50 protein-coding genes (1 of these 50 cut by a window edge) are annotated in these 57,169 nt (G+C 58.0%); 21 read left to right on the forward strand and 29 right to left on the reverse strand.

Annotated features, from left to right (window positions below; translation table 11 throughout):
* Positions 1–245: 245 nt before the first annotated feature.
* Positions 246–1,082 carry a tRNA cyclic N6-threonylcarbamoyladenosine(37) synthase TcdA gene (gene tcdA / locus AB5Z05_RS03070; protein ID WP_203120159.1) on the forward strand — a complete coding sequence of 279 codons (837 nt, stop codon included), beginning with the start codon at positions 246–248 and terminating at the stop codon, positions 1,080–1,082.
* Positions 1,083–1,103: 21 nt separating this feature from the next.
* Here the strand turns inward: tcdA and AB5Z05_RS03075 are convergent, their stop codons facing one another.
* Together AB5Z05_RS03075 and AB5Z05_RS03080 are read right to left on the reverse strand one after the other, a co-directional pair.
* Positions 1,104–1,538, reverse strand: coding sequence for a SufE family protein (locus tag AB5Z05_RS03075; RefSeq protein ID WP_201992785.1), 435 nt, complete (start codon positions 1,536–1,538; stop codon positions 1,104–1,106).
* 13 nt (positions 1,539–1,551) lie between these two features.
* Positions 1,552–2,772 (reverse strand): aminotransferase class V-fold PLP-dependent enzyme, encoded by a 1,221-nt coding sequence (locus AB5Z05_RS03080; protein WP_368150080.1) that lies wholly within the window; start codon positions 2,770–2,772, stop codon positions 1,552–1,554.
* Between the two features lie 181 nt (positions 2,773–2,953).
* Between AB5Z05_RS03080 and rep the strand changes: the two genes are divergently transcribed.
* The gene (rep, locus tag AB5Z05_RS03085) at positions 2,954–4,966 is read left to right on the forward strand and encodes a DNA helicase Rep (protein ID WP_111901579.1); all 2,013 of its coding nucleotides are present in this window, start codon (positions 2,954–2,956) and stop codon (positions 4,964–4,966) included.
* Positions 4,967–4,968: 2 nt separating this feature from the next.
* Here rep and AB5Z05_RS03090 read toward each other — a convergent pair whose 3' ends face one another.
* The 5 genes from AB5Z05_RS03090 to AB5Z05_RS03110 form a co-directional block, all read right to left on the reverse strand.
* Positions 4,969–7,245 (reverse strand): bifunctional diguanylate cyclase/phosphodiesterase, encoded by a 2,277-nt coding sequence (locus AB5Z05_RS03090; protein WP_019444986.1) that lies wholly within the window; start codon positions 7,243–7,245, stop codon positions 4,969–4,971.
* Between the two features lie 84 nt (positions 7,246–7,329).
* Positions 7,330–7,785, reverse strand: coding sequence for a cytochrome c5 family protein (locus tag AB5Z05_RS03095; protein WP_058056430.1), 456 nt, complete (start codon positions 7,783–7,785; stop codon positions 7,330–7,332).
* 197 nt (positions 7,786–7,982) lie between these two features.
* Positions 7,983–9,011 (reverse strand): L-threonine 3-dehydrogenase, encoded by a 1,029-nt coding sequence (gene tdh, locus AB5Z05_RS03100; protein ID WP_368150081.1) that lies wholly within the window; start codon positions 9,009–9,011, stop codon positions 7,983–7,985.
* Positions 9,012–9,066: 55 nt separating this feature from the next.
* Positions 9,067–10,257, reverse strand: a complete 1,191-nt coding sequence (locus AB5Z05_RS03105) for a glycine C-acetyltransferase (RefSeq protein WP_227341637.1) — start codon at positions 10,255–10,257, stop codon at positions 9,067–9,069.
* A 115-nt stretch (positions 10,258–10,372) separates the two neighbouring features.
* Positions 10,373–11,017 carry a TetR/AcrR family transcriptional regulator gene (locus tag AB5Z05_RS03110; RefSeq protein WP_005340848.1) on the reverse strand — a complete coding sequence of 215 codons (645 nt, stop codon included), beginning with the start codon at positions 11,015–11,017 and terminating at the stop codon, positions 10,373–10,375.
* Between the two features lie 158 nt (positions 11,018–11,175).
* On the opposite strand from AB5Z05_RS03110, the gene rfaD reads away from it, so the two are divergent.
* From rfaD to AB5Z05_RS03130, 4 genes are all read left to right on the forward strand, one after another.
* Complete coding sequence (rfaD, locus tag AB5Z05_RS03115; RefSeq protein ID WP_005340846.1) at positions 11,176–12,132, forward strand: ADP-glyceromanno-heptose 6-epimerase; 957 nt, start codon at positions 11,176–11,178, stop codon at positions 12,130–12,132.
* 118 nt (positions 12,133–12,250) lie between these two features.
* Positions 12,251–14,011, forward strand: coding sequence for a polysaccharide deacetylase family protein (locus AB5Z05_RS03120; protein ID WP_368150082.1), 1,761 nt, complete (start codon positions 12,251–12,253; stop codon positions 14,009–14,011).
* The gene (locus tag AB5Z05_RS03125) at positions 13,995–15,272 is read left to right on the forward strand and encodes an O-antigen ligase family protein (RefSeq protein ID WP_368150127.1); all 1,278 of its coding nucleotides are present in this window, start codon (positions 13,995–13,997) and stop codon (positions 15,270–15,272) included. The genes AB5Z05_RS03120 and AB5Z05_RS03125 overlap by 17 nt, the downstream gene beginning before the upstream one ends.
* Entirely contained in the window at positions 15,269–16,027 is a 759-nt protein-coding gene (locus AB5Z05_RS03130; protein WP_368150083.1) for a glycosyltransferase family 25 protein, read from the forward strand. The genes AB5Z05_RS03125 and AB5Z05_RS03130 overlap by 4 nt, the downstream gene beginning before the upstream one ends.
* 46 nt (positions 16,028–16,073) lie before the next feature.
* Here AB5Z05_RS03130 and AB5Z05_RS03135 read toward each other — a convergent pair whose 3' ends face one another.
* Positions 16,074–17,135, reverse strand: coding sequence for a glycosyltransferase (locus tag AB5Z05_RS03135; protein WP_368150084.1), 1,062 nt, complete (start codon positions 17,133–17,135; stop codon positions 16,074–16,076).
* A 236-nt stretch (positions 17,136–17,371) separates the two neighbouring features.
* On the opposite strand from AB5Z05_RS03135, the gene AB5Z05_RS03140 reads away from it, so the two are divergent.
* Positions 17,372–18,571, forward strand: a complete 1,200-nt coding sequence (locus tag AB5Z05_RS03140) for a 3-deoxy-D-manno-octulosonic acid transferase (RefSeq protein ID WP_368150128.1) — start codon at positions 17,372–17,374, stop codon at positions 18,569–18,571.
* A 43-nt stretch (positions 18,572–18,614) separates the two neighbouring features.
* Here AB5Z05_RS03140 and AB5Z05_RS03145 read toward each other — a convergent pair whose 3' ends face one another.
* Positions 18,615–19,154, reverse strand: coding sequence for a hypothetical protein (locus AB5Z05_RS03145; protein ID WP_368150085.1), 540 nt, complete (start codon positions 19,152–19,154; stop codon positions 18,615–18,617).
* 297 nt (positions 19,155–19,451) lie between these two features.
* Here AB5Z05_RS03145 and AB5Z05_RS03150 point away from each other — a divergent pair, with 297 nt between their 5' ends.
* The 7 genes from AB5Z05_RS03150 (at position 19,452) to AB5Z05_RS03180 (ending at position 25,062) form a co-directional block, all read left to right on the forward strand.
* Entirely contained in the window at positions 19,452–20,168 is a 717-nt protein-coding gene (locus tag AB5Z05_RS03150; protein ID WP_368150086.1) for a substrate-binding periplasmic protein, read from the forward strand.
* Between the two features lie 60 nt (positions 20,169–20,228).
* Positions 20,229–21,050 (forward strand): AraC family transcriptional regulator, encoded by an 822-nt coding sequence (locus AB5Z05_RS03155; protein ID WP_005357044.1) that lies wholly within the window; start codon positions 20,229–20,231, stop codon positions 21,048–21,050.
* A gap of 40 nt (positions 21,051–21,090) precedes the next feature.
* The gene (locus AB5Z05_RS03160; RefSeq protein WP_058059345.1) at positions 21,091–21,726 is read left to right on the forward strand and encodes a LysE family translocator; all 636 of its coding nucleotides are present in this window, start codon (positions 21,091–21,093) and stop codon (positions 21,724–21,726) included.
* 57 nt (positions 21,727–21,783) lie between these two features.
* The gene (locus tag AB5Z05_RS03165; RefSeq protein WP_368150087.1) at positions 21,784–22,914 is read left to right on the forward strand and encodes a PotD/PotF family extracellular solute-binding protein; all 1,131 of its coding nucleotides are present in this window, start codon (positions 21,784–21,786) and stop codon (positions 22,912–22,914) included.
* Between the two features lie 390 nt (positions 22,915–23,304).
* Positions 23,305–23,961, forward strand: a complete 657-nt coding sequence (locus AB5Z05_RS03170) for a DUF3313 domain-containing protein (protein ID WP_368150088.1) — start codon at positions 23,305–23,307, stop codon at positions 23,959–23,961.
* 100 nt (positions 23,962–24,061) lie between these two features.
* A complete protein-coding gene (locus AB5Z05_RS03175) occupies positions 24,062–24,424 on the forward strand; it encodes a cystatin domain-containing protein (protein WP_042054283.1) in 363 nt (120 codons plus the stop codon).
* Positions 24,425–24,549: 125 nt separating this feature from the next.
* The gene (locus tag AB5Z05_RS03180) at positions 24,550–25,062 is read left to right on the forward strand and encodes a cupin domain-containing protein (RefSeq protein ID WP_139477416.1); all 513 of its coding nucleotides are present in this window, start codon (positions 24,550–24,552) and stop codon (positions 25,060–25,062) included.
* A 101-nt stretch (positions 25,063–25,163) separates the two neighbouring features.
* Here AB5Z05_RS03180 and AB5Z05_RS03185 read toward each other — a convergent pair whose 3' ends face one another.
* Positions 25,164–25,664 carry a DUF1993 domain-containing protein gene (locus tag AB5Z05_RS03185; protein ID WP_193860943.1) on the reverse strand — a complete coding sequence of 167 codons (501 nt, stop codon included), beginning with the start codon at positions 25,662–25,664 and terminating at the stop codon, positions 25,164–25,166.
* A 311-nt stretch (positions 25,665–25,975) separates the two neighbouring features.
* Here AB5Z05_RS03185 and ydfZ point away from each other — a divergent pair, with 311 nt between their 5' ends.
* Both ydfZ and AB5Z05_RS03195 read left to right on the forward strand, forming a co-directional pair.
* On the forward strand, positions 25,976–26,173 hold the full coding sequence (gene ydfZ, locus AB5Z05_RS03190) for a putative selenium delivery protein YdfZ (RefSeq protein ID WP_150997833.1): 198 nt from the start codon (positions 25,976–25,978) through the stop codon (positions 26,171–26,173).
* A 202-nt stretch (positions 26,174–26,375) separates the two neighbouring features.
* Complete coding sequence (locus AB5Z05_RS03195; protein ID WP_150997831.1) at positions 26,376–26,813, forward strand: DUF2846 domain-containing protein; 438 nt, start codon at positions 26,376–26,378, stop codon at positions 26,811–26,813.
* Between the two features lie 130 nt (positions 26,814–26,943).
* On the opposite strand, the gene dcd is transcribed toward AB5Z05_RS03195, so the two are convergent.
* From dcd to AB5Z05_RS03225, 6 genes are all read right to left on the reverse strand, one after another.
* A complete protein-coding gene (gene dcd / locus AB5Z05_RS03200; RefSeq protein WP_080944120.1) occupies positions 26,944–27,564 on the reverse strand; it encodes a dCTP deaminase in 621 nt (206 codons plus the stop codon).
* Positions 27,548–28,657 carry a hypothetical protein gene (locus AB5Z05_RS03205; protein WP_368150089.1) on the reverse strand — a complete coding sequence of 370 codons (1,110 nt, stop codon included), beginning with the start codon at positions 28,655–28,657 and terminating at the stop codon, positions 27,548–27,550. The genes dcd and AB5Z05_RS03205 overlap by 17 nt, the downstream gene beginning before the upstream one ends.
* On the reverse strand, positions 28,650–28,967 hold the full coding sequence (locus AB5Z05_RS03210) for a hypothetical protein (protein WP_080944122.1): 318 nt from the start codon (positions 28,965–28,967) through the stop codon (positions 28,650–28,652). The genes AB5Z05_RS03205 and AB5Z05_RS03210 overlap by 8 nt, the downstream gene beginning before the upstream one ends.
* Positions 28,968–29,286: 319 nt before the next feature.
* Positions 29,287–31,458 carry a DNA helicase II gene (gene uvrD / locus AB5Z05_RS03215; protein WP_368150090.1) on the reverse strand — a complete coding sequence of 724 codons (2,172 nt, stop codon included), beginning with the start codon at positions 31,456–31,458 and terminating at the stop codon, positions 29,287–29,289.
* A gap of 69 nt (positions 31,459–31,527) precedes the next feature.
* Positions 31,528–31,950, reverse strand: a complete 423-nt coding sequence (locus AB5Z05_RS03220) for a hypothetical protein (RefSeq protein WP_236341995.1) — start codon at positions 31,948–31,950, stop codon at positions 31,528–31,530.
* A 38-nt stretch (positions 31,951–31,988) separates the two neighbouring features.
* A complete protein-coding gene (locus AB5Z05_RS03225) occupies positions 31,989–33,983 on the reverse strand; it encodes a hypothetical protein (protein WP_368150091.1) in 1,995 nt (664 codons plus the stop codon).
* A 602-nt stretch (positions 33,984–34,585) separates the two neighbouring features.
* On the opposite strand from AB5Z05_RS03225, the gene AB5Z05_RS03230 reads away from it, so the two are divergent.
* The 4 genes from AB5Z05_RS03230 (at position 34,586) to AB5Z05_RS03245 (ending at position 39,321) form a co-directional block, all read left to right on the forward strand.
* On the forward strand, positions 34,586–35,584 hold the full coding sequence (locus tag AB5Z05_RS03230; RefSeq protein ID WP_005340803.1) for a BMP family protein: 999 nt from the start codon (positions 34,586–34,588) through the stop codon (positions 35,582–35,584).
* An 85-nt stretch (positions 35,585–35,669) separates the two neighbouring features.
* A complete protein-coding gene (locus AB5Z05_RS03235; protein ID WP_100644783.1) occupies positions 35,670–37,235 on the forward strand; it encodes an ABC transporter ATP-binding protein in 1,566 nt (521 codons plus the stop codon).
* Positions 37,235–38,353 (forward strand): ABC transporter permease, encoded by a 1,119-nt coding sequence (locus AB5Z05_RS03240; RefSeq protein WP_005357011.1) that lies wholly within the window; start codon positions 37,235–37,237, stop codon positions 38,351–38,353. The genes AB5Z05_RS03235 and AB5Z05_RS03240 overlap by 1 nt, the downstream gene beginning before the upstream one ends.
* 2 nt (positions 38,354–38,355) lie before the next feature.
* Positions 38,356–39,321: an ABC transporter permease gene (locus AB5Z05_RS03245; RefSeq protein ID WP_021230728.1), complete on the forward strand. Its 966-nt coding sequence runs from the start codon at positions 38,356–38,358 to the stop codon at positions 39,319–39,321.
* 265 nt (positions 39,322–39,586) lie between these two features.
* Here AB5Z05_RS03245 and AB5Z05_RS03250 read toward each other — a convergent pair whose 3' ends face one another.
* Positions 39,587–41,578: a bifunctional 2',3'-cyclic-nucleotide 2'-phosphodiesterase/3'-nucleotidase gene (locus AB5Z05_RS03250; RefSeq protein ID WP_021230729.1), complete on the reverse strand. Its 1,992-nt coding sequence runs from the start codon at positions 41,576–41,578 to the stop codon at positions 39,587–39,589.
* Positions 41,579–41,926: 348 nt separating this feature from the next.
* Between AB5Z05_RS03250 and AB5Z05_RS03255 the strand changes: the two genes are divergently transcribed.
* Positions 41,927–42,868, forward strand: coding sequence for a hypothetical protein (locus tag AB5Z05_RS03255; protein WP_368150092.1), 942 nt, complete (start codon positions 41,927–41,929; stop codon positions 42,866–42,868).
* A gap of 81 nt (positions 42,869–42,949) precedes the next feature.
* Here the strand turns inward: AB5Z05_RS03255 and mgtE are convergent, their stop codons facing one another.
* The 12 genes from mgtE to hslV form a co-directional block, all read right to left on the reverse strand.
* The gene (gene mgtE, locus AB5Z05_RS03260) at positions 42,950–44,374 is read right to left on the reverse strand and encodes a magnesium transporter (protein ID WP_139733602.1); all 1,425 of its coding nucleotides are present in this window, start codon (positions 44,372–44,374) and stop codon (positions 42,950–42,952) included.
* Between the two features lie 146 nt (positions 44,375–44,520).
* Positions 44,521–45,921 carry a siroheme synthase CysG gene (cysG, locus tag AB5Z05_RS03265; protein WP_368150093.1) on the reverse strand — a complete coding sequence of 467 codons (1,401 nt, stop codon included), beginning with the start codon at positions 45,919–45,921 and terminating at the stop codon, positions 44,521–44,523.
* A gap of 12 nt (positions 45,922–45,933) precedes the next feature.
* Positions 45,934–46,746 (reverse strand): nitrite transporter NirC, encoded by an 813-nt coding sequence (gene nirC, locus AB5Z05_RS03270; protein ID WP_368150094.1) that lies wholly within the window; start codon positions 46,744–46,746, stop codon positions 45,934–45,936.
* 57 nt (positions 46,747–46,803) lie between these two features.
* Entirely contained in the window at positions 46,804–47,121 is a 318-nt protein-coding gene (gene nirD, locus AB5Z05_RS03275) for a nitrite reductase small subunit NirD (RefSeq protein WP_041202829.1), read from the reverse strand.
* A complete protein-coding gene (nirB, locus tag AB5Z05_RS03280) occupies positions 47,121–49,667 on the reverse strand; it encodes a nitrite reductase large subunit NirB (protein ID WP_368150095.1) in 2,547 nt (848 codons plus the stop codon). The genes nirD and nirB overlap by 1 nt, the downstream gene beginning before the upstream one ends.
* Before the next feature lie 306 nt (positions 49,668–49,973).
* Positions 49,974–51,062, reverse strand: coding sequence for an ABC transporter permease (locus tag AB5Z05_RS03285; protein ID WP_005355575.1), 1,089 nt, complete (start codon positions 51,060–51,062; stop codon positions 49,974–49,976).
* A 3-nt stretch (positions 51,063–51,065) separates the two neighbouring features.
* On the reverse strand, positions 51,066–52,175 hold the full coding sequence (locus AB5Z05_RS03290) for an ABC transporter permease (protein WP_236317401.1): 1,110 nt from the start codon (positions 52,173–52,175) through the stop codon (positions 51,066–51,068).
* Positions 52,172–53,941: an ATP-binding cassette domain-containing protein gene (locus AB5Z05_RS03295; RefSeq protein ID WP_227272806.1), complete on the reverse strand. Its 1,770-nt coding sequence runs from the start codon at positions 53,939–53,941 to the stop codon at positions 52,172–52,174. Before AB5Z05_RS03295 ends, AB5Z05_RS03290 begins: the two co-directional genes overlap by 4 nt.
* Positions 53,938–54,906, reverse strand: a complete 969-nt coding sequence (gene hlyD, locus AB5Z05_RS03300) for a secretion protein HlyD (RefSeq protein WP_005355555.1) — start codon at positions 54,904–54,906, stop codon at positions 53,938–53,940. The genes AB5Z05_RS03295 and hlyD overlap by 4 nt, the downstream gene beginning before the upstream one ends.
* Positions 54,903–55,544, reverse strand: a complete 642-nt coding sequence (locus tag AB5Z05_RS03305; protein WP_005355553.1) for a TetR/AcrR family transcriptional regulator — start codon at positions 55,542–55,544, stop codon at positions 54,903–54,905. Before AB5Z05_RS03305 ends, hlyD begins: the two co-directional genes overlap by 4 nt.
* A 206-nt stretch (positions 55,545–55,750) precedes the next feature.
* On the reverse strand, positions 55,751–57,079 hold the full coding sequence (hslU, locus tag AB5Z05_RS03310) for an HslU--HslV peptidase ATPase subunit (protein WP_005340773.1): 1,329 nt from the start codon (positions 57,077–57,079) through the stop codon (positions 55,751–55,753).
* Positions 57,080–57,145: 66 nt separating this feature from the next.
* Positions 57,146–57,169, reverse strand: the 3' portion of a protein-coding gene (gene hslV, locus AB5Z05_RS03315) for an ATP-dependent protease subunit HslV (protein WP_005340772.1). Its footprint extends 510 nt past the window's final position; the window shows 24 of its 534 coding nt (coding positions 511–534); the start codon falls outside the window, past its right edge; the stop codon is at positions 57,146–57,148.

Genomic DNA, 57,169 nt, shown 5'->3' on the forward strand with positions numbered 1-57,169 from the left:
AGCGCCGATGGTAGTGTGGCATTCGCCATGCGAGAGTAGGACACTGCCAGGCACCCAAGTTAAGAACCCCGCTCATCGAGCGGGGTTTTTTATTGGCTGCCATTCAGAAAGTTGGCTGATAATTGACCTTTTATTCTCTCTTCCCTGCCGTTTTCTCTGTTTTTCCTCCCCGATTTTCTCCGGTTATGCCATCGCCGCTGGCGGTGGTTGTCGCTATAATGGCCGCCCTCAAGCAAGGTGGTGGTATGAAAGCAGAATATCTACAGCGATTCGGGGGCATTGCCCGTCTTTATGGTCAGAGCGCGCTGCGCTCCTTTAGCCAGGCCAAGGTCTGTGTGGTGGGGATCGGCGGTGTGGGCTCCTGGGCAGCCGAGGCGCTGGCCCGTGCCGGTATCAACCAGATCACCCTGATCGACATGGACGATATCTGCATCACCAACACCAATCGCCAGATCCACGCTATGCAGGGTACGGTCGGTCGCCTCAAGACCGAGGTGATGGCCGAGCGTATTCGCGCCATCAACCCGGATTGCGAGGTGATCGAGGTGGATGATTTCGTCACCGCCGATAACCTGGCCGAGCATATCAAGCGGGAGTTTGACTATGTGGTGGACGCCATCGACTCGGTCAAGGCCAAGGTGGCGCTGATTGCCTTCTGCAAGCGCAACAAGATCCCGGTGATCGTCGCGGGTGGTGCCGGCGGGCAGATGGATCCGACCCAAATCACCGTGGCCGATTTGGCCAAGACCATTCAGGATCCGCTCGCTGCGAAGGTTCGCTCCGACCTGCGCCGGTTGCACAACTTCAGCAAGAATCCGGCGCGCAAATTCGGAGTGGAGTGTGTCTTCTCAACCGAGCAGTTGAGTTATCCGGATGGCAATGGCGGTACCTGTCAGGCTAAGGCGGCCAGCGATGGCACCATGAAGATGGATTGCGCCTCCGGTTTTGGCGCCGTGACGCCGGTGACGGCAACCTTTGGGCTGGTTGCCGCGTCCCGGGTATTGAAGAAGATTGCCGAGCGGGGCGCCCGAGCCGAGAAAGAGGCAGGGAATGAAGATGCAGGGTCGATTGGCGAAGCCTAATCGACCACTGAACAAGGCGGGTTAGACCGCTTGTTCCCGGATCGCCAGTACGATCGCTCTGAGCCCGTTACCTCGTGACGGGCTCAAGTGTTTCTCAAGTCCCAGTTCGGTGAAATACCCTTCCATATCAAAAGCCTGGATCGCCGTAGACGATTGGTGGTTGAGTGCCGCCAGCACGATGACGATAAGGCCACGCACGATGCGGGCATCGGAATCACAGGCAAAGTGCCAGCAGCCATCCTCGCTTTGTTCTCCCTTCAGCCAAGCCTGGCTTTCACACCCCTTGAGGCGGAACTCCTCCTGCTGCCATTCGCCGGGTAGCACCGGTAACTGCTTGCCGAGCTGGATGATGAGCCGGTACTGGTTCTCCCAGCCGTGGGCGGCGGCAAACAGTTGGCGGATGTTGTCGGCGTTGGGCTCAAGGCCAATCTGGGTATAGCTTGCGAGGTCACTCATTCGGTTATCTGCCTTAGAAGAAGTCACTGAGTTTGTGCAGGGCGGCCAGCAGGGCGTCGACATCATCCCGATTGTTGTAGCAAGCCAGCGAGGCACGCATGGTACCGCCGATCCCGAGCGATTCCATCAGTGGCATGGCGCAGTGATGGCCGACTCGCAGGGCGATCCCCTGCATGTCGAGCAGGGTAGCAGCATCTTGCGGGTGGATGTCGTCGAGCAAGAAAGAGACAGCACCGGCGCGTTGGCTGGGTTCGCCGACCAGACGCAGCCCCGGCACCTGTTGCAGGCCAGCGACCAGATAGTCGGTCAGTGTCTGCTCATGGCTGGCGAGCCATTGCCGATCTTGCGCCATCACAAAGTCGATGGCGGCGGCGAGGCCGATTGCGCCAGCGATATGGGGGGTGCCCGCCTCGAATTTGAAAGGCAGGGTATTGAAGGTGGTGCCGCTGAAACTGACTCGATCGATCATCTCGCCACCGGCTTGCCAGGGCGGCATCCGCTCCAATAGCTCGGTGCGGCCCCACAACACACCGATGCCGGTCGGGCCATAGAGTTTGTGGCCGGAGAAGGCATAGAAGTCGCAACCGATGGCTTGCACATCCACCTCGAGATGAGCCACCGCTTGGGCGCCGTCGATCAGCGTCACGGCGCCAACCGCTTTGGCGGCCTCTACTATCCAGGTGACCGGATTGACGGTGCCAAGGGCATTGGATACGTGGGCCACGCTCACCAGCCGGGTGCGTGGCCCCAGCATGGCGTGATAGGCGGCCAGATCGAGATCGCCCCGCTCATCGAGGGGGATAACCCGGATGACTGCGCCTGTGCGTTGGGCGACCAGTTGCCACGGGACGATATTGGCGTGGTGCTCCAGCGTGCTGAGGATAATTTCGTCCCCTGCCTTGAGCTCGCTCATCCCCCAGCTCTGGGCCACCAGATTGATCGCCTCCGTGGTGCCGCGGGTCCAGATCACCTCGTGGCTGTGGGGCGCATTGATAAAGCGGGCGACCGTCTCGCGGGCCGCTTCGAAGGCGCGGGTTGCACGGCCACTCAGGGCGTGGGCGGCGCGGTGCACGTTGGCGTTGTCGGCCCCATAGTAGTGAGCGATGGCATCCAGTACCGCGCGCGGCTTCTGGGTTGTGGCGGCGTTGTCCAGATAGACCAGAGGGTGGCCGTTTACCTCCTGCGCCAAGGCCGGAAACTGGCTGCGCAGTTGGTCGTGCTGCTGCTGATTCATGCTCCCCTCATCATCTGGAAAAAGTCATCATCTCGAAAGGTCGGCCATGATCCTGAAAATAGCGCCCGAACACAAGGCGCGATAAGCCCGATGGGCGGTTGCCTGCCGTGCAGCAGGTACGGCTCATCGAGTGATTTCTGGTACAATGCCGCCCCTCATCATAAGCCAAGAGATCCGGCCCATGAAGCTCAACCCCAATCAGAACGAAGCGGTCAAGTATGTCTCCGGCCCTTGCCTGGTGCTGGCGGGTGCCGGATCGGGCAAGACCCGCGTCATCACCAACAAGATTGCCTATCTGGTGCAGCAGTGCGGCTACAGTGCGCGCAACATCGCTGCGGTCACCTTTACCAACAAGGCGGCGCGGGAGATGAAGGAGCGGGTCGGCCAGACCCTGGGTCGCAAGGAGGCGCGGGGGCTGATGGTCTCCACCTTCCATACCCTGGGTCTCGATATCATTCGTCGTGAGCACAAGAGTCTGAATCTCAAGGCGAACTTCTCCCTGTTCGATGACACTGATCAGCTGGCGCTGCTGAAAGAGTTGACTGAAGACGAGCTCGACAACGACAAGGACAAGCTCTCGGCCCTTATCAGCCAAATCTCCAACTGGAAGAACGACCTTATCCTGCCAGCCCGCGCCATGCGCATTGCCCGCGGGCCGGAAGAGGTGCTGATGGCCCAGCTCTATGAACGTTATCACCGGCAGATGGTGGCCTATAACGCGCTGGATTTTGACGACCTCATCGTGATGCCGACCCTGCTGCTCAAGAGCAATCAGGAGGTGCGCGAGCGCTGGCAGAACAAGATCCGCTATCTGCTGGTCGATGAGTACCAAGACACCAACACCAGCCAATACGAGCTGGTGAAGCAGATCGTCGGCGAGCGGGCTCGTTTTACCGTGGTAGGGGACGATGACCAGTCCATCTACTCCTGGCGAGGTGCCAAGCCGCAGAACCTGGTGCTGCTGAGCGAAGATTTCCCCAGCCTCAAGCTGATCAAGCTGGAGCAGAACTACCGCTCCAAGCGGCGGATCCTCAAGTGCGCCAACATTCTGATCGCCAACAACCCGCACGTCTATGACAAGGCGCTCTTCTCCGAATTGGATGAGGGGGTGAAGCTCAAGGTGCTGTTCGCCAAGAACGAGGAGCACGAAGCGGAGCGGATCGCCGCCGAGATGATGGGACACAAGTTTATGAACCGCACCCGGTTCAAGGATTACGCCATCCTCTATCGGGGCAACCATCAGTCGCGCATCTTCGAGAAGGCGTTGATGACCAACCGGATTCCTTATCGCATCTCCGGCGGCACCTCGTTCTTCTCCCGCACCGAGATCAAGGACATCATGGCCTACCTCAAGCTGCTGGTGAATCCGGATGAGGACACTGCCTTCCTGCGGGTGGTCAACCTGCCGCGCCGCGAGATTGGCCCCACTACCCTCGAAAAACTGGGTCAGTATGCCAATCAGCGCGGCAAGAGCCTGTTTGCCGCCAGCTTCGAGCTGGGGCTCGAGCAGCACCTCTCCGGGCGGGGCCTCGTGGCCCTGCAGGCATTCACCAACTGGTTGGTACGCCTTGGCGATCAAGCGCTGCGTGGCAATCCGGTGGAGGCGGTGCGGGACATGATCAAGGAGATCCACTACGAAGAGTGGCTCTACGAGACCTCCCCCAGCCCGAGAGCGGCCGAGATGCGGATGCAGAACGTTTCTACTCTCTATCGCTGGATCACCGAGATGCTGGAAGGGGATGAGCTGGAGGAGTCGATGACGCTGGCTCAGGTGGTCACTCGCCTCACCCTGCGCGACATGATGGAGCGCAACGAGGGGGAAGATGATGCGGATCAGGTGCAGTTGATGACGCTGCATGCCTCAAAGGGGCTGGAGTTCCCCTATGTCTACATGGTGGGGATGGAGGAGGGCTTGCTGCCCCACCAGACCAGCATAGATGAAGACAACGTGGAGGAGGAGCGGCGTCTCGCCTACGTGGGGATCACCCGGGCTCAGACCGAACTGACCTTCACCCTCTGCAAGGAGCGGCGTCAGTTTGGCGAGTCGGTACGGCCAGAGCCGAGCCGCTTCTTGCTGGAGCTGCCGCAGGATGACCTTGAATGGGAGAACCAGAAGAAGGTGACTGCCGAGGAGCGCCAGCAGAAGGGGCAGGTCGGTGTTGCCAACCTGCGGGCGTTGTTCAAGAAGGATTAACCCTAAGGATTGGCCGGGGTCAGTAGCGGTACTATGTCTGCTCCCGGCATGGGCGGTGAGATATAGCGCCCTTGCCCCATCCGGCAGCCGATATCAATCAGCTTCTGCAACTGCTGCTGGTTCTCGATCCCCTCGACGACCAGGGTGTAATCGAGATCCTGACAGATATCCCGCATGGCGCGGATCAGCGCCAAATCTTTGGGCGATTGCAGCATCCTCTGGGTAAAGCTGTCATCCACCTTGATGTAATCCACCGGGAAGTGGAACAAGGCGTTGAGGGAGGAGAAGCCGGTGCCGAAATCATCGAGGCTGATCTGGATACCCTTAGCCCTCAGGTCATGCAGGGATGCCAGCGCATCGGAATCTTGCCGCGACAGCTCCCGCTCGTTGAATTCAAAAATCAGATAGCCGGGGGCGACCCCTTCCTCTTCGATAATTCCCATCAGCCGCATGATGTGGTCATGGTTGACCAGATGCTTGCCCGACAGATTGATGGCGACCTTGAACTTGCTCTGCCCGGAGATTGGCAGCCAGTTCTTCAGTTGCTGACAGGTGTGGCGCAGGATCTGGTAATCCAGCTCCAGAATCAGGCCGCACTGCTCTGCCAGCGGAATAAAGTCGAACGCATCCTTCAGAATCCCCTCCTCGGTCAGCCAGCGCGCCATCACCTCCAGTCCGGTCAGGCGGCTATCCTGCAGCCGGATCACAGGCTGGAAGTAGGGGACGATACGCCCCTCCCGCAGGGCTCTGGCCAGCATCTCTTCCGGCGAATTCCAGTTCTGGTTGATGCAATCATCCGAGTAGCTGACGATGCGACTGCGACCATTGCGTTTGGCCTGATACATGGCCAGATCGGCCTGATGGAGCAGCTGGCTGATATCTGAGGTTTGCTCGGATACGCTCGATACCCCAAGGCTGACGGTAATGCTCAGCTCGTTGCCGAGTAGCCGGAACGGGTAGGAGAGACGGCTGATAATGCGGTTGAGCACCGGGCTGATGTCATCGTCGCTCTTGCTGCTGTCCAGATAGATGACGAACTCATCGCCCCCCAGTCTGGCCACCAGATCGTTTTGCCGGATGCAGGTCTGCAGGCGGCGGCTGACTTCCTTGAGCAGCTGATCGCCAGCACTGTGGCCCAGGGTGTCATTGATCTGCTTGAAATGATCCACATCGATAAAAATTACCGCGAATCCCGGCGACTTGTAGCGGTTGTAGTGGGTCATGGCGTGGTTGAGGTGGTTCATCAACAGCGCGCGGTTGGGAAGTTGGGTCAGCGGGTCGTGAAGCGCATCGAATTGCAGCCGCCGTTCCAGCTCCTGATGCTGCTTGAGCTGCTTTTGCAGCCTGAGGTTGGTCTGACGCAGCTGTTGTAGCCGCTGGTTGATGGAGTCTTCGGTATTGATGTCGTTGAGCTGCTGGCGGATCCGTCTCAGCTCCAGCAGCAGGGTGAGCTGGCCACGCAAGAAGTCGAGAAACAGCTTGTCGTCGGTCTCCAGCGGTTGAGCCGTGCTGATGATGAAGTGGGCGAAGTACTGTTGTTGCAGCCGCAGCGGCATGCTGTGCCAGTAGCGTGACTCCCTGCTCACCTCGATATTGCTGGTGCTGTGGCACAAGCCGCTGATGAACTCGTCTCCCTGATGGGGATGGGCGGGGTAGATCTTTTCCAGCTTCTGACTGGTTAACCTGACCAGCAGCATGTCCTCGATGGTGAGCATCTGGCGCAGTACCGCTTCCAGCTGGGAGAAGAGCGCCTGAGCCGGCAGGGTATTGGCGAGCCGCATGATGCGGCTGATGCTCTCGATTTTCTTTTTCCAGTTCGGGTCTTTGCGAATCAGCGGCGAAGGGAGCTCGGTGAGATGGGAGCCCGCCTGGGTTTCAGTCAGCCGTTTGGCCAGACACTCCAGCAGCAGACGCAGGGTCGGCAGGTCGGCTGGGGTGCCACGCGCCAGCAACCACTGTATCTGGCCATGCTCGATGGGGAAGACGCACCACCCTTCGGCTTCATCCAGCTGGGTGAGTTGATCGGTGATGCGGGACTGCTCACGGCCCAGCTGTTGCTTGAAGATGTCGCTGACCTTGTAGGCGTAAAGCCAGTTTAGACCGGTATCGGAGAGGCCCAGCATGCCGAAATGTTGCAGCGGGCAGAGTTGGTCAATCTGCTGGATCAGGGCATCGTAATCGTCAGACGTGGCGGTTTGTGGCGCCGGGAAGTCCATAATGGCAGAGACCAACGCCAACAGAGGAGTTGAGTAGTGGGGTTCGATGGATTGGGCCGACATGTGCAACTCCCGATATGTCTACCTTACAAGAGTAGTCGGAAGCCGATAGATTGAAAGGGCCGCAATTGCGGCCCTTTCAAATACTTACAGCTTGTCGATCATGTAGTGAATGGCGTTTTCAATCTCTTCATCACTACAGTTCGCACAGGTGCCGCGTGGAGGCATCATGCCGGACTTGCCGGTAAAGCCTTCAATGGCATGTTTCTTGAGAGTATCAATGCCCTGGGCGATGCGAGGATCCCAGGCTGCCTTGTCACCCCGTTTGGGGGCTCCAGCGGCGCCAGTGTCGTGACAGGCAAAGCAGGCGCCCTTGTATACCGTTTCGCCATCGCGGGGACCGGAGGAGGCGGTCGCAGCAGGAGCAGCACTCGCGCCGGCAATACCTTCCAGATCCTTGGCGGTATAGACCTGACCGATTGGTTTGATCCGCTCGGCAATGGCCTCCGGTGACATCTCATCGGCAGCAAGCACTGCCCCAGACAAGCTGGCGGCCGTCATCCCGACAGCCAGCAAATAGCTCAGTTTTTTCAACACGCTCATATACTCCCAGCAGTCTTTTATTATCCATGTAAACGACGGGATTATAACCGAATAGTTACAGCCATTTAAACGCTTGTGTGTGAAGTGTTAAACACTCTGCGTACAAAGTTTTGGCCGATATCACGGCAATTCGGGTGGTGGAGATAAAAAGAAACCCGGCATTCGCCGGGTTTCGAGTAACCAAAGGGTGAAAAGGGTTATTTATCCCAGCTCAGGATCACCTTGCCGGAGTGGCCGGAGCGCATCGCATCGAACCCCTGCTGGAATTCGTCGATGTGGAATCTGTGGGTGATGATGGGGGAGAGATCCAGCCCAGACTGGATCAGGCTGGCCATCTTGTACCAGGTCTCGAACATCTCGCGGCCATAGATCCCTTTGATAAACAGCCCCTTGAAGATCACCTTGTTCCAGTCGATGGCCATGGTGGAGGGGGGAATGCCAAGCATGGCGATCTTGCCGCCGTGGTTCATCTTGTCGATCATCTCCTGGAAGGCGCTCGGGACGCCTGACATCTCCAGCCCCACATCGAACCCTTCGGTCATGCCCAGCTCGCTCATCACGTCAGCCAGCTTCTCCTTGGCCACGTTGACCGCGCGGGTGGCGCCCATCTTGCGGGCCAGCTCCAGCCGGTATTCGTTGACGTCGGTGATCACCACGTGGCGCGCACCCACATGGCGGCAGACGGCGGCGGCCATGATGCCGATGGGGCCTGCCCCGGTGATGAGCACATCTTCACCCACCAGATCGAAGGAGAGGGCGGTGTGCACCGCATTGCCAAACGGGTCGAAGATGGCAGCCAGCTCGTCCGGGATGTTGTCCGGCAGCTTGAAGGCGTTGAATGCGGGGATCACCAGATACTCGGCAAAGGCACCCGGGCGGTTGACGCCAACACCAATGGTGTTGCGGCAGAGGTGAGTGCGCCCGGCGCGGCAGTTGCGGCAGTGACCGCAGGTGATGTGCCCTTCGCCGGAGACCCGATCGCCGATGGCGAAGCCGCGCACCTCCTGACCGATGGCGACTACTTCGCCGACATATTCGTGGCCGACCACCATGGGTACCGGAATGGTCTTCTGGGACCACTCGTCCCAGTTGTAGATGTGGATATCGGTGCCGCAGATGGCGGTTTTGCGGATCTTGATCAGCAGGTCGTTGTGACCGAGCTCGGGGGCCGGCACATCCGTCATCCAGATGCCGACCTCTTTGTGCAGTTTGGTGAGTGCTTTCATGGCTGTTCCTTCAATATGAATGCAGAAAAAAGGGGCTGCAGCCCCTTGATTCAAATCAGATAACGCCGAGTTCACGGCCGATGCGGATAAAGGCGTCGATCGCCTTGTCCAGCTGCTCGCGGGTGTGAGCGGCAGACATCTGGGTGCGAATGCGCGCCTGACCCTTGGGCACGACCGGGAAGGAGAAGCCCACCACATAGATGCCGGCTGCCAGCATGCGGCTCGCCATTTCGGAGGCCAGCTTGGCATCCCCCAGCATCACCGGAATGATGGCGTGGTCGGCGCCAGCCAAGGTGAAACCGGCGGCACTCATCCGCTCGCGGAAGTAACGGCTGTTCTCTTTCAGACGGGCGCGCAGGTCGTGACCTTCCGCCAGCATGTCGATCACCTTGATAGTGGCGGCAACGATGGAGGGAGCCAGTGAGTTGGAGAAGAGGTACGGGCGGGAGCGCTGACGCAGCCAGTCGATCACCTCTTTCTTGCCGGAGGTATAGCCGCCGGATGCGCCGCCGAGCGCCTTGCCCAGAGTGCCGGTGATGATGTCGACCCGATCCATCACGCCACAGTATTCGTGGGTGCCGCGACCGTTTTCGCCGATAAAGCCGACGGCGTGGGAGTCATCTACCATCACCAGCGCATCGTATTTGTCTGCCAGATCGCAGATGGCTTTGAGGTCGGCGATGACCCCATCCATGGAAAAGACGCCGTCGGTGGCGATCAGCTTGAAGCGGGCGCCGTCGGCATCAGCCTGCTTGAGCTGGGCTTCCAGTTCGGCCATGTCGTTGTTGGCGTAGCGATAACGCTTGGCCTTGCACAGCCGCACGCCGTCGATGATGGAGGCGTGGTTGAGGGCATCGGAGATGATGGCATCTTCGGCGCCGAACAGGGTCTCGAACAGGCCGCCATTGGCGTCGAAGCAGGAGGAGTAGAGGATGGTGTCTTCAGTGCCGAGGAAGGCAGACATCTTCTGCTCCAGCGCTTTGTGCTGATCCTGGGTGCCGCAGATGAAGCGTACCGAGGCCATGCCGAAGCCGTGGCTGTCGAGTCCCTGATGGGCGGCGGCGATCAGATCCGGGTGGTTGGCCAGCCCCAGATAGTTGTTGGCACAGAAGTTCAGTACCTGCTCACCGCCGACGGCGATGCTGGCCTGTTGGGCGGAGGTGATGATGCGCTCCTGCTTGTACAACCCTTCAGCTTGCACCTGGTTCAGTTGCTCGGTCAGGTGACGATAGAATCCGTTAGACATCCTCGATCCTTAGTGGCTATTTCAGCTGCGTATCAACAGAGGGCGACATTTTACTGCAATCTGTTGCGGTAAATTCAAATGATTGTGCTGATATTCAACAAATGTGAAACAGATCTCACCCAGCTGGTTGGGCCAGCTGACGGTAGTGCTGTTCCAGTTGCTGGATCTGTCCGGCCACCTGGGGTTGCACATAGGGGCGCAGCAGGAACAGCACCTTTAATACGCCCTGATAGAGCAGCGGTTTGGTGATGCGGGTGTTGGGGGCCTGGGCAATCTGGAACGGGATCCAGCAGGTCACCACCATCTTGATGGTCTGGCCCAGATCCGGCAGGTCTTCATCGCTGACATCGATAATGCCGCCTTCGCGCAGGCTTCTGAGCAGCGCGACCACGGAAGAGCGCATCTGCTCCTGGGCCTTGAGGTACTTCTGTTGCAGCGGTTCGTCACGGCTCAGGATGTCCGGCAGGTTGGCGTAGAAGAAGCGGAACTGCCACATCAGATAGAAGATGGCATCGAGATAGCCCATCAGATCCTGCAGGGTGATTTCACGGTTGCGGGTCGGCACGAAGCTCTCGCTCAGGTGACGGGCATACTGGTCGAAGATGGAGTGGATGATGTCTTCTTTATTGCGGAAGTGGTAGTAGAGGTTGCCCGGGCTGATGCCCATGTGCGCCGCAATATGGTTGGTGGTAATGTTGCGTTCACCCTGATCGTTGAACAGCTCGGTCGCGCTGTGAATGATCCTGTCTCTGGTTTTCATCACTCATTCCTCCAACAGGTTCCGCTCGGGGCAGTTTTGAACAAGGTCGAATCCCCGGACGGCCCGTGATAAACTTTTCGGCAATTTCAAATTGGCTCACTATACACAGCTTTAACAAGCAGTCACATGTAGCCATCAACGTACGAGAGGCAAACTCCATGATCGTAGTAACTGGCGGTGCTGGCTTTATCGGCAGCAATCTGGTCAAGCAGCTGAACGCTCAAGGACGGACCGATATCGTGGTCATTGATGACCTGACCGACGGCACCAAGTTCGTCAACCTGGTCGATCTGACCATCGCTGACTACATGGACAAAGACGAGTTTCAGGCTCGGATCGTCTCCGGCGACGAGTTTGAAGAGTGGGACAACGGTATCGAGGTGATCTTCCACGAAGGCGCCTGCTCTGCTACCACCGAATGGAACGGCAAGTTCATCATGGAGGTCAACTACGAGTACTCCAAGGATCTGTTCCACTACTGCATCGAGCGTGAAATCCCGTTTATTTACGCCTCTTCTGCCGCGACCTACGGTGGCCGCAATGACAACTTCATCGAAGATCCCAAGTTCGAACAGCCGCTCAACGTCTACGGCTACTCCAAGCAGCTGTTTGACCAGTACGTGCGCCGCTGGATGCCGGAGATCAACTCTCAGGTCGTTGGCCTCAAGTACTTCAACGTCTACGGCCCGCGCGAGCAGCACAAGGGCTCCATGGCTTCCGTTGCCTTCCACCTCAATACCCAGGTGAAGAAGGGCGAGAATCCCAAGCTGTTTGAAGGCTGTGACGGCTTCCCGAACGGTGGCCAGATGCGTGACTTCATCTATATCGACGACGTCTGCAAGGTAAACCTCTGGTTCTGGCAGAACCCGCAGCACTCCGGCATCTTCAACTGTGGTACCGGCCGTGCCGAGCCGTTCCAGAACGTGGCCGAAGCGGTGATCAAGCATCATCAGAAGGGTGCCATCGAGTACATCCCCTTCCCGGATCACCTCAAGGGCCGCTACCAGAGCTTCACCCAGGCTGATATGACCAAGCTGCGCAGCGTGGGTTATGACGCCGAGTTCAAAACCGTTGCCGAAGGGGTAGCGGATTACATGGCTTGGCTCAACCGCTAACGGGTGAGCACAACGCGGCAGTTTGAGCGCAAAACCGGAAGTGGGCACTCGCCTGCTTCCGGTTTCTGGTCTCTGTGGCTGCTTGCCGTTCCTCTCTTCTCTACCGGGTAACCGCGCGATGAATATATTGATGGCACTCTCCCAGCTCGAAGTTACGGGAGCTGAGGTCTATGCCACCACGGTCGGTAACGAACTGACCCGGCGTGGTCACAACGTCTTTTATGTGTCAGATACCCTGACCAAGCCAACGCTTGGCCCCGTCTTCAAGCTGAGATTCAACAAGCGCAGCATCTTGCGCCGTTTCTGGCACGTCTTCTACCTCATTTATCTCATCAAAAAGCACCATATTCAGTTGGTGCATGCTCACTCTCGCGCTTCCGGCTGGAGCAGTTATGTGGCCTGCAAGCTGACTGGCACCCCGATGATCACCACGGTGCATGGTCGCCAGCCGGTACACGCCTCGCGCAAGGCGTTCCATGCTCTCGGCTATCGGGCAGTTGCCGTTTGTGAAGATATTGCCCATCAGATTGTCGACAATCTGGGGGTTGATCCCGCCATCGTGCAGGTGCTGCGCAATGGTATCGAAACCGACAAATTCCAACCTGTGCCTGCGCCGGACAACCCCAAGCCGGTGATCGCCATCATTGGTCGCCTGAGCGGCCCCAAAGGGGAGCTCTGTTACCGCCTGCTCGACGAAGTGCTTGATCTTGATGCTTGTCGGGTGCGGATTGTCAGCGGAACCAAGGTGCCGGAGCGCTTTGCCCGTTTCGAAGGCCGTGCCGAGTTTGTTGGTTATGTCGATGATGTGCCTGCTCTGCTGGCGGGTAGCGATTTGGTGATAGGTGCCGGTCGGGTGGCGATGGAAGCACTGCTCTGTGGTCGGCCCGCCTTTGCCATTGGTGAAGCCAAGGCAGTTGGTCTGGTAACCGAACAGAATCTGGATGATGCTCTGGCGAGTAATTTTGGCGATATCGGCCCCAAGGATCTGGCCATCGATTTTGCCGCGCTGAAGGGCGAAATCGAATCGGCCCTCACAAGCAAGGTGGTGCCGGAAGCCATTCGCCAACGCATTCAGGATGAGTATGGCTTGCAGGGGGTTGTCTCCGGGCTGGAGTCCATCTATCAGGATGCGGTAGTGGAAACCCTGCGCCGCGAGATGCCGGTCATCATGTACCACCGCTTTATCGAGCAGGATAGCGAGAAAGGGGTACACGGCACCTGGATGCCGATCGCCATGTTCGAGAAGCATTTGCGCCTGATGAAGTGGCTCGGCTACGAAACCCTGACTTTTCGCGATCTGGCTGAGAAAGGTTTTATCCACCGTCTGCAGTTCGGCAAGAAGTACCTGATGATCACCGCCGATGACGGTTATCAGGACAACCTGACTCGCATGCTGCCGCTGCTGGAAAAATATGGTTACAAAGCAGTGGTATACGTGGTCACCGGTGAAGGCTATAACCGTTGGGATGTGGAACATCCGACCAATCCGGATACCAAAGTTTCGCTAATGAGTGGTGACCAGGTCAAAGCGCTGGCCGCCAGCGGTCATGTGGAGATTGGTGGTCATACCCTGACCCATCCCCGCTTGAGTCAGCTTTCACCCGAGCAACAAGCCCATGAAATTCAGGAGAATAAACGCCAACTGGAGGCCCTGCTTGGCCATCCGCTGCTCTCATTCGCCTACCCTTACGGTGATATGAACGACAGCGCCAAGGAGCAGGCTATTGCCGCCGGGTATCGTTTTGCTGTCGCTACCAACAGTGGCCCCAAAGCTATGCACCAGGACCCTTTCCAGATTCGCCGGATCGCCATTTTCCCTCGCACCGATGTGTTCGGGTTATGGCGTAAAATCCGTGGGAATTATGTTTTTAGAAAGTGAGAAAAGAAAAAGAATGATGGTCTTAGTGAATAAAGAGAGGTTTGTACCTCTTGTGGTGCAAACCTCGGCTTTTTTGTTTGGCGCGCTTGCTCTTGCTGTTCCAAGTGGATACTCATATGGCCCAGCGTTGCTGGCAATAGTGAGTCTTTTTGTCTTTTGGCGTAAAGAGTACCTCTCTGCCATGGAGAAAGAACATAAAATAATTGCATCGTTGCTTTTATCATATTTCGTTCTTTTTTTTATATCTGTTATTGTCGATGGTAGTTCATTTAGCCAATTAGATAGACCAAGTCGGGCATTAATGGCTGCTCTAGTGATCCCTACACTTGCTAAACATAAAGTTAAGTTGGAAGTTTTACTTTGTGGGTTCGCTTGTGGTGCGTTAATAGCAGCCGGTATCGCAATTTACGATAAATTCTATCTCGGATATGAGCGAGCATTCGATTTTTATTCAATGCCTATACAGTCCGGAAACATTAGCATGTCACTTGGCATTTTTTGTCTATGTGGCTATTTTTGGTATCGAGCTAAAAATGCTAAGTATTTTTCTTACCTTTATATGCTAGGTGCAATTTCTGGTTTTACTGGGAGCTTCTTATCCGGGGCCAGAGGTGGTTGGGTATTGCTTCCAGTCGTGATTATTTCGATATTAATGCTGTATAGAAAAATTATTACAAATAATGAAAAAAAGGGATTGTTGTTTTTGTTTGCAATTATTATGGCTATGGTGCTGACACCTCAAACAGGTATGTTGAAAAGATTTGATGCTGCGAAAACTGATATAGAACAGTACATCGATGGTACTAACTTGGATACATCTCTTGGCATTCGTTTTCAATTGTGGGGAAGCGCTTGGGATTCATTTAAGGAGAGGCCATTTTTCGGGTGGGGACAAAATGGGTTACGTGAGTCACAGAAACAACAATTAAAAGAAAATAAAATCACTAGTTTCATATATAACTTCAACTATCACGCCCATAACCAATATCTTGAAGAGATGGCAAAACGTGGAATTATAGGGTTGTTAGTACTGCTTGCCATGCTGTGTGTTCCTATCCTCTTGGTGAGGAAAAGGTTCTCGATTATGGCACAAGAGTCGCTTGCATATAATGGAGGTGTTCTCGTTATTGTCACTTGTTTGACAACAGCTGACTATCATCTTAGCCAAGCCTATTTTTCTCATAATTCAGGGATCTCGTTTTTTGTCTTCTCTTTAGTGTTGGCACTATCAGTTTCAATTAATAATGAGAATCAACAATGAAGATATATGTTGTTAGTCTGGAACGTTCCAGTGAGCGTAGAGAGCGAATCACAAAGCATTTTTCTGGTTTAGGCATTGCATTTGAGTTTTTCTCTGCAGTCGATGGGCGAGCAGAGCAAACACCAGGATATGATGATGAGCAGAGAATAAAAGAGAAGGGGCACTCGCTGACTCTGGGTGAAAGAGGCTGTTTTGCCAGTCATAGGGCATTGTGGGAAAAATGTATTTTATTAAAAGAACCTATGTTAATTCTAGAAGATGATGTGGATTTTTCTGATGCGTTTATAAATTGTCTCAAAGGCCTTGACGAAGTTGTATCACGCTATAGTTATGTGCGATTAGGGCGAGGGCCGCTCAAAACAATGCCAATATTTGGTGCGCATTATTCTATGCAACATCTTGATGGAGTGAATGGCCATGCAGTTGTCAAGTATTTGAGAGGGCCGAGTTGCTGTCATGGATACGCGCTGTCCCCTGCTGCTGCGGAAAAATTTCTAAGTTACTCAGAGTCATGGTGGTGGCCAGTGGATGACTATATGGATAGTGAGCATATTCATGGTGTTTGTGACTATGGTATTGAGCCACCGATCGTATTACAAACAGACCTACCATCTGAAATTGGATATTCTGAACGAGAAAACAAAGGAAAACGCTCTCTATTTTCGAGAGCGAGAAAAGAAGTGTTTCGTTTTCGCGGCGATTTATTAGGCTATTTATTCAATATTGCTATCTATATTAAAAATTCGCGACGTTGATTATGTTTTAACTAAAAATGGTGGTTTAAATATAAATCACCATTTTTTATAGAGACATAAAAGTAGTGATTGTTTCTTTTTTGGAGAACGTTTTATATAAGCTGCCATTTATAATAGCACGGTAGCCATCCATATCAGAAATAGCCAGAGCTAGTTTATGAACATCGTCTAAAGGAACTAAATATTTCTCTATATCAAAGGTGATGATCTCAGCAGGCCCAGATGGACAATCCACGCTGATCACTGGCGTATGGCAGATGAGTGCCTCAATGAGTACTGTTGGCAGCCCTTCAGCATCTGATGTCAGGATAAGTGCTTGGGCAGCTTTGATATAGGGATAGGGATTCTTCTGAAAATCGATGATTTTCACCTTGCTGGCAAGGTTCATCTCCTCGATCATGGCTTCAATGTGAGGACGCCGCTCCCCTTTGCCCATCAGGACGAGTGGCGTATCAACGCCACTTAGCTGATATGCCTGCAAGAGACGATCGTGGCGTTTTCGCTCTTCGAAGGTGCCGACATGGATAAAGTACTTGTCGAATGGCTTGCTGAAAGGCTCATCGGCCAACGCCTGAATTTTCTCGATATCAAACGGATTGTAGATAACCTGACACGATTTGGGGGTGGCTTTTACATTGTGCAAAATATCATCTGCTATGCCACGAGATACGCAGATCAGTTTCTTGCCATTATAGAAGCGTTTGAATTTTTCATATCCTTTGGCGTTGTTTTTGGCAAAGCCAGTGATATTACCGTGGATCCAGTAATAGATATTCAATGTATCAGGCAGGTGTCTGGTAATTTTATCACATGAGCATGAGATGATGACGTCAGGTGAAATCTCTTTGATTCTTTTCAGGATCAGCGACGCTTGTATTTTTTCAACCGCAATATTGGATATGGCTTTGGTCAGTTTTGTGACTATGCCAAGGTCGATAGGATGAATATTGTCGGGCAACGTATGATCTATTTTTTCCCGCAAGGTAAACAAGGTTACATCTGCACCGGCATCTTTTAGCAATGATGCGGTATTGAGCAAAACCTTTTCCGCACCACCACCATACAAGTCTTCAACAATGAATAAAAACTTTTTAACTGGTGGGGTCATAACTGCTCCGCGGGTCTCATAACTGACTGGTAAATCTACTAAAAATGTGAATCGTAAACGAGCAAAATCAGGTGGCAACTGTTAAAGTCGTTAGCAATTTTTTCAATAGGTATGGATCAATGATTGGTCTTAGTGGGCGCTACCATAACGCATTATTCGCGGCCTGTATATTTGCCGGGCTGCTGCTTTCTTGGTTGTTTTCCGATCACCAACTCCTCACCGGCGATCAGACCCAGATGCTCTACAAGGGTTACTTGGGGGCCTATGAGGGGGTCTGGCTCAGTTATGGCAATGCGGCGAGCGCGGTGGGCAATGTGCCGGGGAGTTTGTCGGCCTGGCTGATTGGCGGGCCGCTGCTGCTGTGGGATTCTCCCTATGCCCCTATGGTGTTGCTGCTGGCGATGCGGTTGGTCGGGTTTCTGCTGTTTGATGCAGTGATCCGTCAGGTGTTTGATGACAGGGTACGTCTGCTGTTTCTGGTGCTCTGCTGGCTTAACCCCTGGTTCCAGTACGAGAGTCTGCTCTACAACCCCTCCTATCTGTTCCTCTTCTCGGCCATGCACTGCTGGTCGGCCTGGCATATGCGCGAGCGGGCCTCCTTCTGGCACATGATCGTCCACCTGCTGGCTATCGGCATGGCGATGCAGCTGCACTACTCTTGGCCGCTGCTGGCGGTAATGTCCACCTATCTGTTCTGGCGCCGCATTCTCAAGGTGAGCTGGAGCGGGGTGGTGGTGGCTACCCTGCTGATCGGTGCCTCCCTGATCCCTTACGCCATGGAAGTGATGAGCAACAGCCACATCACCCAGAACGTCGATCCCGAGGCGCGTCAGCGCTATATCGGCTGGGGGCTGGTGCATGTCTATCCGGTGTTGAAATCGGTGCTCTACTGGCTGCGTTACGGCTCCTGGCTGTTTGCCAGCAAGCTGGTCAACGATACCCAGTTCATCTGGCTGGCAGGCCATGAATACTTGCAGATGGCGGCAGTCTGGCTGTGGCGGGTGGTGATTTACGGGGTAGGCTCGGCGACTGTGCTGCTGGCGGCCAAGGCCAACTGGCAGCTGTGGCGGGAACTCAAGCCGCGTCTGCTGCGCAGCGACCGCGCGCCTGTGGATGGCGAGAGCTGGCTCGGTCTCTATGCGCTGGCGGCGGTGCTGGCGGTGCTGGTGAGTGCGGCGCTCTCGCCCATCATCTTCAACTACTGGCACCTGATGCTGATATTCCCCTACGCCCTGTTCCCGATCCTGCTGTTACTGGTGCGCTGGAGCCGCCGTTATCCGCAGTGGATTGGCAAGGGGCTGCTGGCAGCCACCCTGTTCTGCACCGCTGTGAACCTGATCGCGGCGTGCGACAGCACCAAGTTCTCCTATCAGGCGGACTACAAAACCCAGGTGCTGGAGTATCTGCAAGAGATGAAGCTGCAACCCAAGCAGTGAGTCATCCACGGCCAGCTCCCCGATCTCGGTGGGCTGGCTGTCACTATTCGAAACGGTCCATATGGGCGAAGTTTTTGGTTTCGGCAACCCAACCCTCACGCCCCTGCTTGTCCCGAATTTTTACCCACCACTGGTTCTGCGGTGACCGGCCGTATCTGATCTCTTTGCGCGCATAGTCATAATCGAGAATGTAGGTTTTGCCCTTGTACCAGAACAGGCTATTGCCTTCGCCCAGTCCGCCGAGGATATAAAGCGTTTCCCCTGCCTTCATATTCAACAGCGGCCCTTTTCCCTCCTTGCTGTAGCCCAGCTTGACCGATCTGAGTATCTCGACGATCCCAGGTTGTTCGGTAATGACAACCCCGGTCAGTCCTTCCACCTGTTGGCCGCGGGGTAGCCGGAACAGCGCTTTGGCCGTCAGGGATGGCTCGGCTCTGACGATCACCTCTTGCTTGGTGGTCCACGCCTGATAGGTACAACCCTCAAACGGGCAGCGACCCCAGTCGTAATAGGGCAGGCGCGGCTTTTCATCAGAACTTACGGTCGCAGCAAACAACGACAACAACAGCAAAAACAGTCTCATGAATCTACCTGTCCGGCGGGGCGCTCATCCGCCGGTTTAATGAATGGGGCCGCACTATATCTCAAAAGACCAAAATCCATCAAAGCAGCGGAATTATTGATTTTCACTTCAATAAAACGGGGCCCATTGGTCATGGGAGTAGGGGCGCAAGAGGTCGAAGCGCGGCATGAGCGGATAGCCCGCTCATTTGCCTTGTGCCATGCTGATGGCTATCAGGGCATCGGGTCGGCACTTATGGGCATCTCTCGTTCGGGCACGCGTTTGGTATTACTGCTATCGGCACTTCTTCTCCCTCTTATGACCATCAGCCAGGCTGTGGCGATCAACGCGCCACTGCGGGGATGCGTCTTTCAGCTGGCGCCGCTGGTCACCATCGATCAGCAGGGCGAGGTCTCCGGGCCGGTGATCGACTACTTTCGCCGTCATATCGAACCCGCGATCGGGCGTACCATCGAGTGGCAGGGGCTCAATGTGGCGCGGCTGCTCAGCAACCTCGAGAGCGGCGAGTGCGATCTGACCCCGCTGCTGAGTTACAATCCCGAGCGTGCTCGTCACTTTCGCTATATCGACCCCCACCTGTTGCTGCTGCGGCCAGTGCTGGTGGTACTGGTGCCATCGCGACTTCACTCGGTCGAACGGCAGGAAGATCTCTTCGGCACCACCATCGGCTGGTCGAGTCAGGCGATCGTGCCGCTGCTGTTGCAGCATCCGCAGATCCACATCGACACCCTCTCCCAGCTCAGCTGGGAGCATGGCAACATGCAGAAGTTGCTGCGTGGGCGCATCGATGCCGCGCTCTTCTCCAACGATATTTCCGCCAACCATTTTCGTGCCAAGCTCCCTGCGGCGACCCGCCTCATCTACCTGCCGGTCACCCCGCTGCAGGTGCATATCGTGCTGAACAAGTCGCTGGGGGATGGCAATCCCGAACTGGTGCAGCGTATGCGTCAGATGGTGGAGCGGGTGCCGCTCGCCTCGCTGGTGGAGCCAACCCCGCGGCTGTGGGGGCGTTGAGAGGGGCTTGCGTGCAATAATCTACAAGTCCAAGGCCCGCTTCTGGTGTATCTATAACCCATGAATACCACCGATTCCCTTATCCGCTACTGGCAATCCCCGCACCTGCCGGGGGTCGAGCTGTCACACTCCCACCACAGGGCGTTCAGCTACGGCCGCCATGTCCATCTCGACTACCATATCGGGCTGGTGCAGCGGGGTGGCCAGAAGTTTATCCACAAGGGGAACAGCCACCATCTGGTGCGTGGGGTGCTCTCTACCGTCAACCCGGATGAGGTGCACGACGGCCTCAGCCTGCTGCCGGAAGGGTATGAGGTACGGGTCTTCGCCATCGATCCGCAGCAGCTGGCGCTCTGGCTGCCGGAGCAGCCGGAACCCTTCTTCGACAAGGGATTGCAGAGCCGCCCCGACCTCTACCAGGGCTTTGCCCAGCTGCACGGCTATCTCGACAACCCCAAGGCCGATGGCCTGCTGATCGAGAGCCAACTGCTCGCCCTGCTGGGGGAGCTGCTGCATCTGGCCCCCGAGGTACACCAGCTGGCCGATCCCCAGTTGCGATTCCTGCGCGACTACCTGATGGCGGCCCTCGACGAGCCCCACTCGCTGGAAGAGCTGGCGGGGCTGCTCGGGCTCGACCGTTTCGCCTTCCTGCGCCAGTTCAAGAAACGCAGCGGCATGACCCCCTACGCCTGGCTGAAACGGCTGCGGCTGGAGCAGGGCAAACGGCTGCTGGCGAGCGGGATGGCGGTGAGCGAGGTGGCGCTGGCGGTCGGCTTCTTCGATCAGAGTCACTTCCACCACGGCTTTCGCCAGGCATTCGGTCTGACACCCGCCGAATTTCGTGCCCAGATGCAATCTTTTACAAGCCGCGCCCCCCGCTGATCCGCCATGCTGGCTCTCCGTCGTTAAAGCGAGAGTTGTTATGCTGACCAGTCTGTTCGTTACCCTCGGCCTGATGCACCTGATTGCACTGGCCAGCCCCGGCCCCGATTTCGCCCTGATCCTGCGCACCAGCCTGCACCGGCCGACCGCTCTTGGTGCGGCGCTGGGCATCTCGCTGGCGATCATGGTGCACGCCACCCTGAGTCTGACCGGGATCAGCATGCTGATTGCCAGCCATCCGCTGCTGTTTATGGTGATTAAGTGCTGCGGTGCCCTCTATCTGGGCTGGTTGGGGTGGGGTGCCCTGATGGCGGCTCGCCAGCAGAGCAGTACCGTGATGGCCAGCGCCGCCAACGAGCTGCGCGGCTGGGGCAGGGGCGTGCGCACTGGCCTTGCCACCAACCTGCTTAACCCCAAGGCGCTGGTGTTCTTTATCGGTCTGCTGGCCGCCATGGTGACGCCAGAGGTGGACGGAATGACCCGCAGCCTGCTGGTGGGCGAGCTCTTCATCATCTCCCTCTGCTGGTTCGGGCTGCTGGCGTGGAGCCTCTCCACCGATCGTGCCCAGCGCTTGCTGCTGCGGGTGCAGCGGCCGCTCAATCTGGTGACCGGCGTGCTGTTTGCGGTGGTCAGCCTCTCCATTCTGGCGAGCATGGGGGCCGAGCTGGTGGCCTGACGAGTCGGCGCATGGGCCTATACTCCAACAAGGTTTACCTGTCAGGAGTGCCCGGCCATGCGTCTACTGCCTCTTTGCTGGTTGTTGGGGATGACCCCGGCGCTGGCGGCCCCGGTTCAGCTCAAATTGCTGGAGTGGGGCTATCTGCCTGCGGGTTATGAACAACAGTTTGCCGACTACGCCAAAGCCCATGGGGTGGAGGCGACGGTCAGCCGGATCGAGCCACTGCTGACCGATTTCGACAGCGTCTACCGCGCCCTGCGCACCCGCAGCGCCGATGTGGTGCTGCCGACCAGCTACTTCTACAAGGCCCATCACCAGCCGCTGTTCAAACTGCTGCTCCCCATCGATTTCAGCCGCCTGCAGCACTACCCCGAGGTGAAGCCCGCCCTCAAGAACACCGAGTATGACAAGCAGGGAGAGCGCAACTACTCGGTGCCCTTCTCCTACGCCATGTTCAGCCTCGCTTATGACAGCAAGCAGGTGCCGCAAGCGCCCACCAGTTGGCAGGTGCTCGCCAACACCTCGCCGCCGGGCCAGTTTGCCGAGTTCTGCGACCAGTTCGAGCCGCTGCTCTTTTCGGTGCTGCTCTCGCTGGGCAAGTCGCCCGCCCTGTTTGCCAGCGGCGAGATGCTGGCCGACAAGACCTTGCAGCAAGAGGTGGAGCAGCAGCTCTCGCAGCGGCTGCGAGCCAGTCGCGGCTTCTGGTTCAATCAGGCCAACCGCTGCGAGGATCTGCGCCAGCAGACCTTTGCCACCACCTGGGGGTTGGAGCTGGTGGAGTGCAACAAGCAGAACGAGCAGCTGTGGCGGATCGCCATGGTGCAGGAGGGGGCCATCTATGCCCTCGATGCGATCTCTATCGCCCGTCATGTCGGCGATGATCCCGCTCGGCTCAAGGCCGCCTACCTGCTTGTGGATTTTCTGCTGAGCGCGCCGCTGCAACGCCAGATGCTGGTGGGCACGCCCACCATCTCGGCCAGCAATATTGCCTCCCGGCCGCCCCTCAGCCCGCAGGAGCAGGCGGTGCTGCCGGATCGCCCGCTGCCGGAGTTTGACGAGCGGCTGCTGGTGCCCGCGTTGCCCGCCCATATCAAGAATCGCTACAAACGGATGGTGCAGCAGGCGATCGTCGCCAGCGGCAAAGAGGGGCTGGTCAAGCTGTGCCCCTGGGATCTCGATAACTGATGAATGAGCCTGCCGCTTCTCCGGCGGCAGGCAAGTTTGCGCAAGATGGCTGATGATCGGTCATCGCCCGTTCCATGGCATTTCCCCGTTCAACTCACGCCGCTCGCGGGCCCCCATCGTTTGAAAAAACTGTGCGCTTACCGCAGTCCCATTTAGCCGGATTAAACAACCGAACCCTCGCCAGATTGCCGTTCATACCCTGGCTGACCCTGTACAAAAGTGCCTCAATTGTGACAACTTGGATGTGAGCTGAACAATCCTGATCTGTCCCTTGTGGGAAGGTGATGAATAGGTTATTTCTCTGTGACATTGGTGGCATCCGGCACGGGTTCTCCAGCCATGTGGTGCGAAATCCACAGCAAAAACAAACAGTAAAATGCAGGAGCAAATATGAAAAAGGTCGTGATGGTTGCCGTGGCTGCGGCCCTGCTGGGTGGCTGCGCCGTCAAGAATCAGGTATCCCACAGCTTGCAGGCGATCCCGCTGACAGCCTTCCAGCAGAGCGAGAGCAACCCCAATCAGCGCGTCTACAAGGAGCCGGGCGTTGACCTGCGCCAATACAATGAAGTGCTGCTCGATCCGCTGCAGTTTATCCGGCAGGAGAACGGTCAGTGGTATCTGCTGACCGCCAACGAACAGAACCAGATGGGCCGCTATTACCACGACAAGTTCCAGAGCGAGCTGATCAAGCAGGGCGTCAAGATCGCCACCGCACCCGGCCCGAAAGTGATGCGGATCCAGGCAGCTGTCACCAACTTCGACCTGACCCGCCCCGACCCCAAGCTGCGTGACCTGCTGCCGGCCAAGATCGCCATCAACGTCACCCGCGAAGTGATCGGCAAGGAGCCTTACCTGCTCAAGGTGGGCAGCATGGCCCAGCTGCTCGACTCCCAGAGCGGCAAGCTGCTGGTGCGGGTGATGGATGCCCGCGAGAGTACGGATACTACCCACAAGGATGAGCCCATCACCGCCGAGGAGATGGAGAAGATGATCGACCAGTGGGCGGCCAGCCGCGCCAAACAGCTGGCGGATAATCTGGGGCGCTGAACGATTGGTGCGTCCAAGCGGGGCGCAGCGGGAGCCTTTTGGGCTGCAATAATGGCAAGATGTTGATAAGGTGGTCATTTTGCAGGCAGGAGAAAATGATATGAAACGCGTGTTGTTACCCATCCTTGTTGCTGGCCTGTTGAGTGCCTGTAGCACCTCGTCACCCACGCCGGAGTGTGCGCCGATGGCGGGTGGCTGGCAGAGTCAGCCGTTGCCCAATGCTGAAGGGGAGGCTGCGTTGGCCAGCGTGCTGGCTCGCATGAACACGGCCGCCAAACTGCAGAGCATCCGCGAGGTGCGCAGCCAGGTGGTCTCCGGGGTCAACTACGACATCGAGTTCCAGCTCGACAACGGAGAGGTGTGGAACACCCGTGTCTATCGGGATCTTGCTGGCAACTACCAGATGACCCGCCCGGCTGCACAGGGCGAGCTTCCTCCCTTGCCTTGCGTCAAGGCCAAGTAATTCCTGCTTGTTGAGCCCCTCGTCAGAGGGGCTCATCTGACCAGAAAATTTCTGCTTTTCTCCCCGCATTCTGACAGTCAGGATGCCCCTTCCCGTGACTGCATCCTCATGGAAAAGGAACCGCTATGAATCGCCACCCCTGCATCAAACACTGGCGCGAGCTGCAAGAGCAGACGCCGCGCTACTACTCCGGCAGTCAGGAGCCCCTGTCGCGCGGCTGCGCCCTCGGCAAGCACTTCGGCTTTAGCCGCATCGGCATTCACCACGAAATTGTCGAACCCGGCCATCGCACCAGTTGGCCCCATGCCGAGAAGACCGAAGACGAGTTTGTTCACGTGCTGGAAGGGACGCCGGATGTCTGGCTCGACGGCGTGCTCTATCGGCTGCAACCGGGGGATTCGGTAGGCTTCAAGGCCGGTGACGGGCTGGCCCACGCCTTTATCAACAACACCGAGGAGACTGTCCGGCTGCTCTGCATCGGCGATACCGATCGGGAGGACAACCGCATCCACTACGCCGTTCATCCCGAGCGCAATATCACCCTTGGCAAGCTGCACTGGGATGATGTGCCCGATCGTGAATTGGGTGATCACGACGGCCTGCCCGACAAGCTGCGCGAGCGCAACGGCCCCTTCTAGGGCGCAGCTCTTCTGCGCTCCAGCCCAGCGCCACCCGATATAAAAAAGCCTGCCGCGTGGCAGGCTTTTGCTATCTGTTTGCCGCCTGTGGCGCGCAGCGCTTATTGCAGGTTGAGCCCGCCCAGATAGTCGCGCTTGCCGAGATCGACCCCGGCGCGGCGCAGCAGGGCGTAGGCCATGGTGAGGTGGAAGTAGAAGTTGGGAATGCCGTATTCATGGACGCAGGTATGGCCATCCATCCCCTTGCCGCCCGCCCAGTGGGGCACGTAACGGCCGCTGGCGTACTGGCTGTAGTCCGCGTCCAGCTTGCCTTGCAGATAGCTGATGGTCTTGCCGATATGGGCGCGCAGATCCGCGATCGTTTTAGGGTCATCACCCAGCACCGGCAGTTCGCTGTGGCTGGCGGTGGCGACCACGGCGCGGGCCGAATCGCAGCAGATCAGCACCTGCTTGGACAGCGGCAGCATATCGACGATCAGCCGCTCGCCGAAGAAGTTCTCCACGTTGAACTGCTTCGCCGCGGCGTGGGCTTCGGCCTTGGCCAGACAGTGGTCGAGGTTGGTCAGCATCTTGATGAACTGGGCGGTGATATCGCGATTCATGAGCACTCTCCATCTTGTTGAAACAGCGGCCCGCTTGCGCGGCCACAGTGAATGAGACTGGCTAATCGGCCACCAATATACCCCAACCGCTGCCGAGTTCGAGCCCGCTACGATGAAAAGGGCAGGGCTGCGCTACTTCGCGCGACAGCCGCTGGCCAAGCAGCCCTGCTCGCTTTTTGAACCTGCGAGTCCCTTATCGCCCCTTTTTTGATCTGTGACATAAATCACCTTTTTTCAGGGGCGTAGGCTGAATGCCGTTGTCCTGGACAGACGCCTGCGCATTTGCCAGGACACAAGAAAAGGAGAATGAAATGAAGATCTATGACCGTAACCGCAATGTGCTGAACCTGGGTCAGCGCGTCATGATTGCCGCCACTGGCGCAGTCGATTTTCTGAAAGAGGCCAACACCGACAATATGACCCCCTATCAGGCGGAGCATGAGAAGTGCGTGCTGCTGGCAAACTCCGGTGAGCGCTACGCCCCCATCGAGTTGATTAGACTAGGCTGATCCCTTTCCCTGTCACCCTACTCTTTACAATTCACCCGGCCGCCGCGCCCCATCTGGCGGCCGGGTTTCTGATTTCCTCCTTCATCCCACCAAATGCTGAAAAATTGAGCCGGGTCACACCCCGCTCGATTTGAGCGATTGTCAGCCAGTGCAGGCTCATGCGAACCTTTTAATCCCGTTAACTCACTAAAAAATAACGACTATGTTCAGGCAAATAATGATGAGTGCCGCCCTGCTATCGGCGGCGCTGCTTTCCGGTTGTGCTTCCGTACCCATGGCCGATGCCACCGCAGACGCGCAGGCCAAGCAGTTTGTAGCCCCCAAGGATGCGGCCAACCTCTATATCTATCGCAACGAGACCTTCGGTGCGGCGGTGAAAATGCCGCTGCTGGTGGATGGTTCTGCCGTAGGCGACACCGTGGCCCACAGCTATATCCTCAAGCAGGTGACACCGGGCAGCCACACCATCACCTCCAAGTCGGAAAACGATGCCACTCTGACCCTTAGTACCGAGGCAGGTAAAAACTACTACGTCTGGCAGGAGGTCAAGATGGGCCTGCTGATGGCCCGCTCCAAGCTGAGCCAGGTCAGCGAAGAGGAGGGCAAGCAAGGGGTAATGGAGAGCAAGTTGGTTAAGTAATCAGAAAGCATTATCGGAAACGGGCGTAGCCTCACCAGCTACGCCTTTGTCAGAAAGGAGTGATGGAAAACAAGGCATGGCTGTAAAAGCTCCATCTTGATTAGAAAGATGGAAGCGCAATATTGTGCATTCACATTCTGTTTCGCATTTGATTAAGCCGTTTTAGGTCTTCATCAACTTCTGCAGCAGATATTACTGGTCTAACATTACCAAAATACTTTCTACTATTATTCTCAGCAAAATAATCTGCACCTGTTTCATTCTTAAATATACGTATTTGACATACTTTTGAACCAACAATTAACTCTATAGGGCTATTCCCATGATTAAATAACTCTAAAGAAATGCAACCGTGATAACCAGGTTGAATCATAGTATTTACTGATAAACCCAACCTTGTATAACTACTTCTTGATAAAACATCAGCATAGCAGTCACTAGGGAGGCTAACATATTCTAAAGTCGTCGTTAATACAACTTGATGTGGGTGAAGCAAGAATCGTTCTCCCATATCCCGCCTAGTTTCTTGGAAAAAAGTTCGAATAGGTTGATGAGTCTCAACGGTATCTGAAGGATGTAGTTTGATCGATGGTTTTCTTGTCATCACAGAAACTAGAAAATCATAACCAAGCCGCAAGTCAATAGTGAAACTACCAATTTGGCTAGTATCAAGAAGAGGTTCAATAAAAAGTGAGTCAGGATCTGTGGACTCGTAAGATTTTAGTATTTCATTTTTATTCAGTAGGTGCATGCTGTCCCCACTTTTCCATCAGTATATAGTTGCGTATTGATTTTTCTACCAAATCATTAATTTTACCTTCTACGAGATCCGGAGCGAATCCAGACCAGCACCCACTAGGCGTTGTCTTCGTGCTACACAAGTACTCCCAGCCACTATTAACAAATGCGTGCATCTCATCTCTACTATTTATGCGATAAGGCCTTGCATTATCAAAAGCATCTGATATGTCAGGGGTTAATTGACACGCTGTCAATGACGGTAAGCGTAATTTACCATGGCTATGCAGGATGCTAATTGTAAAATTAAAAAGTTCAATGATAGAGTTTTTATTTCCTTGTAAGAAGTCGCTTACAATGGAAACCCTATTACTTGTAGATGGGTGTGTGAAACTTGCATCATGGTCACCAGCTATCTCTTGCAATAATTTTATTCCAGAATAACCAATGAATTGAGCGCTAAATAGGTCAGCAAAATATTCTCTGCAGTGGCTCATTAAAATTCTGTTTTTATCTTGCTCCGATATTTCCTTTGGTAGGTTGGGAGGGTACAGATCATTAATTACACTGAGGCCATCACGCTGACAAATAAGGAAGGCAATATCAGATATCCCGATGGTTATATCGATAAAATGCCCTAGCTCATGATAGAGAGGAGTAACGAAGAGAGGTTTTCTACGGTACATCTCTGGAAGAGAGATTTGAATTAATTTATGCTCAAAATCAATGCCAAACCTTTTGGATGATAGATCATAGAAAGTTCTTTCGACAGTGCTGAAATAGAAACCGTGTATATCAGGAGATAGTGCTGTTGTAATTATAGTTTTCTCATCAATCCATTTTTCACAAGCATCTTCAAGACAAAAAACAATCTCATATGGAATTTTTTTTGTAGTGCTTCCGGTAAAGAAATTTGTTGCACTAGTTATATTTTGAATAAAACTTTTTACAATATGATTTTCTATTGATGTGTAGTCTCGAAGGAGAATGGCAGCAAGTCCATTCAATTTCCTAACAAATGAGTTTAAATTAGTCGAAAAATAAGGAGATTCTGAGATCTCCTTAAGTTTTATATTTAGAATATTTAACTGGACTTGATCAAGCATAATACGCCATATGTTTTAAAGCATTATTAGCTACATTTTGGTTAAGCATATCTTTGCTTGTCACCGTTTCCAATAAATGAGCAAGATCTTCTTGTTGAAGTATCTCTACAGCTAATGAGATAGCCTCTCTATGATTCGGTATTGAATAATTGCCATCTTGCTGTTTAGACAATGAATTAGCCTCTACGATAACATCGTAAATGAATGTTTTGAGGGCGTCATTCACTTGCTCTTGAGATGCAATCATCTGTAAGACTATTTTGACTAACTCCAATGAGTTAGCTGATGTTTGAGGTACGGCATAAAGCATATTGTCCCTCCTGTTTCCTCTTAACTGTTGATCCAACAGAAGTCATACTGATGACATCCGCAGGTCTTTTTATGTTGCAAAATACTATATGTAGTGTCTTTCTGTATAAAAACCACAATATATAGTTATTCATACTGTTCTAAAGAGCAAAAAGCTCTGAAAAATCAGAGCTAATAATGTGCAGTCTAGGGGAATAAGCCTTATTAAACAAGATATTCAAGTGAATATGAGAGCTAGATCATGTCCCTAGAGAATGAGATTACAAGGACTGTCGCAACCCGGCCTAAGCCGGGTTGGTTGTATCAAAAGGCGGGAAAAATCAGAGTGCTTCTAATCTCGCATACGCCGTCACCAGCCACTTGGCGCCGACGTCGTCGAACTGGATCTGCACCCGGCTCTGCTGGCCGACCCCTTCGAAGTTGAGTACCACCCCTTCGCCGAATTTCGGATGGAGCACCCGCTGGCCGAGCTTGATGCCGCTGGCATCGAAGCTCTGCTGCACCTCGTTCTGGCTAAAGCGGCCGTACTGGGTGGGGCGGCTGACCTGAGTGCGCAGCCGGATCTCTTCCAGACACTCGGCGGGCATCTCGCGGATAAAGCGGCTCGGTTTGTGGAACATCTCGCGGCCGTAGATGCGGCGGCTCTCGGCATAACAGATGTAGAGCTTCTCCATGGCGCGGGTCATGCCGACGTAACAGAGGCGGCGCTCCTCTTCCAGCCGGCCCGACTCCTCGGTGGATTGCTGGCTGGGGAACATCCCCTCTTCCACACCGACCAGCAGCACCAGCGGGAACTCCAAGCCCTTGGCGCTGTGCAGGGTCATCAGCTGCACCGCATCGGCATATTCGTCCGCCTGATTCTCGCCGGATTCCAGCGCCGCGTGGGCGAGGAAGGCGGAGAGATCGCTCATATCCTCCAGCTCGTCCGGGCGCTGGTACTGGCGGCAGGCGGTGACCAGTTCGTCCAGGTTCTCTACCCGCGCCTGGGATTTCTCGCCCTTTTCTGTCAGATACATCGCCTTGAGGCCGGAGTTCTGGATGGCGATATCCGCCTGCTGGTGCAGCGGCAGCAGGGAGACCTGTTCTTCCAGCGCGTCGATCAGATCGACAAAGCCGCGCACCGCATTACCGGCGCGACCGGTCAGCACCTTGTCGTTGAGCAGGGCCTTGGCCGATTGCCACAGGTTGAGCCCCTGATCGCGGGCGTTGCCGCGCAGGATCTCGAGGGTGCGATCGCCGATGCCGCGGGTCGGGGTGTTGACCACCCGCTCGAAGCTGGCGTCGTCGCCACGGTTGTTGATAAGCCGCAGGTAGGCCATGGCGTCCTTGATCTCTTGCCGCTCGAAGAAGCGCAGGCCGCCGTAGATGCGATAGGGCATGGCGTCCTGCATCAGCGCCTCTTCCAGCACCCGCGACTGGGCGTTGGAGCGATAGAGGATGGCGCAGTCGGCCAGGAGGCCGCCCTTTTCCTTCCAATCCTTGAGACGGCCGACCACGAAGCGCGCTTCGTCCACCTCGTTGAAGGCGGCGTAGAGCGAAATCGGCTCGCCCTCGGCCCCTTCGGTCCACAGCTCCTTGCCAAGGCGCTCGGCGTTGTTGGCGATGACGCTGTTGGCGGCCTTGAGGATATTGGCGGTGGAGCGGTAGTTCTGCTCGAGGCGGATGGTTTCGGCGCCTTGATAGTCGGTCAGGAAGCGCTGGATGTTCTCGATCTTGGCGCCGCGCCAGCCGTAGATGGATTGGTCATCGTCGCCGACGATCATCACCTTGCCACTGTTGCCCGCCAGCATCCGCAACCAGGCGTACTGGATGCCGTTGGTATCCTGGAACTCGTCCACCAGGATGTTCTGGAAGCGATCCCGATAGTGCTCGAGGATGTGCGGCTTGTTGAGCCACAGCTCATGGGCGCGCAGCAGCAGCTCGGCAAAGTCCACCAGACCGGAGCGATCGCAGGTCTCCTGATAGGTCTTGTAGATCTGCTGATAGGTGCGGGTGACGGGGTCGCCGTAGAGGTCGATGTCGCCGGGGCGCAGGCCTTCGTCCTTCTTGCCGTTGATGTAGCCCATCACGGCGCGCGGGGCCCAGTGCTTCTCGTCGAGGTTGAGCGCCTTGAGCACCCGGCGAATGAGACGGTACTGGTCGTCGGAGTCGAGGATCTGGAAATCCTGCGGCAAGCCCGCATCCAGATGGTGGGCCCGCAGCAAACGGTGGGCGATACCGTGGAAGGTGCCGATCCACATGCCGCGCACGCCGTCGCCGATCACTTTTTCGACCCGGCCGCGCATCTCGGCCGCCGCCTTGTTGGTAAAGGTGACCGCGATGATGGAGAAGGGTGAACAGCGTTCCACCTGCATCAGCCAGGCGATACGGTGCACCAGCACCCGGGTCTTGCCCGAACCGGCACCGGCCAGCACCAGCAGGTTGCTGCGGGGCGCCGCAACGGCATCTCTTTGCTTGTCGTTGAGCCCGTCGAGCAGGGTTGAAACGTCCATCACCACTCCTGTTTATTTATACAGGCGGGGATTATACGGCCATGTGAATGGAATGGCTAACCTGTTGCGTTAGCGAAGAGAGAGTTGATAGCTGCGTTTGTGTGCAAACGCGTGGCCATTGGTATCAAACAGCATGGTTCGTCCGGCTTGCAATTGAAGGTCGCTTGGGCGAATGCGGACTTCATGGCTGGAGAAACAGTTCGACTGGTTACAACCATAGGCATTGAATAACACAATGTTACCGCGACTATAGGTGCCATGTGTGAATCTAATATTGGTTGATAAGGTTTCAAATGTTCCTTGGCCAAGAGCAACGCTCTGACTCTGCAAACGGCTAATTGACATCAGACTTAGCCAATTGGCGGATTTGATCGCAGAAAAGTCTTCTTTGTATTTCTTGACAGTAATGCGGTATTTGAATTTTCCATCAGCATCAAAATAAGACTGCCGCAAATCTGAATATTGCGAAATAACCCCGATGGCGTTAGCCATCGGGGTGAACAGGCATATAAATATAATGCCTTTAATCATTATTCAGAAAGGCTGTTGGAGAGCAGCCAATCACAAGGTTTCTCTTGCCACTCTTGGCCGGCTGCAGGTAGACGAGCTTTACAAGAGACGAATACCTTGCCAAAATTCCCACCCTGTTTTGCTCGGATATCTGCAAACCAGCGCATTGGGAAGCCTTGGGCATAATGAGGTGTGTAGTCTGGATAGCCAGTCTCAGGGTTTATTTCCTGGCTTACCCGAAGGAAATAAAATGGATAATATGAGTGATGGGTATCAAATTGTTGATAAATGTATTTAACCTCAGATTCAGTCAGGTGACACATGGCGGTGTCGAGGGCTTTGGATAGATTAACGTCATATTCGCCAATCGTCTCCCCTCTGTATTTGCAATATTCCGTCACACCAATGTCTATTGCATCGCGGTCGATACCGGACGAGAAGTAGCTGTTCAGGTTGACGGTGTACTTGGTCTCGACATGTTGGCCCAGCCACTCACCTTCATCATCGATCAACACATAGTCGTTGAGTTCAACTGTGCTCTTGTCGCCAGTAAGGTGTTTTTGCAGGTCTTTCAGCATCTCCCGGTTCAAATCAGAGTCTGACTCTGGCAACGATGTGGCGAGCGTCAGCTGGATGGCTTGTTGCAGCTGCGTTTTGGCTTTTGCCAGTAGGGTTCCATAGTTCGAATTGAACTTGAAGAAGTTGTTGTCTTTTAGCAGTTCGGCGGGGCGAATATTGATATTCAGATATTCTGCGTCAACAGTCTCGGTGCCAAAAGTAACTGTACGCTCAGACTGACCTGGATTACCAGGTATCCAGTTGTATTTGGTACTGAATTTGTCAAAGGTGACATTTTCTTGAGCAACTTTAAACTGGCTGGCAGAGCCATATTGATATGCAGAGATCACATTCATTGCCGATGACATAGCCAGGGCCGTTGCGCGTAACTCTTGCACTTGGGCAAAATTCAAGGTCAGCTTGTCATCATCACCATATTTTGCGAGATAATCAGGCTTGACAATATTTGTCAAGGTATTGTTGATACTTTCCAGCTCCAGCGCATATTTACCCATTAGACGAGAGATATCATCGGTCTGGGTGGGCTGCTCCTTGATAGCAAAAGTGATCATATCGGATGGATTGACGATGATATCCAGAATTTTAGCCAGTGAGGTCTGGTATCCCTGGCCAAGAGCCGAAGGGGGCTGGATATCAAAGCGGTTGCTGACGATGGGGTCATTGGTGATTTCCATCAAGGTAATGACAGATTTGACCACCTCGCGATCGGCTTTGCCCTGATCGCCGGTTTCTGCGTTCAAGATATCCTTGTATTCACGCAGTTTGTTTTCAAAGTTGGTTTTTTGCCAATCTTGGCTTTCTTCGAGCAGGCTTCGCAGGACTTTATCTACAGCAACTGATTGACCATTAATCACTGCCAGCGAGGCATTCATATGTGCTGCGGCAGCTGTTGTATCAACAACTTTTTTGTCGAGCTGTGCCTGTTTCAGGGCTTCATTCAGGCTGGTGTTAAACTCATCATCGTTGCCAAAACGAAGAGTGTTGCCTAGCTTGACCACATCCTCTGTTTTCAGAGTAATCCCGTTACTTGCATCACCGTCAGCATCCATAGTTTGCAGCAGTGCAGCGATACGAATGGCGCGACCTTTGTCACCCTTCTCGGCGATGGTGTATGGGGTCACCAGGGTCTGACCTTTTTTAACCTGAGTTTCCCCAAGCGGGATTGAACCCAGTTTGAATGCACAGGTGTCACCGTCATTAAAGAGGAACTGGCCTTGCCCATCGGTGAGGGCGGTGTAGTTGCCGCAGGTGTAGTTCAAGCCTGCTACTGCACTATCAATAAAGGTAGCGGTCAAAGTCGGCTTGGTGACGTTTCCACCATTGCCGCCATTATTGCCATTGTCAGTGCTGGCACTGTCGCCACCACCGCCACAACCTGCCAGCGTCAAGCTGGATAACGCTGCCACAACCGATAAAGCCAGAACATTTTTTTTCATTTTTATTTCCCTGAAACAACGATACATATGCCACCTGTACCAAGCTGAGGAAGCCAGATAGGAGAGAGTGGCATGGATTGATATGCAGTACTCAATTGACATTGTTGTTAGTTGCATTTGAGCCCGTGCGGTAAGCATCATACAGGGGCTCATATGGTTTTCATATTGATCTGGATCCCGCCTATTGATGAATTGTGAGATAGCCTAAGTTTCGGATGTGTGAAGTATTGCTGTGACGACCAGAGAGGGGATGGGCGATCCCTTTAACCGCAAAATAGGTAAGCGTAGTTTTGCGAGCCGGATCACGGGCTTGCCGGGGGGCTGGATGAATAAGAGGGGAAAACGGTTTACAGTAACTTGCTGAACAATAAGAGAAATGTCGTTTGGGTCTTTTGGTTGTTAGCATAAAAAACTGAAAAGTAGCTAAAAAACAACTGCTTATAATGTTATTTGCTTAGAATTCAAACCGTTAACGCAAACGTTTTTCCCTTATCATTTGCTTGACCCGCATCGGGGCTGACTTAGAGTAAGCCTGCGTGCTAGATAGCCTGCTCTGACAGGCAAGCAAGTTCCCTCACTTAATAACAATCAAGGATACGATCGTGACTAAAGTGCTCAAGCTGGCCACCGTGGCCTCCCTCACTCTCGCTGCTCTCTCTGCTCAGGCTGCTTCCGAGCCAGCCGTCATTTATGACACCGCGGGCAAGTATGACAAATCATTCAACGAAGCCGTGTTCCGTAACGGCGTCGAGCTCTACAACAAGGACAAGGGCGTCAAGGTCAAAGAGTTTGAACCCCAGAACGAAGCCCAGCGCGAGCAGGGTCTGCGTCGTCTGGCCAGCCGTGGCAACGGCCCGATCGTGGCGGTCGGTTTCAACATGGGTTCTGCGGTAGAGAAGGTTGCGACCGAATTCCCGAAAACCCAGTTCACCATCATCGACATGGTGGTCGACAAGCCGAACGTCCAGTCCGTCATCTTCAAGGAGCATGAAGGTTCCTTCCTGGTGGGCGCGCTGGCAGCCATCGCTTCCAAGAGCGGCAAGGTCGGCTTCGTGGGTGGCATGGATATCCCGCTGATCCGTAAATTCCAGTGCGGTTACGAGCAGGGTGCCAAGTTCGTCAATCCGAAGATCGAAGTGTTCCAGAACATGGCGGGCTCTACCCCGGCCGCGTTTGCTGACCCGGCCAAAGGTGCCGAGCTGGCCAAGTCCCAGTTCGCCAAGGGCGCTGACGTGGTTTACGCCGCAGCTGGCGGTACCGGTATCGGTGTCTATCAGGCAGCCAAGGACAGCGGCAAGTTCGCCATCGGGGTGGACTCCAACCAGAACCACCTGCAACCGGGCACCATGCTGACCTCCATGGTCAAGTCTGTGGGTCTGGCCGCTTACCAGACCTGGGATGACGCTGCCAAAGGCGAGTGGAAGCCGGGTATCAAGAACCTGGGTCTGGCTGAAGGCGGTGTGGATTGGGCGCTCGACAAGGACAACGAGAAGCTGATCACCCCGGAAATGAAAGCCAAGGTGGATGCCATCAAGGCTGAAATCATCGCTGGCAAGGTCAAGGTTCATGACTACATGAGCGATAACACCTGCAAATACTAATTAGATAGTTGCTACGACTCTCAACGCACCACCGGCCCGCACGGGCCGGTTTTTAGTCTTATTTCATGAAACGCAGGGCTGCATCATGGACCAGACAGATCGCTATGCCATCGAATTAAGAGGTATCGATAAGCGGTTCGGCGAAGTGTACGCCAACAAGCTGATCGACCTTAAGGTTCGCAAAGGCAGTATCCACGGCATTGTCGGCGAAAATGGCGCCGGTAAGTCCACCCTGATGAGCATCATTTATGGTTTCTACCATGCCGACAAAGGCGAGATGCTGATCGACGGGAATCCTTTCAAACCCCATGGCTCACAAGATGCGATTGCCGCAGGCGTGGGCATGGTTCACCAGCACTTCATGCTGGTCAATAACTTCACCGTATTGGAAAACGTCATCCTCGGCGCTGAGAACGGCTGGCACCTTCAGCAGAGCGTGGCGTCAGCCGAAAAGCTGCTGGGCGAACTGGCGCGGGATTATGGCCTCGACGTGCCGCTACACGAGAAGGTCGAAGATCTGCCGGTTGGCTTGCAACAGCGGGTCGAAATTCTCAAGGCGCTCTATCGCGGCGCCCGCATCCTGATCCTCGACGAGCCGACCGGGGTACTGACCCCGCAAGAGGCGGATCACCTGTTCGAGGTGCTGAAAAAGCTGCGGGATCAGGGGGCAACCATCATCCTTATCACCCACAAGCTGCGGGAGATCCTGGCCATTACCGATCAGGTTTCCATCATGCGCCGTGGCGAGATGGTGGCACACGTCGCCACCAAGGATACCGACAAGGAGCAGCTGGCCGAACTGATGGTGGGCCGCAAGGTGCGACTCAAAGTCGACAAGGGGCCAACCCAGCCCGGTGAAGCCAAGCTGAAGATCGAAGGGCTCAGCTATTTCGACGCCAGCAAGGTGGAGCGGGTCAAATCGGTCAGCTTCGAGGTGCGGGCCGGTGAAGTGGTCGGCATCGCCGGGGTCTCCGGCAACGGTCAGTCCGAACTGCTCAGCCTGCTTGGCGGCATTCTCAAGCCGAGCAAGGGGGGCTTTACCATCAGCAGCCGCAGCGGCGTGCACAAGGTGAGCGCGGAGCACCCGGCCGATCCCGAGCTGGTGCGCAACTACGGCCTCGGTCATGTGCCGGAAGATCGCCACAAGATGGGGCTGATCAACCGCTTCGAGGCGAAAGAGGCCTTTATTCTCGGTTATCACCGCCGCCCGCAATACAACAAGGGTTGGCTGCAGAACAAGGAGGCGATCCAGCAGGATTGTCAGGCCAAGATGGAGAAGTGGGACGTGCGCCCGCCCCATCCCGATCACAAGACCGCCAACTTCTCCGGTGGCAACCAGCAGAAGCTGGTGATCGCCCGTGAAGTGGAGCAGGACCCGGATGTGCTGTTGATCGGCCAGCCGACCCGCGGGGTCGACATCGGCGCCATCGAGTATATCCATCAGCAGATCATCGCCATGCGCGACAAGGGCAAGGCGGTGCTGCTGGTCTCGGTGGAGCTGGACGAGATCATGAGCCTCGCAGACCGGATTCTGGTGATTGCCGATGGTCGCATCGTCGGCGAGCTGGATGGTGCCAAGGCGGATGAGCGTACCATTGGTCTGATGATGGCGAATATCGTTCCCGATGACGTTGCCAAGGAGGCCCACTGATGAGCCAAGTACGTATTCCTGCCTGGGTCTCCGTAGGCGTCTTGTCTGCGGTCAACATCCTGCTGGCCTTCCTGGTGTCGGCCATTCTGTTCTACTACCTCGACATCAACCCGGTCGATGCCGCCAAGATCATGTGGTACGGCGCGTTCGGCACAGGTGAAGGGGTCGGCTTCACCCTCTACTACGCAACCGGCTTTATCTTTACCGGTCTGTCGGTGGCGGTCGCCTTCCACGCCGGTCTGTTCAACATCGGTGGTGAAGGTCAGGCCTATATCGGCGGGCTCGGTGTCGGTCTGGTCTGTCTGATGCTCGGCGATGTGCTGCCGTTTGCCCTGCTGTTGCCGCTCTCCATCATAGCCGGTGGTCTGTTCGGGGCGGCCTGGGCCTTTATTCCGGCCTGGCTGCAAGCCAAGCGCGGCAGCCATATCGTGATCACCACCATCATGTTCAACTTCATCGCCGCCTCGCTGATGGCCTATCTGCTGGTGGAGGTGTTCAAGCCGCCCGGCTCGATGGCGACCGAGAGCAAGGTGTTTGCCGAAGCAAGCTGGCTGCCCAAGATGAGCGGGCTGGCGAACCTGTTCGGGATGGAGATCCCCAACAGCCCGCTCAATATCAGCTTCTTCTGGGCGCTGATCTGTGCGGCGCTGGTGTGGGTCTTTATCTGGCACACTCGCTGGGGTTACGAGATCCGCTCGGTCGGCGCCAGCCAAAGTGCCTCCGCCTATGCCGGTATCTCCTATCCCAAGGTGGTGATCCTGGCCATGGTCATCTCCGGCATGCTGTCGGGCTTCTTTGCCCTCAACGTGCTGCAGGGTGAGCTGCACCAGATCAAGCTCAACTTCGTGGAAGGGTTCGGCTTCACCGGTATCGCGGTGGCGCTGATGGGGCGCAACCATCCGGTGGGCGTCATCATCGCCAGCCTGCTGTTCGGCTTCCTCTATCAGGGGGGCGCCGAGCTCAGCTTCGAGTTCGGTGTCGACCGCAACATCGTGGTGGTGTTGCAGGGTCTGGTGATCCTGTTCTGTGGCGCCCTTGAGCACATGATGCGTCCGCGCATCGAGCAGCTCTATCTGGCGTTTGCCAACCGCTCAGCCGCACAAGCTAAAGGAGTCTGATCATGTTTGAAATTCTGATCCTGATGCTGGATGCGACCATCCGTACCGCGCCGCCGCTCATTCTCGCCGCCATGGCGGGCATGTTTTGCGAGCGCTCCGGGGTGGTCAATATCGCGCTGGAAGGCAAACTGCTGGCAGCAGCGTTCGCCAGTGGTGCGGCTGCGGCGGTCTCCGGTTCTGCCTGGATAGGTCTGGGGGCCGGGGTGGGTGTCTCCATCCTGTTTGCCCTGATGCACGGCTTTGCCACCATCACCCACCGCGGTGATCAGGTGGTGAGCGGGATGGCCATCAACATTCTGGCGGCCGGTCTGACCGTCACCCTGGGCCGTTACTGGTTCGATCAGGGTGGCCAGACTCCGGCACTCTCCGGCGATGCCCGTTTCGCCCCCATCGACCTGCCCTATGCCAAGGAGCTGTGGGATGTGCCGGTGATCGGCCAGCTCTACAGCGAGCTGCTGAGTGGCCACTCCCTGCTGGAGTACGTGGCGTTCGCCTGCGTACCGCTGGCCTGGTGGGTGATGTTCCGTACCCGCTTCGGTCTGCGTCTGCGGGCGGTGGGCGAGGCGCCTGCTGCGGTCGATACTGCCGGTATCTCTGTGGTGCGGATGCGCTACACCGCGCTCCTCATCGGCGGCCTGCTGGCTGGTATCGGTGGCACCTATCTGGCGGTGGCCCAGACGGCCCAGTTCATCCCCAACATGAGTGCGGGCAAGGGCTTTATGGCGCTGGCGGCGCTGGTGTTCGGCAAGTGGCGCCCCTGGAATGCCATGGCTGCCTGTCTGCTGTTCGGCTTCCTCGATGCAGTCGCCATCCGCCTGCAAGGGGTCAGCATCGGTGGCTTCGCCATTCCGGTGCAGGCCATCGAGGCACTGCCCTACATCTTGACCGTGTTCCTGCTGGCCGGTTTTATCGGCCGTGCCGTGGCGCCGAAGGCACTTGGTACACCTTATGTGAAGGAGCGGGAGTAGCGCCTTTTATCGCGATATTCCCGATCACACAGATAACAGCAGGCCCACTTCGGTGGGCCTGTTTTTTTATGGGCGGTATGGGGCAGACCAGCCGGGATCTGGATGGTTCGACAGAGGGAGGCGATGGCGTGAAGGGATAAACGGGCTGCGTGAGTTGCTGCGGGTAGCGGCTGGCGTACAAGAGCTGACCCTCTGCCTGCACCATCAAAAACCCCCTCGTATCAGGAGGGGGTTGCAGAGGTTATTGCCTGATGAACTCTGAGGCTCAGGGAGCCAGCACCAGCTTGTAGACACCAAAGCCGGGGTGTTTGGCATCGGTGGGTGGCAGGGTCTCTACATAGTTCAGCTTGCCACCGGTCAGGGCTTGCGCCTCGCTGCGTGGCGAGCTGTAGATGCGCAGATCCAGATTGGCGGGCAGGGGGGCCAGCTGCCAGTTGTTGTCTGCCGGGGGCTCGAAACCGGCCGGATTCTTCTCTGCCAGATCCTTGAGGTATTCGGAGAGCACTTCGCGGGTTTCGAACTGATCTTCATGGACGATCACCTTGGCGTTGATGCCCGGGAAGTTGCCACCACCGCTGGCGCGGTAGTTGTTGGTCACCACGTAGAACATCTGGGCCGGGTCGATTGCCTTGCCCTGATAGGTGAGGTTGGTGATGCGATAGCTGTCGCTCACCTTGTTGCCATCCACATCGTAACGGGCGGGTTTGGTAACATCGACCTGATAGTTCACCCCGTCGATCACGTCGAAGTTGTAGGTGCGGTACTTCTCGTTCACCAGCCACTGGGTGGCGGTGCTGGCGGCATCGATCTTGTTGAACTGGACGGCGCTCTTCTCCAGCCACTCCTGTACGGTCGCGCCATTGATGGCGACCACCTGCAGGGTGTTGGGGTAGACATAGAGGTCGGCCACGTTGCGCAGGGAGATATCGCCAGCCGGTACATAGGTGAAGTCGGTCGGACCGTTGCGACCGCCACGGAATGGCGCGGCGGCGGAGAGGATGGGCCATTTCTCCTTGAGCTGACCATCCTGTTGCAGCTTCTTGGCATGCCACAGCTGGGCGTCGCTGACGATCTGGATGGAGGGGTCATCCTGTACCAGCGCGAAGAAGCTGTGGATTGGCTTGGTGATCTTGCTGAGGGGCTCGTCCAGCCACTGGTTTGCCTGCTCGTGCTCGGCAATGACCTGATCGACCACCGCCTGATCTTCGGTGCTGCTGGCGCTGCTGTCGATCTTGCGCAGCTGGGACTGGCTGGAGGCCACTTCCCAGCGACCCTCTTTCCAGGTCATGTGCAGGTCGATGATGCCGAGGTGGTTGCCCCAGACGCCCGGCATCACGGTCGGTACGCCCGCCAGGGTGCCTTTCTCGTTGTCCACGTCGGTCATGTTGGGGTAGTCACCCGGGAAGGTGCGGTGGGCGTGGCCCAGCAGCAGGGCATCGACCCCCTTCACCTTGGCCAGCGGCAGTGCGGCGTTCTCCATCATGGGTTCGCGCGGGTCACCTATGATGCCGGTATGGGCCACGACCACGACGATGTCTGCGCCCTTGGCGCGGATTTCGGGTACATAGTGCTCGGCGGTCTCGACCATATCGGCCACCACCACCTTGCCTTCCAGATTGCGCTTGTCCCACTGGGTGATCTGGGGCGGGGTCAGGCCCAGCACACCGACCTTGATGGTCTGGGTATTGCCGTTGGCATCCTTCACCTGACGATCCAGCACCACATAGGGTTTGAACTTCTGCTTGCTCCAGTCGATGGTGCCCTTGCCATCACGGCTGAAGGCATCGGCCTGGAAGACGTTGGCGTTGATGTAGGGGTAGTTGGCCCCTTTCAGGGTCTCTGAGAGGAAGTCGAGACCGAAGTTGAATTCGTGGTTGCCCAGGTTGCCGACATCATAGCTCATGGTGTTGAGCGCCTTGATGGCGGGGTGGGTCTGCTTGCTCAGCCACTGCTGTTTGACCTGCTGGTCGTGGATATAGTCGGCCAGCGGGGTGCCCTGGATCAGGTCGCCGTTGTCGATCAGCAAGTTGTTGGCGTTCTCTTCGCGGGCCTTGCGGATCAGCACAGCGGTGCGGGCAAAGCCCAGCGAGGCATCCGGCTTGTTCTGGTAGTAGTCGTAACTCAGTAGGTTGGAGTGGATATCAGAGGTTTCGATCAGCCGCAGGGTGAGATCACCGGGGGCCTGAGAGTTGTTGTCGTCACAGCCGGACAGCAAAAAGATAACTGCCACCGCGCTCAGTTTGAGGGTGGTTTTCATTGTTGGATTCTCTTGTTATGGGTATGCCAGCGTGGTGCATTCTATCGACAGCAAAAGAATCCGATTGTGAGCAGGCTGGCAATTCGGGCTAATTACCCTCCTGTTAATAGAGTTATGACTCTGATTTTCATCTGTTTTTTCGGGTCGCTACCCTCGCTGCTTTTCCGCCGTGAGTCACCCTGTAGTCACCGCAGTGCGGTCGGGGCAAGCTGCGCGGCCTGCCGTTCCTGCGAGGCTGTAATGGTTGGTTACAGATCTCCATTCGACTGATAGATGACCTTTCCCTTAAATTCAGCGGCGATTGATTGCATCTAAAAATTACAAAGCGACAGCAAGGAATAAAAACTCATGAAAATGCACAACAAAGCGCTGCTGGCCATCGCCTGCGCCGCTGCCCTGTCTGCCTGTGACAGCGAAAAAGCTGCCAACAGCATCGCCAAGCGGGTGCCACTGGCCCTGCCGGAGGCGGGTCTTTACCAAGCGAATCTGATGAGCCGCGACGGCGACAAGGCGACGCCGCGCATGATCAAGGATCTGGATGGTCTGGCGCTGGTCTACCCGAAGGGTGAAACCGTGCAGCACTGGGGTGTCTGGGTGGATCATCAGGTGGGCAAGGTCGAGACCAACAGCCAGTGGTTGGGGCAGGCTGACCAGAAAGCCGACAAAGACGGGATCTACCCGGTGCAGTTGATCCGCAACAGCGAACGGCTCGGCACCAGCACTGCGCTCAGCTCGGTGACCAATGACCACAACCTCATCACCTTCCAGGATCAGCCGGTCATCGATCTGCAGGGCAAGGAGAGCAAGCGCTGGGTTTTTGATTTCACCCGGAGCGGCACCAAGTTCTCCGACAACTCCCCCATCTATTCCGGTTTCAGCGGTCATGTGGCGGTGACAGCCCTGACCACCAAAGCGGTGACCACGGCCAGCTGGAGTGCTACGGGCAGCGATGGCTTCAGCAGCGACATGGTGGGCAAGGTGGATACCACCAACAACGGCGGCAAGCTGACGGTAGCGATCGAGTTCCCGGCGGCAGGTTGTACGCTGGTGGGCGAGGGGAGTGCGACGGCCGGGTTGAGCAAGCTGACCATGAGCGGGTTTGGCAAGTGCAACTTCAAGCAATCCGCTGCCGCCACGCCGATCGAAAACCTCTGGAATGCCGCTCTGGCCCGGGCGATGGATAACCGCGTCGCCTATATCACTACCTTTACCTCGGATGCCAAAAAAGAGGCGCTGATCATCGGCTTCCCCGACACCAATGGCTTGCTGATCACCGCTGACAAGCGATAAGCAGCCCAACGGCAGGGGCGGGAAAACGCGCCTGAAACAACAAGGGAGCCAGTGGCTCCCTTGTTGTTTTCAACGCACGGTTTACAGCAGGAACAGGGTCGCCAGCCCGAGGAAGATAAAGAAGCCGCCGGTATCGGTGATGGCGGTGATCATCACGCTGGCACCGACTGCCGGGTCGCGGCCGAGGCGGGTCATGGTCATGGGGATAATCACCCCCATCAGGGCGGCCACCAGCAGGTTGAGCATCATGGCCAGGGTCATTACGGCGCCGAGCGCCGCATCCTGATAGAGCAGATAGGTGGCGATGCCCATGGTGCCGCCCCACACCAGCCCGTTGATAAAGGCGACGCCAAGTTCCCGTAGCAGCAGGAAGGAGAGGTTGCCTGCCTGAATGTGCTGCAGCGCCAGCGCCCGCACTATCATGGTGATGGTCTGGTTGCCGGTGTTGCCGCCGATCCCGGCGACGATGGGCATCAGGGCCGCCAGTGCCACCAGTTGGGAGATGGTGTGCTCGAACAGGCCGATCACCCGCGAGGCGACAAAGGCGGTGCAGAGATTGATGGCGAGCCAGGCCCAGCGGGTCTTGACCGCCTTGGAGACCGGGGCGAACACGTCTTCATCCTCGCTGATACCCCCCATCCGGCGCAGGTCGGTGTCACTCTCCTCATAGACCAGATCCACCACCTCTTCGACGGTGAGGCGGCCCATCAGCTTGCCCTTGCCATCCACCACGGCGGCGGAGAGCAGGTCATCCCGTTCGAAGGTGCGGGCGGCCGCTTCGTCGTTATCCTCCGGATCGAAGGTGACCGGATCACGCTCCATCACGTCGCTCACCAGGGTGGCGGGCTTGTGCAGCAGCACTGTGGTGAGGGCCAGCTCCCCCAGCAGGTGGTTGCGCCGGTCGATGACGAACAGCTTGTCGGTGTTGGCGGGGATCTTGCCGCGCAGGCGCAGATAGCGCTGCACCGTGGCCAGACTCACCTCGGGGCGGATGGTGATGATCTCGAAGTCCATCATGGCGCCGACGGTGTGCTTGCCGTAGCGGATCACCTCCCGCACTCGATCCCGGTCGGCGGGGGCCATATAGGTGAGCAGCCGCCCCATCAGGTTGCGCGGCAGGTACTGGCCCAGATAGATCTGGTCGTCGATATCCAGGGTGCGCAGGGCGTGCAGCAGCTCCTTGTCGCTCATCCCGCTGATGAGGCTGTCCCACACCGTCTCCGACGCTTCGACCAGGATCTGGCCGCGCTTCTCCTCCTCCACCAGCGCCCACAGGGCATGACGCTCATCGGGCGGCAGCGACTCCAGCGCATCGGCGACGTCGGCGGCGGGCAACCCGTTGACCAGCGCAGTGAGTTCGCTGGTCTGATCGCGCTGCTCGGCATCCTGCACCACCTGCGGATCGAGCAGGCTGTCGGTGAGGGCATCATCGCGCAGCAGCAGGGTGAGAATGCGGGATCTGTCATCCGCGCGCTGCCGGGCGCTGTTCTTGATGGGAAGAGACATGGGATGAATTCCTGAGATGGTAGCCAAGGGCTCAATGTCCATAGGATACCAGACTTAAAACAACAGGTTATGACCGTGATGGGAGAAGAGGGAGGTAAAAGTGAGGCCACCTGCTGGTGGCCTCATGGTGAGTTGCCGAGTCTCCCTCAGGCGAGGGCTCGCTGGCGCTGTGGTGCCTCGCCAAACCAGGCGAGCCGGTCGGCCAGCGTTACTACCGAGCCCACCATGATCAGGGCCGGGCTCTCGACCCCCACCGCCAGCGCGGGCAGCTCATCGAGGGTGCCGCGAATGACCCGCTGGCAGGGCTGGGTGCCGCGCTCGATCAGCGCTACCGGCGTATTGCTTGCCTTGCCGTGGGCCAGCAACTGCTCGCGGATGGTGGCGCAGGAGGAGAGCCCCATGTAGAACACCAGCGTCTGCTTGTCTTTGGCCAGCAGCGGCCAGTCGAGATCCCGGGCGCCACCCTTGCCGTGGGCGGTAACGAAACGGACGCTTTGGGCGTGGTCGCGGTGGGTGAGCGGAATGCCGGCGTAGGCGGCGCAGCCACTGGCCGCGGTGATCCCCGGCACCACCTGAAAGCCGATGCCGCTGCCAACCAGCGTCTCCAGCTCTTCGCCGCCACGGCCGAAGATGAAGGGGTCGCCCCCCTTGAGCCGAACCACCCGTTGCCCCTTTTTCGCCTCCTCCAGCAAGAGCTGGTTGATCCCCTCCTGCGGCACGCAGTGGTTGCCCGCCTGCTTGCCGACGAAGATGCGTTTGGCATCGCGGCGTACCAGCGCCATCACCTCGTCGGAGACCAGCCGGTCATAGACCACCACGTCCGCCTGCTGCATCTGGCGCAGGGCGTGTAGGGTGAGCAGGCCCGGATCGCCGGGGCCCGCTCCCACCAGCACCACTTCGCCAGCGGTGTTGCATTCGTCGGCAAACAGGTTGTCGGCCAGCTGGTGGGCAGAAGCGTGATCCCCCCGTGCCAGCGCCTGCCCGAGCCGGTCCGCCCCGAGTAGCCGCTCCCAGAAGCGGCGCCGCTCCCCCATGCTGGCGAAGCGCGCCTTGACCCGCTCCCGCAGGCTGCCGGCGAAGGCCGCGACGGCGCCCAGATGCTGGGGCAGCAGGGCTTCGAGTTTTTCTCGCAGCAGGCGGGCCAGCACCGGCGCCTTGCCGCCGGAGGAGATGGCTACCATCAGCGGCGAGCGATCGATGATCGATGGCATGATGAAGCTGGAGCGTTTCGGGTCGTCCACCACGTTGGCAAAGATCCGCGCCCGGTTGGCGCTCTGGTAGACCAGCGCATTCACCTCGCGCCGATCGGTAGCGGCCACCACCAGCCACTTGCCCGCCAGTTGCTGCGACGCAAATTCACCGGCCAGCCACTCGATGCTGCCGTTGGCCGCCAGTTCCGCCAGCTCGGGGTCGAGCTCGGGCGCTACGACTGTGAGGTGGGCACCGGCATCCAGCAGCAGGCGCGCCTTGCGCTCCGCTACCTCGCCGCCGCCGACCAGCAGCACGGGTTTGTTGTCGAGTCGGCAAAAGATGGGCAAGTAGTCCATGGGGCCTCCGGATCAGGCGGTTCGGGTCTGGTTGGCGGTGCTGGTGGTCTCGCTCACTGCAACCGGGCGCTCAGCTTTCGGGGTGGCATACCAGTAGCCGAGGCCCATAAAGAGGACGCCGGAGACGGTGTTGCCCAGGGTCACCCACAGCAGGTTGTGGCCGATGCCGCCCAGGGTGTAGGCATCCGAGTGGGCGCCAAACCAGGAGAGGGCGAACAGGGTCATGTTGGCGATGGAGTGCTCGTAGCCGGAGGCGATAAAGGCCAGCAGGCACCACCAGATGGCGATGAAGCGGGCGGCCCCTTCGGTGCGCAGCGCCATCCAGATGGCGAGGCAGACCAGCCAGTTGCACAGCACGCCCTTCATAAACAGGGTCAGGGCCGGAGCCTGGGTTTTGGCCAGCGCTACCTTGTGGGCCAGACTGCCCGCATCCGGCAGCAGGCTGCCGCCGTAGGAGTAGATGAGCGCCACCACAACGGAGCCAATCAGGTTGCCCGCCCAGGTCTGCGGCAGGATACGCAGCAGGTCGGCCATGGTGATTTTGCCCGTCTTCACCCCGAAGGTGAGGAACATGGTGTGGCCGGTAAACAGCTCGGAGCCGGCGATGATCACCAGCGTCAGGGCGATACCGAAGGTGGCCCCCATCACCAGCGGCCGGATGGCGGGATCCACCAGATTGCCGAGGGTGAAGATGAGGATGATGCCGAGGCCCACATAGGCCCCCGCCATGGCGGAGCTGAGCCAGAAGCCGAGCTTGTCGCTGCGCTCGAAGCGGTTGATGCGGGCCGCGTTGGCGGCGCACTTGTTGATGGTTTCCGTGTACATCTTGTGAGTCCTTGAAAGGGCTGCCCACAGGCAGCCCGAAAGAGAGTGAATTTGTCTTTAGACAGCGACCCAGACCTGCTGGTCGCGCACTTCAACGGGGTAGCTTTGAACCGACATGGCGGGGTTGTCGAAACAGTGGCCATCGCTCAGACGAAAGCGCTGCTTCTTGAGCGGGCTGGCGACCCAGAGCTCGCCGTCGTGTTCGCAGATCAAACCCCGCGACAGCACGTTGGCGGCGAAGAAGGGATCCCGGTTGTCGATGGCGAACACCTCGGCGGCCGCGCTCGGGCGGAACAGGGCGATCTGGCGACCCTCAATGAGTGCGCAGACGCCGGTGCCCGGCAGGATGTCGTTGAGTTGGCAGGCAAGTTTCATCATTTGGTTTCCACTTCGATCTGGTAGACGGGGATGCGCTCGGCCGGGGTCGCCGGTCGGTGCTGGTCGCGTTCGCTGACGAACTGGACGTCCGGGTCACGCTTGTCGCTGTTGATGAAGTGGCTGAAGCGCTTGAGCGCCTCCTCTTCATTAAGGGTGCGCGACCATTCGCACTCGTAGCTGTCGATGAGGGTCTGGATATCGCGCTCCAGCGTCTCGGCCAGCCCCAGCTTGTCGTCGACGATCACCTCGCGCAGGTAGTCGACACCCCCTTCCAGATTGCCGAGCCAGACCGATGTGCGCTGCAGTTTGTCGGCGCTGGTGACGTAGAACATCATAAAGCGGTCGATCAGCTTGATGAGGGTTTCGCGGTCAAGGTCAGAAGCCAGCAGATCGGCGTGGCGCGGTTTCATGCCGCCGTTGCCGCCCACATAGAGGTTCCAGCCCGCATCGGTGGCGATGATGCCGACATCCTTGCCCTGGGCTTCCGCACATTCGCGGGTACAGCCGGAGACGCCGAACTTCATCTTGTGCGGGGTGCGAATCCCCTTGTAGCGGTTCTCGAGGAAGACCCCGAGGCCAACGCTGTCCTGCACGCCGAAGCGGCACCAGGTGCTGCCGACACAGGTCTTGGCCATACGCAGCGCCTTGGCATAGGCCTGACCTGTCTCGAATCCGGCTGCCAGCAGCTTGCGCCAGATGGCGGGCAGATCATCCTTCTGGGCCCCGAACAGGCCGATGCGCTGGGCGCCGGTGATCTTGGTGTAGAGCTTGTAGTCGCGGGCCACTTCGGCCACCGCCAGCAAGCCTTCCGGGGTCACTTCGCCGCCGGCCATGCGCGGGATGACGGAGTAGCTGCCGTCCTTCTGCATGTTGCCGAGGAAGATGTCGTTGGTGTCCTGCAGCGGGATGTTGCGCGGGCTCAGCACATGCTCGTTCCAGCAGGAGGCGAGGATGGAGCCGACGGTCGGTTTGCACACCTCGCAGCCATAGCCTTGGCCATGCTTGGCCAGCAGCTCGTCGAAGCTCTTGATCCCCTCCACCTTGACCAGATGGAACAGCTCCTGACGGGAGTGGGGGAAGTGGGCGCAGAGGTGGTTGTTGACCTCGATGCCCTGCTTCACCAGCTCGGCGTTGAGCACCTGACTGATGAGCGGCACGCAGCCGCCACAGCCGGTACCGGCCTTGGTGTGCTGCTTGATGGCGGCAAGGGTGGTGTGACCCTCGGCCACCGCCTTGGCGATGTCGCCCTTGGAGACGTCGAAGCAGGAGCAGATCTGGGCGCTTTCCGGCAGGGCATCCACCCCCAGCGTCGGTTTGGCACCGGCGTAGGCGGGCAGGATAAGGGTATCCGGGTGGCTCGGCAGCGGCAGGGCGTTGAGCATCATCTGCAGCAGGTTGCCGTAATCTTCCACGACACCCACCAGCACGGCGCCGAGCAAGCGGCTGTTGTCCTCGCTCACCACGATCTTCTTGTAGACGCCAGCCTGATCGTCCTGAAACACATAGCTGTGGCTGCCCGGGGTGCGGCCGTGGGCATCACCGATGGAGCCGACGGAGACGCCGAGCAGCTTGAGCTTGGCGCTCATGTCTGCCCCTTCGAAGCGGCTGTCGCCGCCGAGCAGATGGTCGACGGTGATCTGGGCCATCTTGTAGCCCGGTGCCACCAGCCCGAAGAAGCGGCCCTGCCAGGCGGCGCACTCGCCGATGGCGTAGATGTCGGGGTCGGAGGTGAGGCAGTGATCGTCGATGACGATGCCGCCGCGCTCGGCGATGGCGAGATCACCGTAACGGCCCAACGTATCTTGCGGACGAATGCCGGTGGAGAAGACCACCACGTCCACTTCCAGCTGGCTGCCGTCGGCGAAGGCGAGGCGGTGTTTCGCCTGTTCGCCGCCGTGCATCAGGATCTCGCTGGTGCTCTTGCTGGTGTGCACCTGCACCCCCATGGATTCGATCTTGCGGCGCAGCAGCTGGCCGCCCTGACCGTCGAGCTGCTCGGCCATCAGCACCGGAGCAAACTCCACAACGTGGGTCTCGAGACCCAGCGCCTTGAGGGCACCGGCCGCTTCGAGGCCAAGCAGGCCGCCCCCGATCACCACCCCGCTCTTGCCACTCCTGGCGGCGCTGCGAATGGCTTTCAGATCCTCGATGGTGCGATAGACGAAGCACTCGTGGTGCTGACTGCCCGCAATGGGCGGCACCCAGGGGTAGGAGCCGGTGGCCAGCACCAGCTTGTCGTACCCGACCACAGTGCCCTTGTTGGAGTGCACTTCGCGGTTGGCCCTGTCGATTTTTTTCACCGCTTCGCCGAGCAGCAGGCGGATGCCGTGCTTGTCGTAGAAACCGGGTTTGACGAGGGAGAGATCTTCGCTGGTGTGATGGGAGAAGTAGGAGGAGAGATGGACGCGATCGTAGGCGGGACGGGGTTCTGCACCGAAGACGGTGATCTCGTAGCGGCCCGGGTCGGCCCGCTCGATCAACTCTTCGATGAAGCGGTGCCCCACCATGCCGTTGCCCACAACGACCAGTCTGACTTTGCTCATGATTGCCTCTAGTTTGGAGTAATAAAACATCATTCTGGGGCTAGGCTACCCAGTCAGTCGGGGCGGGCAATTGATGCAAATCAAGTGTCTATTTATATATCTCGTCAGGGGTAATTCGATAAAATTCAAAGATATACAAAAATAGGTATACCAGTTGATGATTTCTGCGCTGGCTTTGGGTGAGGGATGGTGGAGGGAAAGCCTGCTTTACCCACGGCCGGGGAGTGAAAACTTATGTCGGAAAAAGGCCGGTCTCACACTGGGCGAGACCGGTATCAATGGGCATCAGCTGAACAAGGTGGCGCGTCAGGCGATATGGCGGCGGAACATGGCGAGCGCCAGCGACAGGGTGACGCCGGCGATGGCGAGCAGCGGCCAGAGCAGGGGCCAGGCGGCCGACCAGTCAAACCCCTTGAGGAAGACCCCCTTGAGCAGCACGATGAAGTGGGTGAGGGGGTCGATGGCCGCCAGCCACTGGAATACCTGCGGCATGTTCTCCACCGGCGAGATGTAGCCCGAGAGGATTACCGCCGGGACGGTGAAGGAGAAGACTCCGAGAAAGGCCTGCTGCTGGGTCGAGCAGAACGACGAGATGAAGAGCCCGATCCCTGCCAGCGCCAGCCCGTAGCAGACCATGCCCGCCATCAGCAGGCTGAGGCTGCCGGCAAAGGGGAGGTGAAAGACAAAACGGGCGGCCAGCGCGACTATGCACCCTTGTCCCACCGCCACCATGATGCCGGGCACCGCCTTGCCCGCCATGATCCAGCCTGCGGTGAGGGGCGAGACCAGCAGCTGATCGAAGGTGCCCTCTTCCCGTTCCCGCGCGACCGAGAGGGCGGTGACGATCAGGCAACCGGTGGTGGTGATGATGGCCACCAGCGCCGGCAGGATATGCCAGTGGAACTCGACGTTGGGGTTGTAGAGGTTGCGTACCGCCAGCTCGGGTTGCCCCTTGCCCTCACTTTGCCAGCGGGCGATCACCTGACTGATGTAGCCAGCCGCCACCTGACCACCGTTGGAGCGGCGGCCGTCGATGATCAGCTGTACCTTGGCCGGTTCGCCGCGCGCCAGCCGGCGCGAGAAATCCCCCGGAATAATCAGCCCGAGCAGTGCCTGTTGCCCGGTGATGGCCTCGGTCATGCCCGCCTCGCCCTGCACCGGGATGATGGTGGTAAAGGCGGGCATATGGGTGAGGCGCTCCAGCAGCTCGCGGCTCTGGGCACCGCCATCCTGGTTGTAGATGGCCAGCGTGTTGCCGGTCACCTCCAGAGTGGCGGCGAACGGGAAGAGGGCGGTTTGCAGCAGCACCGGCATGATGAGCAGAAAGCGCCCCTGGGTATTGCCCATCAGGGCCTGCAGCTCTTTTCGGATCAGCCACCAGAGTCGGATCAGCATGGGTTACTCCAGAGTGCGCCGCGTCTTGCGGGCGGTCAGGGCCAGCCAGAAACCGGCCAGCAGCAGCAGACAGAAACCGTTGACCAGCAGGATCGAGAAGACGCTGCCCGCCTGATAGAGGGTCTGCAGGGAGCTCGCGAAGTAGCGGGCCGGAATGAGGTGGGTGATGGCCCGCAGCAGCGGCGGCATGCTGGCGATCTCGAACACGAAACCCGACAGCATCACCGCGGGCAGAAACGCGGCGATCAGCGCCGCCTGCGCGGCGTTGAACTGGCTGCGCATCACGGTGGAGAGAAACAGCCCGAGCCCGAGGGCGCTGCCGAGAAAGACGCTGGTGACCAGAAAGAGCAGCAGTAGGGAGCCGCGCCATGGCACGCCCATCACCGCCACCGAGAAGAGCAGGCAGAGCAGCATGGCGATGATGCCAAGGCCATAGTAGGGCAACAGCTTGGAGAGCAGCAGCTCCCCCTTGGTGACCGGGGTGGCGAGCAGCGCCTCCATGGTGCCGCGCTCCCACTCCCGCGCCACCACCAGCGAGGTGAGCAGGGCGCCTATGATGGTCATCACCACCGCAATGGAGCCCGGCACCAGAAAGTTGCGGCTCACCAGCGCCGGATTGAACCAGGCGCGGCTCTCTATCGACACCTGCATGGCGACCCCCTCGCCAGCGAGCCATCCCTGCCAGATCCCCTGCACATAGTTGGTGACGAAGTTGGCGGTGTTGGGCTCGGAGCCGTCGGTCAGCAGCAGTGCCTGCGGCGTGCCATTGCCCTGACCGGCCATAGTGCGGGAGAAGCCGTCATCGATCACCAGCAGGCCGCGGATCTCGCCACGGGCCAGACTGGCGAGCAGGGACTCCTTGCTCGGCCCGCTGTGGATCTCCAGTGCGGTAGAGCCGCGCAGGGCCTGCTCCAGCCGCACCGCCGGGGCGCCGCTGTCGGTGCGCCAGATGCCGAGGCGCAGATGGTCCACATCCAGATTGATGGCGTAACCCATCACCACCAGCAGCACCACCGGCATGATGAAGGCGATGAGGATGCTGCTCGGGTCACGGACGATTTGCAGCGTCTCCTTGCGGCAGAGGGCCAGCAGTCGCCGACGGTTGATGCTCATGCGTCCTCCTCGCTGGCCCGCTCGACTAGCGTGATAAAGGCCTCTTCCATTGTTGGCAAAGAACAGGTCGGCAAGGAGCCTGTTGGCAAAGAGGTCGCCGCCTCTTTGGCCGCCAGCCCCTTGAGATCGTCCGGGGTGCCGAGGGCCAGCAGCTTGCCGCGATAGATGAGAGCAATGCGGTCGCAATACTCCGCCTCATCCATAAAGTGGGTGGTGACCAACACGGTGACGCCGTGGTCGGCCAGCGCGTTGATGTGCGACCAGAACTCGCGACGGGTTACCGGGTCGACCCCGGAGGTGGGCTCGTCGAGAAACAGCAGCGGCGGTTCGTGCAGCAGGGCGCAGGCGAGTGAAAGACGCTGGCGCAGGCCGAGCGGTAGGGATTCCGCTTTCTGATCGAGCCAGGGGGTGAGGGCAAAGGCAGTCACCATGGCGTCGATCCGCGTCTGCTGGTGGCGGCCGAACAGGCCGTAGATACCGGCGAAGAAGGAGAGGTTCTGGGCCACGGTGAGCTGCTTGTAGAGGGAGAACTTCTGCGCCATGTAGCCGAGGCGCTGGCGCGCCGCTGAGGGGCTATGGGCCAGATCGATGCCGGTCACCAGCGCCTGTCCCTCGCTCGGGCGCAGCAGGCCGCACTCCATCTTGAAGGTGGTGGACTTGCCCGCCCCGTTGGGGCCGAGCAGGCCGAAGATCTCGCCGCGGCGCACCGCAAAGCTGACATCATCGGTGGCGGCAAAATCGCCGAAGCGTTTGGTGAGGTGGCGCGCCTCGATCACCGCCTCGGGGGAGACCCCCTGCGGCAGTTCGGCTTCCCGCATCCCGGCCGCCAGACTCGACTCCCCGCCGGGGCCGCCGCCGAGCAGGTCGATAAAGGCATCCTCCAGCCGGGGCTGGGCCGGTTGAAAGGCGCCGTTGGCCAGTTGCAGCTCCGGGAGCGGCGGGGGCGTCATGCCAGGGTGCAGCAGCAGGCGAACTCGCTCCCCCGCCACCGCGCCATCCATCACCGCCGGGTGAGCCAGTGCCCGGCGCAGCAGTGCGCGCCGCTCGCGGCCATCCAGTTGCCCCGCCTCCAGCAGCCAGCAGCGGCTGGCCATGGCCCCCATCAGATCGGCCGGCGTGCCGCTGGTGCGCACCTCGCCATCCGCCATCAGCAGCACGTGGTCGCACAGCTCCGCCTCGTCGAGATAGGCGGTGCTCCAGAGCACCGTCATCCCCCCCTTGGCCAGCTCGCGCACCATCTGCCAGAGGGCGCGGCGGGAGATGGGATCGACCCCGACCCCCGGTTCGTCGAGCAGCAGCACATCCGGGGTGCCGAGCAGGGCGCAGGCCAGCCCGAGCTTCTGCTTCATCCCGCCAGAGAGCTTGCCTGCCGGTCGTGCTGTGAAGCGGGCGAGATCGGTGAAGGCGAGCAGCCGCGCGAAGGTGGGCGTGCGTTCGGGCTCCAGTACGCCGCGCAAGTCAGCGTAGAGGGTGAGGTTCTCCTGCACGCTGAGATCCTCGTAGAGGCCGAACTGCTGGGGCATGTAGCCGAGGCGCTGGCGCAGCAGATCCCCCTCGCTCACCGGATCCAGCCCCAGCACCCGGATGGTGCCCGCTTCGGGGATCAACAGACCGGCCAGCAGGCGCAGCAAAGTGCTCTTGCCTGCACCGTCGGGGCCCACCAGTCCGGTGATGCCGCCAGTCGGAATGGTGGCCGAGATGGCGTTGAGGGCGACCCGCTCGCCAAAGCGTTTGGTGAGCCCCTCAAGGGAGATAGCGCTGTTCATGGCGCCAGCCTGACGGTGACCGGCATCCCTTGGCGCAGGGCTGGGTCGGGGTCCTGCACCACGATGCGCAGCCGGTAGACGAGGTGAGTGCGCAGGTCCGGTGTCTCCACCGATTTCGGGGTGAACTCGGCGGTGGGCGAGACAAAGCCCACCACCCCGTGATAGGGCTGATCCGGCCGCGAGTCGGTGGTGAGGGTCACCCTGGCGCCGCTCGGGAAGTGGCCGAGCCAAGGCTCCTCCACATAGGCGCGCACCCAGACTGGCGCGGTCAGGGAGAGGTTGAAGGCGGTCGCTCCGCTCTGCACCATGCTGCCGTTCTCGATGGCGCGGCTGATGATGATGCCGTCGCTGGGGGCGGTCAGGCTGGCATCCGCCAGCGCCAGTTCGGCACTGGCGAGCGCCGCTTTGGCTCCTTCCAGCTGGGCATCGGACTGGGCTATCTCTTCCGGGCGGTAGCCGGTTTCGAGCTGGGCGAGCTGCTCGCGGGCGGAGCGTACCTGCGCCCGGGTCTGATCTCGCTGGGAGCGGGCGGTATCGAGCTGACCGCGGGAGATGGCGCCGGTGGCTGCCAGTGCGCTCTGGCGGCGCCACTGCTGGTCGGCTTCCAGCGCAGCGGCTTCGGCGGCGGCCAGTGCGGCCCGGGCGCGGTCGGTCTCTTCACTGCGATAGCCTTTGTGGATCAAGGCGTTGGCGGCAGTGAGCGCGGCCAGATTGGCGCGGGCGCTGTCGCGGCTGTGGGTGAGGGGAGCCGGATCGAGGCGGGCCAGCAGTTGACCGGCTTTTACCCTATCCCCCTCATCGACCAGCACCTGATCGACGCGTCCGCCGACCCGAAAGGCCAGATTGACGTCGCGAATATCGACGTTGCCGTAGAGGATGGAGCCGTCGGCCGGGCGCCCCTGCCACCAGAGGTAGCCGCCGATAACGGTTAGCAGCAGGGCTACGATTGCAATGCGTTGTTTCATGCCGCTTCTCCTTCCTTCATGTCGGTGGGGCGCAGGCCGCGCAGGGCCCATACCAGCCGCTGTCTGGCGGCCTCGGGGTTGTCTATCTGGCTGATAAAGGGGGCGGCCTGTTCAGGCAGCCAGCCGAGCTGACGACCGCTGCCGGCGATAACCAGCGGTAGGCCGACCGACCCCATGATGAAGATCATCAGCTGGAGCGGGTGACCCGCGACCAGCGACCCTTCCGCCTGTGCCATCCGTACCTGTTCGATCAGCAGCAGGGGATGGCGGCGCGGCAGGCTGAGCAGAAAACGCTGGGCCGCCCCTTCGCCTGCCAGCGCATCGCCAAACAGGTGGTTGATAAAGCCGCGCTGGCGCGCCACCAGCCCGATCAGCGCCTCCATGGTGGCCTCGAACATGGCGATGGCAGAGGGGTAGGAACCTTTGGCTGCCACCGATTTGAGCTCGTCATAGAGGGGGGCGTACCAGAGCTCTACCAGCTCATCGATAAAGGCGTCGCGGTTGCCGAAGTGGTAGACGAAAGAGCCAAGGTTCACCTCGGCCGCCGCCGCCAGCTCGCGTACCGTCAGGCCGCGCAGCCCCTTCTCGGTGGCGATGGCGAGGCCGGTATCGAGCAGTTTCTGCCGGGTTGGATTCATCTCTCTGGTTCCTGTTGCGCAGCTTTCGATCTGATTTATACGTATGTATAAATCAATCGCACAGAAGTTGATAGATCTTTTTTTGAGCAGATTTCAGCAGGGATGAAAAACGGCGGACTTTCGCAAGGGGCGGGATGAAATGGGTGGCAGGGAAATAAAAACGCCTCCACAAGGGAGGCGTTTTTGATCGTGATGGCTGGGCGTGCTTACAGAATAAAGCGGCTCAGATCCTCATCCTCGACAAGCGCACCGAGGTGGGCGTTGACGTAGTCGGTATCGATGACAAAGGTCTCGCCGGATTTCTCGGAGGCGTCATAGGAGATATCTTCCATCAGGCGCTCCATCACGGTGTGCAGACGGCGGGCACCGATGTTCTCGGTACGCTCGTTGACTTGCCAGGCCGCTTCGGCCAGACGGCGGATGCCATCCTTGGTGAACTCGATATTGACCCCTTCGGTGGCCATCAGCGCCTTGTACTGATCGGTCAGCGAGGCGTTCGGTTCGGTCAGGATACGCTCGAAGTCATCTGTGGTCAGTGCGGTCAGCTCGACCCGGATCGGCAGACGGCCTTGCAGCTCGGGGATGAGGTCGGACGGCTTGGCAATCTGGAAGGCGCCGGAGGCGACAAACAGGATATGGTCGGTCTTGACCATGCCGTGCTTGGTGTTGACGGTACAGCCCTCGACCAGCGGCAGCAGGTCGCGTTGTACCCCTTCACGGGAGACATCCGGGCCCGAGCTCTCGCCGCGCTTGCAGATCTTGTCGATCTCGTCGAGGAAGACGATGCCGTTGTTCTCGACCGCTGCGATCGCTTTCTGCTTCAGCTCTTCCGGATTGACCAGACGGGCTGCTTCCTCTTCGATCAGCGCCTTCATGGCCTCTTTGACCTTGATCTTGCGCTTCTTCTTCTGGTTCTGGCCCAGATTCTGGAACAGCCCCTGCAGCTGGTTGGCCATCTCTTCCATGCCCGGCGGGGTCATGATTTCGACGCCCATCGGGGAGGCGGAGAGTTCCAGCTCGATCTCCTTGTCATCCAGCTGACCTTCCCGCAGTTTCTTGCGGAAGATCTGGCGGGTGTTGGAGTTGTCGGCTTTCTCTTCCTCACCCCAGGTGTTGCGCGGGTTGGGCAGCAGGGCGTCGAGGATGCGCTCTTCGGCGGCTTCCTCGGCGCGATATTTCATCTTCTCCATCTCGGTTTCGCGCACCAGCTTGATGGCGGCATCGGTCAGATCGCGGATGATGCTGTCCACTTCCTTGCCGACATAGCCCACTTCGGTGAACTTGGTCGCTTCTACCTTGATGAAGGGGGCGTTGGCCAGCTTGGCCAGACGACGGGCGATCTCGGTCTTGCCGACACCGGTCGGGCCGATCATCAGGATGTTTTTCGGGGTCACTTCATGGCGCATCTCTTCGTTGAGTTGCATCCGGCGCCAGCGGTTGCGCAGGGCAACGGCAACGGCGCGCTTGGCATCGGCCTGACCAATGATGTGTCTGTCCAGCTCGTGGACGATTTCTCTCGGGGTCATCTCGGACATGATGGTGTTCCTGTATCCGGGGCGGGCAGTGCCCACCCCTTGGGAAATTGGGTTTGGCTGGTGGCCTTATTTCGCCGAATAGTCCAGCAC

Origin of the sequence: Aeromonas sp. R2-4 (genome assembly GCF_040908365.1) — a bacterium.
GTDB lineage: Bacteria > Pseudomonadota > Gammaproteobacteria > Enterobacterales > Aeromonadaceae > Aeromonas > Aeromonas veronii.

Excerpts from the sequence above, each read along its gene's own strand:
- AB5Z05_RS03250 (WP_021230729.1), bottom strand. The coding sequence starts at position 41,578 with ATGAAAACCACCCTCAAACTGAGCGCGGTGGCAGTTATCTTTTTGCTG.
- AB5Z05_RS03090 (WP_019444986.1), bottom strand. The coding sequence starts at position 7,245 with ATGTCGGCCCAATCCATCGAACCCCACTACTCAACTCCTCTGTTGGCG.
- AB5Z05_RS03255 (WP_368150092.1), top strand. The coding sequence starts at position 41,927 with ATGAAAATGCACAACAAAGCGCTGCTGGCCATCGCCTGCGCCGCTGCC.
- hlyD (WP_005355555.1), bottom strand. The coding sequence starts at position 54,906 with ATGAAACAACGCATTGCAATCGTAGCCCTGCTGCTAACCGTTATCGGC.
- AB5Z05_RS03155 (WP_005357044.1), top strand. The coding sequence starts at position 20,229 with ATGAATACCACCGATTCCCTTATCCGCTACTGGCAATCCCCGCACCTG.
- AB5Z05_RS03290 (WP_236317401.1), bottom strand. The coding sequence starts at position 52,175 with ATGAGCATCAACCGTCGGCGACTGCTGGCCCTCTGCCGCAAGGAGACG.
- tcdA (WP_203120159.1), top strand. The coding sequence starts at position 246 with ATGAAAGCAGAATATCTACAGCGATTCGGGGGCATTGCCCGTCTTTAT.
- AB5Z05_RS03225 (WP_368150091.1), bottom strand. The coding sequence starts at position 33,983 with ATGAAAAAAAATGTTCTGGCTTTATCGGTTGTGGCAGCGTTATCCAGC.
- AB5Z05_RS03175 (WP_042054283.1), top strand. The coding sequence starts at position 24,062 with ATGAAACGCGTGTTGTTACCCATCCTTGTTGCTGGCCTGTTGAGTGCC.
- AB5Z05_RS03150 (WP_368150086.1), top strand. The coding sequence starts at position 19,452 with ATGACCATCAGCCAGGCTGTGGCGATCAACGCGCCACTGCGGGGATGC.
- AB5Z05_RS03240 (WP_005357011.1), top strand. The coding sequence starts at position 37,235 with ATGAGCCAAGTACGTATTCCTGCCTGGGTCTCCGTAGGCGTCTTGTCT.
- AB5Z05_RS03075 (WP_201992785.1), bottom strand. The coding sequence starts at position 1,538 with ATGAGTGACCTCGCAAGCTATACCCAGATTGGCCTTGAGCCCAACGCC.
- AB5Z05_RS03205 (WP_368150089.1), bottom strand. The coding sequence starts at position 28,657 with ATGCTTGATCAAGTCCAGTTAAATATTCTAAATATAAAACTTAAGGAG.
- AB5Z05_RS03160 (WP_058059345.1), top strand. The coding sequence starts at position 21,091 with ATGCTGACCAGTCTGTTCGTTACCCTCGGCCTGATGCACCTGATTGCA.
- AB5Z05_RS03235 (WP_100644783.1), top strand. The coding sequence starts at position 35,670 with ATGGACCAGACAGATCGCTATGCCATCGAATTAAGAGGTATCGATAAG.
- AB5Z05_RS03125 (WP_368150127.1), top strand. The coding sequence starts at position 13,995 with ATGTTTTTAGAAAGTGAGAAAAGAAAAAGAATGATGGTCTTAGTGAAT.
- AB5Z05_RS03080 (WP_368150080.1), bottom strand. The coding sequence starts at position 2,772 with ATGAATCAGCAGCAGCACGACCAACTGCGCAGCCAGTTTCCGGCCTTG.
- AB5Z05_RS03195 (WP_150997831.1), top strand. The coding sequence starts at position 26,376 with ATGTTCAGGCAAATAATGATGAGTGCCGCCCTGCTATCGGCGGCGCTG.
- AB5Z05_RS03135 (WP_368150084.1), bottom strand. The coding sequence starts at position 17,135 with ATGACCCCACCAGTTAAAAAGTTTTTATTCATTGTTGAAGACTTGTAT.
- AB5Z05_RS03120 (WP_368150082.1), top strand. The coding sequence starts at position 12,251 with ATGAATATATTGATGGCACTCTCCCAGCTCGAAGTTACGGGAGCTGAG.
- AB5Z05_RS03245 (WP_021230728.1), top strand. The coding sequence starts at position 38,356 with ATGTTTGAAATTCTGATCCTGATGCTGGATGCGACCATCCGTACCGCG.
- AB5Z05_RS03170 (WP_368150088.1), top strand. The coding sequence starts at position 23,305 with ATGAAAAAGGTCGTGATGGTTGCCGTGGCTGCGGCCCTGCTGGGTGGC.
- AB5Z05_RS03210 (WP_080944122.1), bottom strand. The coding sequence starts at position 28,967 with ATGCTTTATGCCGTACCTCAAACATCAGCTAACTCATTGGAGTTAGTC.
- AB5Z05_RS03180 (WP_139477416.1), top strand. The coding sequence starts at position 24,550 with ATGAATCGCCACCCCTGCATCAAACACTGGCGCGAGCTGCAAGAGCAG.
- AB5Z05_RS03105 (WP_227341637.1), bottom strand. The coding sequence starts at position 10,257 with ATGTCTAACGGATTCTATCGTCACCTGACCGAGCAACTGAACCAGGTG.
- uvrD (WP_368150090.1), bottom strand. The coding sequence starts at position 31,458 with ATGGACGTTTCAACCCTGCTCGACGGGCTCAACGACAAGCAAAGAGAT.
- AB5Z05_RS03110 (WP_005340848.1), bottom strand. The coding sequence starts at position 11,017 with ATGAAAACCAGAGACAGGATCATTCACAGCGCGACCGAGCTGTTCAAC.
- rep (WP_111901579.1), top strand. The coding sequence starts at position 2,954 with ATGAAGCTCAACCCCAATCAGAACGAAGCGGTCAAGTATGTCTCCGGC.
- AB5Z05_RS03165 (WP_368150087.1), top strand. The coding sequence starts at position 21,784 with ATGCGTCTACTGCCTCTTTGCTGGTTGTTGGGGATGACCCCGGCGCTG.
- AB5Z05_RS03220 (WP_236341995.1), bottom strand. The coding sequence starts at position 31,950 with ATGGCTAACGCCATCGGGGTTATTTCGCAATATTCAGATTTGCGGCAG.
- nirC (WP_368150094.1), bottom strand. The coding sequence starts at position 46,746 with ATGTACACGGAAACCATCAACAAGTGCGCCGCCAACGCGGCCCGCATC.
- AB5Z05_RS03285 (WP_005355575.1), bottom strand. The coding sequence starts at position 51,062 with ATGCTGATCCGACTCTGGTGGCTGATCCGAAAAGAGCTGCAGGCCCTG.
- rfaD (WP_005340846.1), top strand. The coding sequence starts at position 11,176 with ATGATCGTAGTAACTGGCGGTGCTGGCTTTATCGGCAGCAATCTGGTC.
- AB5Z05_RS03185 (WP_193860943.1), bottom strand. The coding sequence starts at position 25,664 with ATGAATCGCGATATCACCGCCCAGTTCATCAAGATGCTGACCAACCTC.
- cysG (WP_368150093.1), bottom strand. The coding sequence starts at position 45,921 with ATGGACTACTTGCCCATCTTTTGCCGACTCGACAACAAACCCGTGCTG.
- hslU (WP_005340773.1), bottom strand. The coding sequence starts at position 57,079 with ATGTCCGAGATGACCCCGAGAGAAATCGTCCACGAGCTGGACAGACAC.
- nirB (WP_368150095.1), bottom strand. The coding sequence starts at position 49,667 with ATGAGCAAAGTCAGACTGGTCGTTGTGGGCAACGGCATGGTGGGGCAC.
- AB5Z05_RS03130 (WP_368150083.1), top strand. The coding sequence starts at position 15,269 with ATGAAGATATATGTTGTTAGTCTGGAACGTTCCAGTGAGCGTAGAGAG.
- nirD (WP_041202829.1), bottom strand. The coding sequence starts at position 47,121 with ATGAAACTTGCCTGCCAACTCAACGACATCCTGCCGGGCACCGGCGTC.
- AB5Z05_RS03295 (WP_227272806.1), bottom strand. The coding sequence starts at position 53,941 with ATGAACAGCGCTATCTCCCTTGAGGGGCTCACCAAACGCTTTGGCGAG.
- AB5Z05_RS03095 (WP_058056430.1), bottom strand. The coding sequence starts at position 7,785 with ATGAGCGTGTTGAAAAAACTGAGCTATTTGCTGGCTGTCGGGATGACG.
- AB5Z05_RS03305 (WP_005355553.1), bottom strand. The coding sequence starts at position 55,544 with ATGAATCCAACCCGGCAGAAACTGCTCGATACCGGCCTCGCCATCGCC.
- AB5Z05_RS03140 (WP_368150128.1), top strand. The coding sequence starts at position 17,372 with ATGCTCTACAAGGGTTACTTGGGGGCCTATGAGGGGGTCTGGCTCAGT.
- mgtE (WP_139733602.1), bottom strand. The coding sequence starts at position 44,374 with ATGTCTCTTCCCATCAAGAACAGCGCCCGGCAGCGCGCGGATGACAGA.
- dcd (WP_080944120.1), bottom strand. The coding sequence starts at position 27,564 with ATGCACCTACTGAATAAAAATGAAATACTAAAATCTTACGAGTCCACA.
- ydfZ (WP_150997833.1), top strand. The coding sequence starts at position 25,976 with ATGAAGATCTATGACCGTAACCGCAATGTGCTGAACCTGGGTCAGCGC.
- tdh (WP_368150081.1), bottom strand. The coding sequence starts at position 9,011 with ATGAAAGCACTCACCAAACTGCACAAAGAGGTCGGCATCTGGATGACG.
- AB5Z05_RS03145 (WP_368150085.1), bottom strand. The coding sequence starts at position 19,154 with ATGAGACTGTTTTTGCTGTTGTTGTCGTTGTTTGCTGCGACCGTAAGT.